54 protein-coding genes and 1 tRNA gene (1 of these 55 only partly in view) are annotated in these 57,671 nt (G+C 49.6%); 22 read left to right on the top strand and 33 right to left on the bottom strand.

Annotation, left to right across the window (positions count from 1 at the left end; all coding sequences use genetic code 11):
* Nucleotides 1–2,520, bottom strand: partial view of a hypothetical protein gene (locus M1D30_RS01395; protein ID WP_248505477.1) — the 5' portion only. 69 nt of this gene lie to the left of the window's left edge; only the first 2,520 of its 2,589 coding nucleotides appear in the window; the start codon lies at nucleotides 2,518–2,520; its stop codon lies off the left edge, out of view.
* Between the two features lie 427 nt (nucleotides 2,521–2,947).
* Nucleotides 2,948–3,304, bottom strand: a complete 357-nt coding sequence (locus tag M1D30_RS01390; protein ID WP_248505475.1) for a response regulator — start codon at nucleotides 3,302–3,304, stop codon at nucleotides 2,948–2,950.
* Nucleotides 3,305–3,437: 133 nt separating this feature from the next.
* Between M1D30_RS01390 and M1D30_RS01385 the strand changes: the two genes are divergently transcribed.
* On the top strand, nucleotides 3,438–5,447 hold the full coding sequence (locus M1D30_RS01385; RefSeq protein ID WP_248505473.1) for an alpha-L-arabinofuranosidase C-terminal domain-containing protein: 2,010 nt from the start codon (nucleotides 3,438–3,440) through the stop codon (nucleotides 5,445–5,447).
* Nucleotides 5,448–5,542: 95 nt separating this feature from the next.
* Here M1D30_RS01385 and M1D30_RS01380 read toward each other — a convergent pair whose 3' ends face one another.
* The 4 genes from M1D30_RS01380 to M1D30_RS01365 form a co-directional block, all read right to left on the bottom strand.
* Nucleotides 5,543–6,655 carry a hypothetical protein gene (locus M1D30_RS01380; protein ID WP_248505471.1) on the bottom strand — a complete coding sequence of 371 codons (1,113 nt, stop codon included), beginning with the start codon at nucleotides 6,653–6,655 and terminating at the stop codon, nucleotides 5,543–5,545.
* A gap of 102 nt (nucleotides 6,656–6,757) precedes the next feature.
* Nucleotides 6,758–7,177, bottom strand: coding sequence for a hypothetical protein (locus M1D30_RS01375; protein ID WP_248505469.1), 420 nt, complete (start codon nucleotides 7,175–7,177; stop codon nucleotides 6,758–6,760).
* A gap of 211 nt (nucleotides 7,178–7,388) precedes the next feature.
* Nucleotides 7,389–8,423 carry a hypothetical protein gene (locus M1D30_RS01370; protein WP_248505467.1) on the bottom strand — a complete coding sequence of 345 codons (1,035 nt, stop codon included), beginning with the start codon at nucleotides 8,421–8,423 and terminating at the stop codon, nucleotides 7,389–7,391.
* A gap of 153 nt (nucleotides 8,424–8,576) precedes the next feature.
* Nucleotides 8,577–9,056: a hypothetical protein gene (locus tag M1D30_RS01365; protein ID WP_248505465.1), complete on the bottom strand. Its 480-nt coding sequence runs from the start codon at nucleotides 9,054–9,056 to the stop codon at nucleotides 8,577–8,579.
* 532 nt (nucleotides 9,057–9,588) lie between these two features.
* On the opposite strand from M1D30_RS01365, the gene M1D30_RS01360 reads away from it, so the two are divergent.
* From M1D30_RS01360 to M1D30_RS01350, 3 genes are read left to right on the top strand one after another with little or no spacing between them, the layout of a single operon-like run.
* Complete coding sequence (locus M1D30_RS01360; RefSeq protein WP_248505463.1) at nucleotides 9,589–10,716, top strand: DNA polymerase III subunit delta'; 1,128 nt, start codon at nucleotides 9,589–9,591, stop codon at nucleotides 10,714–10,716.
* 6 nt (nucleotides 10,717–10,722) lie between these two features.
* A complete protein-coding gene (locus M1D30_RS01355; protein ID WP_248505461.1) occupies nucleotides 10,723–11,883 on the top strand; it encodes a regulatory iron-sulfur-containing complex subunit RicT in 1,161 nt (386 codons plus the stop codon).
* Nucleotides 11,884–11,896: 13 nt separating this feature from the next.
* A complete protein-coding gene (locus M1D30_RS01350; RefSeq protein ID WP_248505459.1) occupies nucleotides 11,897–12,334 on the top strand; it encodes a gliding motility lipoprotein GldH in 438 nt (145 codons plus the stop codon).
* Between the two features lie 3 nt (nucleotides 12,335–12,337).
* Here the strand turns inward: M1D30_RS01350 and rodA are convergent, their stop codons facing one another.
* Genes rodA through M1D30_RS01320 form a run of 6 tightly spaced genes read right to left on the bottom strand, consistent with a single transcriptional unit; the run spans nucleotide 12,338 to nucleotide 18,642 of the window.
* Nucleotides 12,338–13,807, bottom strand: a complete 1,470-nt coding sequence (gene rodA, locus M1D30_RS01345; protein WP_248505457.1) for a rod shape-determining protein RodA — start codon at nucleotides 13,805–13,807, stop codon at nucleotides 12,338–12,340.
* Entirely contained in the window at nucleotides 13,788–15,638 is a 1,851-nt protein-coding gene (gene mrdA, locus M1D30_RS01340; RefSeq protein ID WP_248505455.1) for a penicillin-binding protein 2, read from the bottom strand. Before mrdA ends, rodA begins: the two co-directional genes overlap by 20 nt.
* An 8-nt stretch (nucleotides 15,639–15,646) precedes the next feature.
* Nucleotides 15,647–16,144, bottom strand: coding sequence for a rod shape-determining protein MreD (gene mreD / locus M1D30_RS01335; protein ID WP_248505453.1), 498 nt, complete (start codon nucleotides 16,142–16,144; stop codon nucleotides 15,647–15,649).
* 5 nt (nucleotides 16,145–16,149) lie between these two features.
* A complete protein-coding gene (gene mreC, locus M1D30_RS01330) occupies nucleotides 16,150–17,019 on the bottom strand; it encodes a rod shape-determining protein MreC (RefSeq protein WP_248505451.1) in 870 nt (289 codons plus the stop codon).
* A 1-nt stretch (nucleotide 17,020) separates the two neighbouring features.
* Nucleotides 17,021–18,043 (bottom strand): rod shape-determining protein, encoded by a 1,023-nt coding sequence (locus tag M1D30_RS01325; RefSeq protein ID WP_248505449.1) that lies wholly within the window; start codon nucleotides 18,041–18,043, stop codon nucleotides 17,021–17,023.
* A 5-nt stretch (nucleotides 18,044–18,048) separates the two neighbouring features.
* Nucleotides 18,049–18,642, bottom strand: coding sequence for an IMP cyclohydrolase (locus tag M1D30_RS01320; protein ID WP_248505447.1), 594 nt, complete (start codon nucleotides 18,640–18,642; stop codon nucleotides 18,049–18,051).
* A 238-nt stretch (nucleotides 18,643–18,880) separates the two neighbouring features.
* Between M1D30_RS01320 and M1D30_RS01315 the strand changes: the two genes are divergently transcribed.
* From M1D30_RS01315 to folK, 6 genes are read left to right on the top strand one after another with little or no spacing between them, the layout of a single operon-like run.
* Complete coding sequence (locus tag M1D30_RS01315; RefSeq protein WP_248505445.1) at nucleotides 18,881–19,741, top strand: ABC transporter permease; 861 nt, start codon at nucleotides 18,881–18,883, stop codon at nucleotides 19,739–19,741.
* 14 nt (nucleotides 19,742–19,755) lie between these two features.
* On the top strand, nucleotides 19,756–19,977 hold the full coding sequence (locus M1D30_RS01310) for a DUF3098 domain-containing protein (protein WP_248505443.1): 222 nt from the start codon (nucleotides 19,756–19,758) through the stop codon (nucleotides 19,975–19,977).
* Between the two features lie 5 nt (nucleotides 19,978–19,982).
* On the top strand, nucleotides 19,983–20,783 hold the full coding sequence (locus tag M1D30_RS01305) for an undecaprenyl-diphosphate phosphatase (protein WP_248505441.1): 801 nt from the start codon (nucleotides 19,983–19,985) through the stop codon (nucleotides 20,781–20,783).
* Nucleotides 20,783–21,484 carry a tRNA pseudouridine(55) synthase TruB gene (truB, locus tag M1D30_RS01300; RefSeq protein WP_248505439.1) on the top strand — a complete coding sequence of 234 codons (702 nt, stop codon included), beginning with the start codon at nucleotides 20,783–20,785 and terminating at the stop codon, nucleotides 21,482–21,484. Before M1D30_RS01305 ends, truB begins: the two co-directional genes overlap by 1 nt.
* A 15-nt stretch (nucleotides 21,485–21,499) precedes the next feature.
* Nucleotides 21,500–22,642: a tRNA preQ1(34) S-adenosylmethionine ribosyltransferase-isomerase QueA gene (queA, locus tag M1D30_RS01295; RefSeq protein WP_248505437.1), complete on the top strand. Its 1,143-nt coding sequence runs from the start codon at nucleotides 21,500–21,502 to the stop codon at nucleotides 22,640–22,642.
* Nucleotides 22,643–22,670: 28 nt separating this feature from the next.
* Complete coding sequence (gene folK / locus M1D30_RS01290) at nucleotides 22,671–23,165, top strand: 2-amino-4-hydroxy-6-hydroxymethyldihydropteridine diphosphokinase (RefSeq protein ID WP_248505436.1); 495 nt, start codon at nucleotides 22,671–22,673, stop codon at nucleotides 23,163–23,165.
* Here the strand turns inward: folK and rpsO are convergent.
* Entirely contained in the window at nucleotides 23,134–23,403 is a 270-nt protein-coding gene (gene rpsO / locus M1D30_RS01285; protein ID WP_248505435.1) for a 30S ribosomal protein S15, read from the bottom strand. The genes folK and rpsO overlap by 32 nt on opposite strands.
* A 168-nt stretch (nucleotides 23,404–23,571) precedes the next feature.
* Here rpsO and M1D30_RS01280 point away from each other — a divergent pair, with 168 nt between their 5' ends.
* Together M1D30_RS01280 and M1D30_RS01275 are read left to right on the top strand one after the other, a co-directional pair.
* Nucleotides 23,572–24,348, top strand: a complete 777-nt coding sequence (locus tag M1D30_RS01280; RefSeq protein WP_248505433.1) for a radical SAM protein — start codon at nucleotides 23,572–23,574, stop codon at nucleotides 24,346–24,348.
* A gap of 19 nt (nucleotides 24,349–24,367) precedes the next feature.
* The gene (locus M1D30_RS01275; RefSeq protein ID WP_248505431.1) at nucleotides 24,368–25,258 is read left to right on the top strand and encodes an amidohydrolase family protein; all 891 of its coding nucleotides are present in this window, start codon (nucleotides 24,368–24,370) and stop codon (nucleotides 25,256–25,258) included.
* A gap of 40 nt (nucleotides 25,259–25,298) precedes the next feature.
* Here the strand turns inward: M1D30_RS01275 and M1D30_RS01270 are convergent, their stop codons facing one another.
* Both M1D30_RS01270 and M1D30_RS01265 read right to left on the bottom strand, forming a co-directional pair.
* The gene (locus tag M1D30_RS01270; protein WP_248505429.1) at nucleotides 25,299–25,796 is read right to left on the bottom strand and encodes an energy transducer TonB; all 498 of its coding nucleotides are present in this window, start codon (nucleotides 25,794–25,796) and stop codon (nucleotides 25,299–25,301) included.
* Nucleotides 25,797–25,948: 152 nt separating this feature from the next.
* The gene (locus M1D30_RS01265) at nucleotides 25,949–26,758 is read right to left on the bottom strand and encodes an LPXTG cell wall anchor domain-containing protein (RefSeq protein WP_248505427.1); all 810 of its coding nucleotides are present in this window, start codon (nucleotides 26,756–26,758) and stop codon (nucleotides 25,949–25,951) included.
* A gap of 211 nt (nucleotides 26,759–26,969) precedes the next feature.
* Between M1D30_RS01265 and M1D30_RS01260 the strand changes: the two genes are divergently transcribed.
* The 3 genes from M1D30_RS01260 to M1D30_RS01250 all read left to right on the top strand — a co-directional run bounded on the left by M1D30_RS01260 (nucleotide 26,970) and on the right by M1D30_RS01250 (nucleotide 30,296).
* Nucleotides 26,970–27,800, top strand: coding sequence for an energy transducer TonB (locus tag M1D30_RS01260; RefSeq protein ID WP_248505425.1), 831 nt, complete (start codon nucleotides 26,970–26,972; stop codon nucleotides 27,798–27,800).
* 1 nt (nucleotide 27,801) lies between these two features.
* Nucleotides 27,802–28,683: a DUF5030 domain-containing protein gene (locus M1D30_RS01255; RefSeq protein WP_248505423.1), complete on the top strand. Its 882-nt coding sequence runs from the start codon at nucleotides 27,802–27,804 to the stop codon at nucleotides 28,681–28,683.
* Nucleotides 28,684–28,835: 152 nt separating this feature from the next.
* A complete protein-coding gene (locus M1D30_RS01250) occupies nucleotides 28,836–30,296 on the top strand; it encodes a DUF5030 domain-containing protein (RefSeq protein WP_248505421.1) in 1,461 nt (486 codons plus the stop codon).
* A 130-nt stretch (nucleotides 30,297–30,426) separates the two neighbouring features.
* Here the strand turns inward: M1D30_RS01250 and M1D30_RS01245 are convergent, their stop codons facing one another.
* From M1D30_RS01245 to M1D30_RS01210, 8 genes are all read right to left on the bottom strand, one after another.
* Complete coding sequence (locus M1D30_RS01245) at nucleotides 30,427–31,554, bottom strand: hypothetical protein (RefSeq protein ID WP_248505419.1); 1,128 nt, start codon at nucleotides 31,552–31,554, stop codon at nucleotides 30,427–30,429.
* A 28-nt stretch (nucleotides 31,555–31,582) separates the two neighbouring features.
* Complete coding sequence (locus tag M1D30_RS01240) at nucleotides 31,583–32,191, bottom strand: hypothetical protein (protein WP_248505417.1); 609 nt, start codon at nucleotides 32,189–32,191, stop codon at nucleotides 31,583–31,585.
* The gene (locus M1D30_RS01235) at nucleotides 32,178–32,777 is read right to left on the bottom strand and encodes an RNA polymerase sigma factor (protein WP_248505415.1); all 600 of its coding nucleotides are present in this window, start codon (nucleotides 32,775–32,777) and stop codon (nucleotides 32,178–32,180) included. Before M1D30_RS01235 ends, M1D30_RS01240 begins: the two co-directional genes overlap by 14 nt.
* Nucleotides 32,778–32,967: 190 nt before the next feature.
* Complete coding sequence (gene lpxA, locus M1D30_RS01230; RefSeq protein ID WP_248505413.1) at nucleotides 32,968–33,747, bottom strand: acyl-ACP--UDP-N-acetylglucosamine O-acyltransferase; 780 nt, start codon at nucleotides 33,745–33,747, stop codon at nucleotides 32,968–32,970.
* A gap of 75 nt (nucleotides 33,748–33,822) precedes the next feature.
* On the bottom strand, nucleotides 33,823–35,169 hold the full coding sequence (locus tag M1D30_RS01225) for a TolC family protein (RefSeq protein ID WP_248507683.1): 1,347 nt from the start codon (nucleotides 35,167–35,169) through the stop codon (nucleotides 33,823–33,825).
* Nucleotides 35,170–35,316: 147 nt separating this feature from the next.
* Nucleotides 35,317–38,574: an efflux RND transporter permease subunit gene (locus tag M1D30_RS01220; RefSeq protein ID WP_248505406.1), complete on the bottom strand. Its 3,258-nt coding sequence runs from the start codon at nucleotides 38,572–38,574 to the stop codon at nucleotides 35,317–35,319.
* A 30-nt stretch (nucleotides 38,575–38,604) separates the two neighbouring features.
* Nucleotides 38,605–39,786, bottom strand: a complete 1,182-nt coding sequence (locus M1D30_RS01215; RefSeq protein WP_248505404.1) for an efflux RND transporter periplasmic adaptor subunit — start codon at nucleotides 39,784–39,786, stop codon at nucleotides 38,605–38,607.
* A 155-nt stretch (nucleotides 39,787–39,941) separates the two neighbouring features.
* The gene (locus M1D30_RS01210; protein ID WP_248505402.1) at nucleotides 39,942–40,913 is read right to left on the bottom strand and encodes a leucine-rich repeat domain-containing protein; all 972 of its coding nucleotides are present in this window, start codon (nucleotides 40,911–40,913) and stop codon (nucleotides 39,942–39,944) included.
* 247 nt (nucleotides 40,914–41,160) lie between these two features.
* Here M1D30_RS01210 and gdhA point away from each other — a divergent pair, with 247 nt between their 5' ends.
* The gene (gdhA, locus tag M1D30_RS01205; protein WP_248505400.1) at nucleotides 41,161–42,498 is read left to right on the top strand and encodes an NADP-specific glutamate dehydrogenase; all 1,338 of its coding nucleotides are present in this window, start codon (nucleotides 41,161–41,163) and stop codon (nucleotides 42,496–42,498) included.
* Between the two features lie 34 nt (nucleotides 42,499–42,532).
* Nucleotides 42,533–42,997, top strand: coding sequence for a septal ring lytic transglycosylase RlpA family protein (locus M1D30_RS01200; protein WP_371874145.1), 465 nt, complete (start codon nucleotides 42,533–42,535; stop codon nucleotides 42,995–42,997).
* Here M1D30_RS01200 and M1D30_RS01195 read toward each other — a convergent pair.
* From M1D30_RS01195 to M1D30_RS01175, 5 genes are all read right to left on the bottom strand, one after another.
* The gene (locus M1D30_RS01195) at nucleotides 42,975–43,661 is read right to left on the bottom strand and encodes a glycine zipper domain-containing protein (RefSeq protein WP_248505398.1); all 687 of its coding nucleotides are present in this window, start codon (nucleotides 43,659–43,661) and stop codon (nucleotides 42,975–42,977) included. The two genes, M1D30_RS01200 and M1D30_RS01195, sit on opposite strands and share 23 nt — an antisense overlap.
* Before the next feature lie 21 nt (nucleotides 43,662–43,682).
* Nucleotides 43,683–46,265: a YfhO family protein gene (locus tag M1D30_RS01190; RefSeq protein ID WP_248505396.1), complete on the bottom strand. Its 2,583-nt coding sequence runs from the start codon at nucleotides 46,263–46,265 to the stop codon at nucleotides 43,683–43,685.
* A 252-nt stretch (nucleotides 46,266–46,517) separates the two neighbouring features.
* Complete coding sequence (locus tag M1D30_RS01185; protein WP_248505394.1) at nucleotides 46,518–47,594, bottom strand: outer membrane protein; 1,077 nt, start codon at nucleotides 47,592–47,594, stop codon at nucleotides 46,518–46,520.
* A 515-nt stretch (nucleotides 47,595–48,109) separates the two neighbouring features.
* Nucleotides 48,110–48,493 carry a DUF86 domain-containing protein gene (locus tag M1D30_RS01180; RefSeq protein ID WP_248505392.1) on the bottom strand — a complete coding sequence of 128 codons (384 nt, stop codon included), beginning with the start codon at nucleotides 48,491–48,493 and terminating at the stop codon, nucleotides 48,110–48,112.
* Nucleotides 48,444–48,767: a nucleotidyltransferase family protein gene (locus M1D30_RS01175; RefSeq protein ID WP_248505390.1), complete on the bottom strand. Its 324-nt coding sequence runs from the start codon at nucleotides 48,765–48,767 to the stop codon at nucleotides 48,444–48,446. Before M1D30_RS01175 ends, M1D30_RS01180 begins: the two co-directional genes overlap by 50 nt.
* Nucleotides 48,768–48,909: 142 nt before the next feature.
* Here M1D30_RS01175 and mtnN point away from each other — a divergent pair, with 142 nt between their 5' ends.
* Both mtnN and M1D30_RS01165 read left to right on the top strand, forming a co-directional pair.
* Entirely contained in the window at nucleotides 48,910–49,554 is a 645-nt protein-coding gene (gene mtnN / locus M1D30_RS01170) for a 5'-methylthioadenosine/S-adenosylhomocysteine nucleosidase (protein ID WP_248505388.1), read from the top strand.
* 24 nt (nucleotides 49,555–49,578) lie between these two features.
* Nucleotides 49,579–50,073, top strand: coding sequence for an S-ribosylhomocysteine lyase (locus M1D30_RS01165; RefSeq protein WP_248505386.1), 495 nt, complete (start codon nucleotides 49,579–49,581; stop codon nucleotides 50,071–50,073).
* A gap of 13 nt (nucleotides 50,074–50,086) precedes the next feature.
* Here the strand turns inward: M1D30_RS01165 and M1D30_RS01160 are convergent, their stop codons facing one another.
* The 5 genes from M1D30_RS01160 to M1D30_RS01145 form a co-directional block, all read right to left on the bottom strand.
* Nucleotides 50,087–50,650, bottom strand: a complete 564-nt coding sequence (locus M1D30_RS01160) for a hypothetical protein (RefSeq protein ID WP_248505384.1) — start codon at nucleotides 50,648–50,650, stop codon at nucleotides 50,087–50,089.
* 14 nt (nucleotides 50,651–50,664) lie between these two features.
* Entirely contained in the window at nucleotides 50,665–50,874 is a 210-nt protein-coding gene (locus M1D30_RS01155) for a hypothetical protein (RefSeq protein ID WP_248505382.1), read from the bottom strand.
* Nucleotides 50,871–51,302 (bottom strand): DUF805 domain-containing protein, encoded by a 432-nt coding sequence (locus M1D30_RS13765; protein ID WP_371874143.1) that lies wholly within the window; start codon nucleotides 51,300–51,302, stop codon nucleotides 50,871–50,873. The genes M1D30_RS01155 and M1D30_RS13765 overlap by 4 nt, the downstream gene beginning before the upstream one ends.
* A 445-nt stretch (nucleotides 51,303–51,747) precedes the next feature.
* Nucleotides 51,748–53,550: a translational GTPase TypA gene (gene typA, locus M1D30_RS01150; RefSeq protein ID WP_248505380.1), complete on the bottom strand. Its 1,803-nt coding sequence runs from the start codon at nucleotides 53,548–53,550 to the stop codon at nucleotides 51,748–51,750.
* Between the two features lie 68 nt (nucleotides 53,551–53,618).
* Nucleotides 53,619–53,692, bottom strand: a tRNA-Met gene (locus M1D30_RS01145).
* Between the two features lie 197 nt (nucleotides 53,693–53,889).
* Here M1D30_RS01145 and M1D30_RS01140 point away from each other — a divergent pair.
* The 3 genes from M1D30_RS01140 to M1D30_RS01130 all read left to right on the top strand — a co-directional run bounded on the left by M1D30_RS01140 (nucleotide 53,890) and on the right by M1D30_RS01130 (nucleotide 57,578).
* Complete coding sequence (locus M1D30_RS01140) at nucleotides 53,890–54,291, top strand: START-like domain-containing protein (RefSeq protein WP_248505373.1); 402 nt, start codon at nucleotides 53,890–53,892, stop codon at nucleotides 54,289–54,291.
* A gap of 125 nt (nucleotides 54,292–54,416) precedes the next feature.
* Entirely contained in the window at nucleotides 54,417–56,360 is a 1,944-nt protein-coding gene (locus M1D30_RS01135; RefSeq protein ID WP_248505371.1) for an LptF/LptG family permease, read from the top strand.
* A gap of 9 nt (nucleotides 56,361–56,369) precedes the next feature.
* Nucleotides 56,370–57,578, top strand: coding sequence for a bifunctional 3,4-dihydroxy-2-butanone-4-phosphate synthase/GTP cyclohydrolase II (locus tag M1D30_RS01130; protein WP_248505369.1), 1,209 nt, complete (start codon nucleotides 56,370–56,372; stop codon nucleotides 57,576–57,578).
* Nucleotides 57,579–57,671: the final 93 nt, after the last annotated feature.

The following is a 57,671-nucleotide window of genomic DNA, read 5'->3' as shown; positions in this document are numbered from 1 at the left end:
GCTCGTCTCGATATTATTTGCTTTCTTCGCATCAGCAGTGTCATACTGATACTCACGTGCCATCAGGTTATACAGACGAGGATTCGTTGTCACCACCTTCACCGGCTGGCGCTTGTGGTTAGGATCCTTCTTGCAAGCCTGGTCCACAATGGTGATACCATCGTCCGTCAGGTTGGCTGTCAAACGATAGAAGCGCTCTGTAGAGGGGTCAATCACAGCCGTCTCGAAGTCGGCACTGTCTTTCTCGGCACCAATAAAGAGGGCATTATCCTGAATATGATACTTCACAAAGTTCACAATCTTCAGCGAGTCGCGTGTCTTGGCCGACAGGTTGCCTGCATTCTCATAAGCCTCCACCTGGTCCCAGGTAGGCAGTTTCTTGGCATCCTGCAGCGCCTGAATGCTGGCATTCGAAGGCACATATACAGTATAATGATAGGTGTTGAATGCCGACACGTTCTGTCCTGCCGTTGCATTGCGCTTGTTGTGGACGCTCTCGAACAGTCCACTGCCATCCATCAGTTCCAGGAACTTTGAGAACTCCTCATGCTCGGCCAGTACGTCGCGCACGGTCTTGCGGGTTGTCATGATAGGCTCGTCGTCCAGGATATAGGCTTTGCCGTTGCCACCCTTGGTCTGGTCGTACACCTGTGTCACGTGCAGGGGCTTTCCCTCGTTCATCTGATAACTGCCTTCCACGGTCATGCCATTGGCACCAGCCTTGGCGTTCTTCACGCGGATCTCTGTGCCACCTTTGGTACGGAAATACTCATGGCCATCCTCCACATTACCAATCACAATATGGGTTTCCAGCACGTCCTTCAGGCGGTTCTTAATGGTATACTCATCAGTGATTCTGCCAATTGAGTCGCCCACCATACCCGTCTCAGGGTCGTAGTTCCATACGCTGGCCCACACGCGCTCTGCCATTCTCACCTTCGACTTGTCATAGTGGAAGCGCAACAGCTGACGCTGGTTCTTGCCATACGAGCATGGGTCGATATACTGAAGCAGAGCCTGGTTTCTGGGAATAAAGAAGCTGTAGGTTGAATTCAGCGAGTTCAGATACACCTTATATTGCAGCACATCCTTATCGATGGCCCACTTGATGATGTTCATCGTCTCGTTGATAATTACAGGATAAGACACACTGACAAAGGCAGTCGGCGTATATACCTTATTAGTCAGGTAGACAGCACCGTTACAAGCCAGCCACACAGAGTCGATATCCTCCACCTTCACACCCATGGGGTCGTTGGCATCGTTCAGGATGCCCGAGAACTTAGAAGGTACGGAGTTAACAAACGAACCCAGCATGTTCACGTTAATCAACTCGTTAATCACGTCGTTGGGCACGTTCTCCAACTTGCCATAATAGTCGCGCAGCACCTTACCAGCACCATTGTTCCAATAGTCTGTCAGGACTTTGTCGGAAGGCACCATCATCACAGCCATATCGCGCTGCATGGCAATATTTCCTTCCTGGTCGTTCAAACCTGTATAATAGTCGTTCCACTCAGGGTCGAACTTCAGCAGTCCACTCACTGAACCGTTGTTTGGGGCTGAGTTGACAGCCTTGCCGCCCTGCGACTTCTCTGAGAAGAAACGCTTCTGGAACACCGTGTCCACATTGGCGTCATACAGATAGTTGTACTGTCGTGTCACCTCCTTGTCCAAGGGGAAGGGGGCACAGAAACGCTCCAGCAGACTGTTCCACATGCTGACGTTCTGCTTACTGCGAATCAGCTCGGCCATGTTGGGCAATGGGGTGATTACCTCGGCCATCTTATGAATAAAACCATTCGAGCACTTGATGTTCGGCTCGTCCACCGACACACCATTGATGCTGGCATCACCAGCCTTACGGGTGGTGGTATAGTTGTTGATAAAGTCATAGTCGGCATTGGTGATGTGCTTGTTGGTGAGCTGCTTCTCGATGAACTGCACCAGAGGCACCTGCGAGTTGTCCGTCATGCAGACCATGGGCTTGTCGGCCTCGCGATAGGGTTTCCAATAGCGGTTGTCGGGCATCTGAGAGGCCGTCAGCACAGCCACCGAGTCGTAGGTAGAACTCGACGAATAGCGACGCATACACTCACCTTCTCTGGGTGGATTGCCTTCCACGCTGGGCAGACTGTTCAGCTGCATCGAGTTGTTCATCATACTGCCAAAGAGCAGCAGTTTCTTTTGTGATACTGTCAGGTCAGCATAACGCTTCACGCCCCACGAGTTGTTCTTAAAGAACCGGTCGTAGGCTGCGTCGTCGGCCACGAAGAGTGTTCGAGAGCCTGTCTTAGCCAGCACCTCACGAAAGCCCAGTTCATCAATCAGACGTACCGTGTTGGTGTAGTTCCCCTGTTCGTCCAGCCAACTATAGATGCTGGCTCCCCATCCATCGGGAGTCGTTTCATCCAAGTCGTAGTCCGAACAAGACATCAAGCCGCCACCACATGCCAGCAACCACCCGGCCACCAGCAACCAGCGTCGACTCCGTTTTAGGATTTGTCTTTCGGTTTTCATACGTTTGAATTTTTGGAATTATTGAGATTTTTTTCTTTTCTTTGCGCATCATTAAAAAATGCGATGCAAAGTTAATAATAATAATAGTGATGCATTTTATGCTACGTCCGAACGACTTTTCTATTCGTTGCTACCCGTTTTTTAACTGTCGCATGTGTTTTTCTATTCGTCTCATAAATGCGAAAAACCCGCATTGCTGCGGGCTTTTTCTGTCATTTACAATCAAAAAAATGCGGTTATATGTTCTGTAGTCTGTGCTGGTCTATTTTTAAAATAATAATATCCTATTCATATCTCTATGACTTGGATTTCAGGTGCAAAGGTACAATGATTTGCTGAACCCTGCAATCCACATTTATATGGATTTTAAACCAAAAAAAATCCAAAATAGATATGAATAGGATATTCTGTTGGGGTATAGGCCAACCTATTCGCCTACATATTTAGCAATGGTGCTCAGACACAACTGACTACTTATGGGCTTCGTGAGGAAATCCACGCAACCGGCATCGAACGCCAACTGGCGATCACTCTCGAAAGCATTTGCCGTCAGGGCGATAACAGGCAGGTCGGGCATCAGTTCCTTCAGCTTGGCTGTTGCTTCCAAACCATCCATCACAGGCATCTTGATATCCATCAGCACCAGATCGAAGCCACCCTTCTGAGCCAACTCCACAGCCTCCTTGCCATTACAGGCTCTTTCAAACTCATAATGATTCTTCAGGATGTAGGTCATCAGGATGTAGTTGCTGTCATTGTCTTCAGCGATTAACAATCTTTTCATGTGCCAAAATATTAGTTCGTTAGTTAATAAGTTACAAAAGTAATACTTTTATCCGAAAAACCTTTGTATTTTTCAAACTTTTAACTAATTTTGCACAGACAGAAATAAGCAATCACTTAAAACACTACAAGACATGAACTTAAAACTCATCTCTCTTTCACTGGCTTTCGCCGCTTCACTCTCTGCTCAGGCACAGCATGTGATGAACGTGAACGCCAAGAAACTTGGAGCACCAGTTCAGTCGACCATGTATGGTATCTTCTTTGAGGATATCAACTATGCTGCCGACGGTGGTCTCTATGCAGAACTTATCATGAACCGTTCGTTTGAATTCCCCAACGCCTTTGCAGGATGGGACATCTCGGGCAAGGTTTCACTGAAGAACGATGGTCCTTTCGATAAGAACCCCCACTATGTGCGCATGGCTCCTGCCGGCCATGGCGACAAGCACACGATGATCGAGAACCAGGGTTTCTTTGGCATCGGTGTGAAGGGTGGCGAGGAATATCGTTTCTCAGTATGGGCCCGTGTGCCCGATGGCGGCAAGGCCAAGCTGTGGATCGACCTGGTGGACAACGCTACCATGGGCGACGACCAGAAGTTGGGCAACACCAGCGTGGACGTAAGCGGCAAGGAATGGAAGAAATACACCACTATCATCAAACCAAGACGCACCTTCGACAAGGCACACCTGCGTGTGTGGGGCGACAGTAAGGCTACCACTGATGTGGAGCATGTTTCGCTCTTCCCTGTCAAGACATGGAAGGGTCGCGAGAACGGCATGCGTCAGGACCTGGCACAGGCACTGAACGACATGCATCCTGGCGTGTTCCGCTTCCCTGGCGGCTGTATTGTTGAGGGTACCGACCTCGAGACACGCTATCAGTGGAAGAACACGGTGGGCCCCGTTGAGAACCGTCCCCTGAACGAGAACCGCTGGCACTACACCTTTACCCAGCGCTATTTCCCCAACTATTACCAGAGCTACGGACTGGGCTTCTTTGAGTTCTTCCAGCTGTGCGAGGACTTTGGTTGCGAGCCTCTGCCCGTCATCTCTTGCGGACTGAGTTGCCAGTTCCAGAACCCCGACCCCACCAAGCCTGGCGTACATGTGCCTGTAGATCAGCTGGATGAGTATATCCAGGATGCACTCGACCTGGTGGAGTTTGCCAATGGCGACGTGAACACCAAGTGGGGCAAGGTGCGTGCCGACATGGGCCATCCTGCTCCCTTCAACCTGAAGTTCCTGGGCGTGGGCAACGAGCAGTGGGACTACGACGAGAAGCATGGTGGCTTCGGCCCTGTGTTCACTGAGCGCCTGAAGAAGTTCAGCGACGCCCTGCGTGCCAAGTATCCCAAGTTGAAGCTCATCGGCACCACAGGTCCTAACTCAGAGGGTTGGGACTTCGACCTGCTGCAGCCTCGCATGAAGGAGCTGAAGGTGGACCTCTACGACGAGCACTACTATCGCAACGAGAAGTGGTTCCTCTCGCATGGTCTGCGCTACGACTCATACGACCGCAAGGGTCCTCGTGTGTTTGCTGGCGAGTATGCCTGCCACGGCAGCGGCAAGAAGTGGAACCATTTCGAGACATCACTCTACGAGGCTGCCCACATGACGGGCATCGAGCGCAATGCCGACCTCGTTCACATGGCTACCTACGCGCCTCTCTTTGCCCATGTTGAGGGATGGCAGTGGCGTCCAGACGCTATCTGGTACGACAACCTGCGTTCGTTCAAGTCGGTGAGCTACTACGTTCAGCAGATGTTTGCCATGAACAAGGGCACCAACGTGCTCTCGCTCACCATGAACAAGAAACCTGTTGCTGGTCAGCCTGGTCAGGACGGTCTCTTCGCCTCAAGTGTGTTCGACAAGACCACCAACGAGGTAATCGTCAAGGTGGTCAACACCTCGAAGCAGGCTCAGGACATCACACTCAACCTGCAGGGCATCAAGGCCAGCAAGGCTGAGACCATCACGCTGAACCACAACGGTTCGATGGACGATGAGAACACGCTGGACCAGCCTGAGAAGATCACACCAAAGCAGGGCACCATCAGCCTGACTGAAGGCAAGCAGCAGTCTGTCATCACAGACAACGTGCCTGCCATGACCTTCCGCATCTACAAGATCAAGAAGTAATTGCAGTAAATCTTTTAATATAATACTCCCCCATCGTGGTCAACATGACACGATGGGGGAGTTCTTTTTTATGATACCTTTATATACCTTATATATTATAGGTTATATCTTAGTGTCGCCATAAGTCCCAGGTTGTTGATACCAATCTTATCGCCATTAGGAAGTTCTGTCATTCCAGCTGCTTGATATCGTGATTCTAAGAAAACAAGGTCAACACCCACATCTACGTGTTTCGAGGCCGTATACTCCAAACCAAAAGACTCTCTAAACGCATATCCGAGTTCCGTTCCTTCGATATCCCTATAATAAGATAAGCCAACACCAAGAGAAGCAAAAAAACGAAAAGAATCAGAGATAGACGTTCTTGCCACAACACAAGGACCTGCATACGACACTGAATAATCCCAGTTTTTATATAATGTAAGCATGTTGTCAGGAGTCGTGACGTTCTTACGATAGTATTGAGCATCAAAGCCAAAACCCCAATTCTGTCCCTTTATCATCGCATAGGATAAGGACATACCATAGCCTCGCAGACCATATCTGTCACTGCCATCTGGAAAACACATTTTCGAAATAGTCCACATAGGACCTACAGCAACCTTCAGTGTATATTCCTCTTTTGACTTATCCTTTATCACAGCCTTGGATGTCTCACTCTCCCAACTATCGTCTTCCACATAATTATCCTGATTAATAGAGGCCTGTGCCAGCATCTCCATCTCCTGCTGTCTCTGCTCTTCCTGTCCAGAGATAATCGCTTGCTGCTGTGCTGCATTCATCTGCTGCACAGAGGGTTTCCTGCGGATGGTCTTCATCTTTAGCAACTGACGAACACGACGGTCCGAGAGGGTGAGCGAATCGGCCAGCATACCATCAACATAGGCCACTGTGCTTTTCACACAGTTGTTCTTAACGTCCACTGTGTCAATCACCAACACATTGCCACCCTTCCTGGCCGTCTCCTTCACAGCCAGGTTCAGCATCTTGCCATATTGCTTTCTAACTGAGGCGCCTTTACCATCCACGAACACGCGGCCAATGGCCTTCGCTTCGGCTGGCACATCATCGTTAGCACCAAAAATCATCACTTTGTTGGTTGGTTGAGGTTCAAAGTCCCACATCTGCATCTCCGATGTCACCTTTGGTGAGCAGCCCACCATAGCGGCAACCAGAGAAAAAAGCATATATTCTTTTATTCGGTTCATGTTGTTTGTATTTATAGAATGAAATAATTTCGGTTGCAAAGGTAATCTTTTTTCTTTAAACAACAAATAAATTGACAAAAAACTTACGCAACAAAATCAGTATTACAATTTATATGGAGTTTTAGTTAAATGTCTTTCAAGCATTATAGCTCCATTGCCTATTGTAAGACGCCAATATGACCAATCAATAGCATTTGACGGGGGATAATTCACTATCTCCAGTTCCTTACAACTCCGTTTCCTCTTTACATAATGCTTTGCATTCTTTCCTTGAACAACAAGCATCATATCGCCAATACACATATAGCCAACAGTTATTCCCTTATTTCTGATCCATGAATCTATAGTAAAATCGCACATAAGATTCTCTGGATACAACACCATTTTCATTGGATCACCTTCTTCAAGCCATAAACGAATATAATGTTGCTTACTCTGCATTCGACATGTATCACGAATTTCTTCAACCACAGGCCTCAAAATATTTATAATAGTAGAATCACGAAAAGCAACTTCATGCATTCTTATCTTTATTTTCGCACGACTATATGAGAGTTCACTTTTATTTTGACCTTTTGGGGTCAATGTGAACAGACATAGTCCAACCAGCATAAAGAGTATATGTATGTGTTTCATCTAATACTATATATTTCGTTTAACAAGAATCAACGGGACAGGTATGATTTCTCTCAGTTGTCATGAATTCAAGCGTCTATCCCCATGATATTTATCCTTATTTTTTTCTTATTAATCCAAGATTATGAATCGGATTTAGACTAGAATCCTTTTTCATGTATGCTTCACTTGAGAATCCCATACCATAATAATAGAACAACCCTGTTGACCATAAGCAATATGCTATTGTCAATCGTACGTTATCGGAATACTTCTCATTAAACAAGAAACGTCCAAGACTATCAACATGACAATACTTATCAATAAATTTTTCCTGAGTGGTATTTCTAAAATAAGATACTACCATAGAATCCAACACGAATCGTTCTCCCACCTCGGCATCATAATAGTCGACATAATTGGGCATGCCATCTGAAAGAGGAGGTGTAACCTTATCTTTTAATACTGCAACTTTAAAAGAAGAATAATCAGGATATGCACCTGAATAATCCTTATTAAAAAGTATCTTCATATAGAAGCCATCTTCAAGATAAACAAATCCATCTCGATTACGCACAAAGAATTGTTCATCGTCCTCTACCATCAGCTCATCATCACAATCTTCATCAACCACGATAATCTCCTCACTTTGCTTAGGAGAGGAACTGCTGAGAAATGGATAAGTCAAATCCCCAGTCTTTGACTTGCTTTCAAAGACCTTCATGGAACATTCTCTCAAATAACCAAAGAGATTTTTCATTTTTCCATCGATATCATCGTCATAAAACGACCACACCTTGTTGTCGGAAACGATAACACCTATCCATGCGAAATAAATATCATCCCCCGTTTCTTCTTTGATAATATACTCCTCATCCCTTACATCATCAAGCAAGTTTTCCAGTTTGTCCAGTTCTTCAGTACTCAGTTTCCCATTCTCCTTTTCATAATATTGATGAAACATTTCCATATCATAGTCTTCCAACGGACGATTATTAAAAAGCATTTGCAGCAAAGTATCGCCATATAAACCTTCTTGCCATCCCGTACAGACCTGTATAGTTCCATCTTTAAAAATTCTAGTCATTCCCAAGTGGCCGCCAGATTGTGTAGTAAGATAGAATCTACATATTTCATGATCACCTTTTTCCACAGTGTTGCAACCATATATTAGTAACGACATAAATAACAATAAACTATATTTCATCTAATACTGAATTCTTTCGTTTAACAAGAATCAACGGAACAGGTATCTGATTTCTCTCAGTTGTCATGAATTCAAGCGTCTGTCCCCATGATATTCAACTTAATTTATCCTTACAAAGGTGAAAACAAATGGAGAGGAAGACGTAACATTATACCATTCGCGTGGTTCAAAAGAAATCTGGAGTTCTCGCTTCTTTAAGATAAAGCGATATGGATAATGCATAGTAGATGGTGAAAACAAATCCATATACCCAGAAACAGCATCATTGCCTATATCATACGCCCAATCTTCCTCAAACGATATTATATTACTTACCATCATTTGCGAAGCAGAGTCTGACTCAACGATTAATTCGTTTTGTATATCAGAAGATTCCCAAGTACCGTCCTTGCAGAATGTCCATATTATATTCTGAGAAGACTTATCATCTTCATTTACCTTTAACAGTCTCCATGAGCCAACAATTCTTTCACTTGGATTAGTAGATGCACCAACATCATTGGAGTCTTCACAATCGTTGCAACCCTCTACTCCAAAAAACAGTAACAGAGATGCCATTGTGATAATCAACTTTTTCATCTTCATACAGATAATCATTTATGGTTATTCAAAACACTTTTGCAAAGATAATCAAACATTCGAACTCTGACAAATAATTTGCGTAGAAGTTTTGTGACAAGCACAAAAAAAACAACATAAATCTAGGCCAAGTTTTTGCCGCCTTTTTACCCCCAAAATGCGCGAATCCCCTGGTACCATGGGGCTGGTACTCACAGTACCAACCCCTCTGGTACTCTCAGTACCAACTCAATTCCAAAATTTGGTACGCACAGTACCAACGCTTGGTAGCGTCAGTACCAAGCCTTGGTAGCCACACTACCAAGCGTTGGTAGCCAGGCTACCAAAGGGTGGTAGTGAGCGTACCAAAATGCGGTAGCGTGGATACCAAGTTTTGGTAGTCAGAATACCATGCAAAGGCTCTATTTCTAAGTATTTTCCAATATAATTTGGTAATTATTGGAATAATTCGTAACTTTGCATCCATTATGTGCTATAGACGCCGGCAATTCTGCTAACCAAGAATAACGGCGGACAACAACAGACAGAAGAATTGAAGTTCAGCGAAGTAATAGGACAGAAAGAGGTGCAAGAGCGCCTGGTGCAGATGGTCAAGGAAGACCGCCTGCCACACGCCATGATGCTGTGCGGCCCTGCCGGCAGTGGAAAGATGGCGCTGGCCGTGGCTTTCGGCTGCTATCTGCTGGGACTGAAGGACAACAAGGACGTGGACCAGCCTGAACACCCGATGCTGGCGAAGCTGGAGCATCCCGACCTGCACTTCACCTACCCCACCATCAAGTTGCCATCGATGAGCAGCGACCACAAACCCGTGAGCGACGACTTTGCACACGAGTGGCACGACCTGATGATGCAAGGCCCCTACTTCACCCTGGACCAATGGCTCACAGCCGTGGGCGCTGAGAACCAGCAGGCCATCATCACGGCCGGCGAGAGCGACGAGCTGGTGAGAAAGCTGTCGCTGAAGTCGAGTCAGGGTGGCTATAAGGTGAGCATCATCTGGCTGCCAGAGCGCATGAACATAGAATGCGCCAACAAGTTGCTGAAACTGATTGAGGAGCCCCCCACCCAGACGGTGTTCCTGATGGTGTGCGAGGAGCCCGACAAACTGCTGGAGACCATTCGCAGTCGTGTGCAGCGCATCGACGTGAAGAAGATAGACAACGAGACCATCCGTCAGGCACTGGTGGAGCGTCGAGGCATCAGCGACGATGCCGCCCAGCGCATCAGCAGACTGGCCAACGGCTCATGGCTCAAGGCCATGGAGGCCCTGCAGGCAGGCACAGAGAACGAGCAGTTTCTCGACATGTTTATGATGCTGATGCGACTGGCCTACCAACGTCGCGTTCGCGAGCTTCGCAAATGGAGCGAGACGATGGCCGGCTTTGGACGTGAGAAGCAGAAGCGCTTCCTGCAATTCTTCCTCCGCATGCTGCGCGAGAACTTCATGTATAACTTCCAGCAGCAGGAGCTGGTATATATGACGCAAGAGGAGGAGGACTTTGCCAAGAACTTCGCCCGCTTTATCAACGAGGCCAACATCCTGCAACTCTACGACCTGACCAACCTGGCCATACGCGACATCGGTCAGAACGCCAACGCAAAGATCGTGTTCTTCGACTTTGCCCTGAAAATGATTGTATTGCTCATTCAAAAATAAATATAAATGGAAGAGAAACAGAGAACATACGAGATACGTACAGGTTGTGACCGCGGACTCTGCCGCGCTGCCGTGGGACGACAGGACCGCCAGTTGAACACCTACGACTGGCTGGCCGACGTGCCTGGCAACGCTGAGACGACCGACCTGGTGGAGGTGCAGTTTAAGCACACCCGCAAAGGCTACTATCACAACGTGAACAACCTGCCACTGAAGAAAGGCGACATCGTGGCCGTGGAGGCCAGCCCTGGTCACGACATCGGCGTGGTGACACTGACAGGACGACTGGTGACCCTGCAGGTGAAGAAGGCCAACCTGAAGAGCAGCGAGGAGATTAAGCGCGTGTATCGCCTGGCCCGCCAGGTGGACATGGACAAATATCACGAGGCCAAGGCTCGCGAGCACGAGACGATGATTCAGAGTCGTGAGATTGCCAAGAACCTGGGTCTGCAGATGAAGATTGGCGACGTGGAATATCAGGGCGACGGCCAGAAGGCCATCTTCTATTATATCGCCGACGAGCGCGTGGACTTCCGCCAGCTGATCAAAGACCTGGCAGCCGCCTTCCATGTGCGCATCGAAATGAAGCAGATTGGTGCACGCCAGGAGGCTGGACGCATTGGCGGCACAGGTCCATGCGGACGCGAGCTCTGCTGTGCCACATGGATGAAGAACTTCGTCAGCGTGTCGACGGGTGCTGCCCGCCACCAGGACATCTCGCTGAATCCACAGAAGCTGGCTGGCATGTGCGCCAAGCTGAAGTGCTGTCTGAACTACGAGGTGGACGACTATATCGAGCACGGCAAGATACTGCCCAACCGCGAGATTGTGCTGCAGACACTGGACAGCGACTATTATTACTTCAAGGCCGACATCCTGGCAGGACTCATCACCTACTCTACCGATAAACGCATTGCCGCCAACCTGCAGACCATCACTGCCGAGCGTGCCAAGGAGATTATCGAGATGAACAAGCATGGCCAGAAGCCTGGCGACCTGCAGCCCGATGAGGAGAAGCAGAAGAAGCAGGAGAAGGCTCCTGTTGACCTGCTGGCAGGCGATGATATCCACCGCTTTGACAAGGCCAAGAAGAAAAAGAAGAAGAAAAAACCGCAGAAGCCTAAGAACGAGAATAAAGCGAATGAGAATAAAGCTGAAAAGGAATAGGATTCTGTATAGCATGATAGCGGTTGCACTGGTACTGACCAGTTGCAACCGCCATACTATTTACAGTCACTACGAGCCCGTGAACATTGACGGATGGGAACGTAGCGACACACTATGGTTCTGCGTGGGAGGCGATGCTGACAGCATCTTCAACGAACAGATGGGACTGCGCATCAACGGCAACTATCCCTTTAAGGACCTGTCGCTCATCGTTGAGCAGAGGTTGCTGAACGGCCCCATCGTGAAAGCCGACACCCTGAACTTGATGCTGGCCGACGAGGATGGCATCTTCCTGGGAAAAGGAGTGAGTCTTTTCCACTACGACATGGACCTGGGCACCATTGTTTTGCCCACGGCCGACACACTGCAGATAGCCGTGTTTCACAACATGAAACGCGAGGTGCTGCCAGGCATTGCCAGCATCGGAATAACACTTCAGAAAGAGCCTTAGTAATCAGGTTCTTATTCTATGGCGACCTGCATCAATACGCAGGAAAATAAAGAGGAGCAATGTGAAGCCCCACAACGACGAGCCGCCATAGGAGAAGAACGGCAAAGGAATACCAATAACGGGCGTCAGACCCAACACCATGCCTACATTGATAAAGACATGGAACAGGAATACGGACAGCACACAATAACCATAAATTCGGCCAAAGGCCTTGGGTTGTCGCTCGGCCAAATGGATGAGTCGCAGTATCAAGGCCAGGAATAGCAATAGCACACCTGCGGCTCCTACAAATCCTTCCTCCTCGCCAACCGTACAGAAGATGAAGTCGGTGTCCTGCTCAGGCACATACTTCAACTTGGTCTGCGTGCCATTCAGGAAACCCTTACCTTCCAGTCCGCCAGAGCCAATGGCAATCTCACTCTGATGCACATTATAACCAGCACCTTTCAGGTCTTCCTCCAAGCCCAGCAACACATTGATACGTGTGCGCTGATGAGGCTCTAGCACATGGTTCAGGGCATAGTCGGCCGAGTTGAAGAAGATAACCGATCCACCAGCAAAAAGTGCTATCCACAGATAGTTTCGCATGCGTTTATAGACAGAACGCCACAGCAGATAGCCCACAAGGAGGACACACATGGTGAGCTGCACCCAATAGAGGTCGAAGGGAATGACAAAGATGGTGAAGAGCAGGAACACGAGGGTGACACCCAGACAGGTGAACAGGCAATGCATGGCCTCGCGCCAGTTGTTACAGTAGACACCCAACATCACCGACAGACACAGTTGGATGAGCAGCATCACAACAAAATAGCCTATCGACGTAGGCGTATTAAATAAGGTGGGCTCGGCAAAACGGATGCCGATAACGAAATAGGCCACCATGATGACACCTGTGAACAGCACACTGCCCGTCATGCCCTCGCGATAGAGCATGAGGAAGAAGGCAAGATAGACCAGGGCAGAACCCGTCTCACGCTGCAACACGATGCAGAGCATGGGCACAAAGATGATGGCGAGGGTGATCATGAGGTCCTTGGCACGATGGATGTCGTAGCCATAGGTACCCATAAATTTGGCCAGCGCCAGAGCCGTGGCAAACTTCGCAAACTCAGCCGGCTGCAGGCGCAACGGTCCAAGGACCAGCCACGATCGCGAGCCTTTGATGCTATGGGGATTGAAGATGGTGGCAAAGAGCAGCAGGACCAGCAATCCAAAGAGGATATAGGCAAAGGTATCGTATAGTCGGTCGTCGAGCAACAGCAGCACCAGTCCCAGGAACAGCGATGTGCCAATCCACACAATCTGCATGCCAGAACGGGCCGAGAGCGAGAAGAGGTCGGTGTCGCCATAGGTATAGCTGGCACCACACACGCTGAACCAGCCAAACGAGAGCAAGGCCACGTAGATGATGATGGTCCACCAGTCGATGGAGCGAAGGATGCTTTGTTGCCTATCTGCTTGAAGTGCCATAGCTAATGCGTTTGTTTTGTATCTCGGCCGCCTTCGTCTTCGAAGCTTCCGATAGTTCCCCGTGAATATATTGTTCCATAATCAGGCCGCCAATGGGCACACCATAGGTGGCACCCCATCCGCCATTCTCCACATAGACGGCCACAGCAATCTTAGGGTTCTCCATAGGCGCAAAGCCCATGAACACAGAGTGGTCGTGACCACGGTTCTGGGCCGTACCTGTCTTACCACAAGCCATGAAGTCGTACTTGGCCAACTCACGACAGGTTCCGCCAAGGGCAGCAGCGCGCATGCCTTGTACCACCGTTTCGTAGGCCTCGCGCTTGGCCATGGTATAGCGACGGTTGGTATAGAGTGTGTCGAGCTTCTCGCCCTCAATCTTCTTCACCACATGGGGCGTGATGAACCAGCCACGGTTGGCAATAGTGGCACCCAGGTTGGCAATCTGCAGTGGCGTGGCGTTGACCTCGCCCTGACCGATAGAGATAGAGATAACGGTGAGTCCGTTCCATGAGCCTTTATAGGCCTTGTCGTAGAACTGCGCATTGGGAATCAGTCCGCGCTTCTCGCCTGGCAGGTCGATGCCCAGTCGATAGCCGAAGCCCATCGACACCATATAGTCGCGCCAGGTGTTCATAGCGTCCTGAACGGTCTTGTACTTCTGGCGATTGCCAATCATATGATAGAGTCCCCAGCAGAAATAGCCGTTGCACGAAGTGGAGATGGCAGGTACCAATGGCAGGGGCGAGCCATGACCATGACAGCCCACACGCAAGCCTTTGAACACAAAGCCATGGTAGCAGGGATAGGCGGTCTGGGGAGAGATGATACCCTCGGAAAGGAAGGTCAGGGCCTGTGTGGTCTTGAAGGTAGAACCTGGGGGATACTGACCCATGATGGAACGATTGAGCAGGGGTTTCCAGGTGTCCTGACTCAGCATGCGGTGACTCTTAGAGCGCTGGCGTCCCACCATCATACGTGGGTCGTAGTTGGGCGAGCTGGCCATGCAAAGCACTTCGCCTGTGGAGGGTTCGATGGCCACCACGGAGCCAATCTTTCCTTCGAGCAGTCGTTCAGCCAGAGCCTGCAACTTCAAGTCAAGCCCCAGCGTAAGGTTCTTGCCTGGCACAGGCGGACTGTCCAGTTCGCCATTCATATAACTGCCCTGAATGCGGCCATGAGCATCGCGCAACAGGATCTGCACGCCCTTTTCGCCACGCAGGTATTTTTCATACGAACGCTCCACGCCCAGTTTTCCAATGTAGTCGCCAGGCTGATAGTACTCATCTTCCTCGATATCCGAAGGCGACACCTCGGCCACATCGCCCAGCACATGAGCAGCATAGGGATGCTCGTACTGACGGATGCTTCGCTTCTGGGCATAGAAGCCAGGGAAACGGTACATCTTCTCCTGAAACACACTGAAGTCGTGGTCGGAGAGCTGGTTCATAAACATCTGTTGGGTGAAGCGCGAATAGCCTGGGTTCTTTGAACGGTCCTTGATATTGGCCATACGCTCATCGAACTCAGCACGGTCGATGTTCAAAGCGGCACACAGTTCCAGCGTATCAAGACGATCCTTGGCCTCGTTGACCACCACCATAATATCATAAGCCGGCTGGTTATAGACCAGCAACTCGCCATGGCGATCGGTGATCACGCCACGCGAGGGATATTCAATCTTCTTAAGGAAAGCATTGGAGTCGGCATTCTTCTTGTAGTCGTCACTCATCAACTGGAGAAAAAACAGACGCACGATATAGGTGACGACAATCAACACTGCCACGCCACCAATCACATATCGCCTATTTTCCAGTTCGTAATCTTTCACGCCAGCGACTACTTTCTAATGTTTTCAACCGTAAAGACAAGGATAAGTGTTAGCAGGGTGCTGCCCACGACACACCCCAGCCAATAGAGACCATTAAAGAAGCTGAAGAGATCAATGGTGAAGAATACCACACAATAAATAAGGATCATGAGTGTGGCCAGCGACATAAAATTACCCATACCCATGGCCGCAGCCGAGGCCTTCATATGGTCGTCGACATCGCGCGGCAGGAACAGCTCCAGCAGATAGGGTTGCAAGGCACCTATCAACGTCATGGAAGCAGCAGCCATGCCAGGCGTGTTTGAGAAGGCATCAACAATAACGCCCAATGAGAAACACCACAACAGGATGGCCCACTTGGGATAGTTGCGAGGGAAGATAATGGCGAAGTAAGCATACAACAACGGCGTGGCACAATGAAACAGCTGGATGCGGTTGAGCACCAGCACCTGTGCCAGACAGAGCACAATCATCACTGTCAGTCGTCGAAGAAAATCAAATAACATGGGCCTTAGTTCCTACTTCTTTGCAATGCCATCGAATCGAGGGCTGCCTCGTGCAGTCTTCTTCGGTCGGCAAAATCCTTTTCTGTTATCACACACACATCACGCAACCGTGAGAAATCGGTAGACAGATTTATCTTGAGTCTGTACGACAGGCCATCGGGCGAATCGGAGATTTCCATAATCTTACCAATCAGGATGCCCTTGGGGAATATGGACGAATAGCCACTTGTCTCGACCCACTCGCCCACCTTGAACTTGGCATGACGGGGTATGTCATCGACATAGGCGACAACAGGGTTGACACCATCCCATGTGACATAGCCGAAATAGCCTTTGTTACGGATGGCGCAACTGATGCGCGACCATTTGTTGAGCACAGGTATAACAATAGAATAGTGGGCGCTGGTCATATAGACAACGCCCACTATTCCAGTGCCACAGGCCACGCCCATGTCCACCTCGACACCATCCTCCGTACCACGGTCGATGGTGATCAGATTATCTGTCTTATCAATAGAGTTTGAGACCACCTTAGCCTGCACAAAGCTATATTTGCCAAGGTTGCCCATCATGGTCTGAAGCGACTGCACAGAATCCTCGTGTGCATCGGCCGCAGACTCTTTATAGGCCTTCAGCTGCTGCTCTAGAACAAGATTTCGATGTGTCAGCGCAGCATTCTGGTCGACCAACGAAAAGTACTGCTCAAGACCAGCCTGCCATTCATAGACCTTTCCCACAACCGCATTAGCCGACGAAATCCACACGCTGCCCTGATAGCTGTTGTATCTAAACAGCATCACACCACTGGCCACTTCCAGCAAAAGGAAGATGAACCAGTGGTAGTACTTGGTGAGAAATGCCAGCAGATTGTGCATTCTATCTCATCAGGAATGAGAAACGATCAACGTTCTTCAAAGCGATGCCTGCGCCCTTGGCTACTGAGTGCAAGGGGTCTTCGGGCACATGGAAAGGAATGTTGATCTTGTCTTCGAGACGCTTGTCGAGGCCACGCAGCAGAGCGCCGCCACCACTCAGGTAGATACCGTTGCGAACGATGTCGGCATACAACTCAGGAGGCGTATTCTCGAGTGCAGAAAGCACGGCGTTCTCAATCTTTGCAATGGTCTTGTCCAGACAATGAGCTATCTCCTGATAGCATACGGGCACCTCCATGGGCAGCGCCGTGATACGGTTAGGACCATGAACGATATAGTCCTCAGGGGCCTCGTCGCCCAGGTCGGTCAGAGCCGAACCCACAGCAATCTTGATACGCTCGGCCATACGCTCAGACACCTTGACATTGTGCTGGCGAGACATATACTCCTGGATATCAGCGGTAAGGTCGTCACCAGCCGTACGGATAGAGTTGTTCGACACGATACCACCCAACGAGATAACGGCAATCTCAGTTGAACCACCACCGATATCAACAATCATGTTACCCTCTGGGGCCTCAACATCGACGCCAATACCAATGGCAGCAGCCATAGGCTCGAAAATCAGATAGACATCACGTCCATCAGCATGCTCGGCTGAGTCGCGCACAGCACGAAGCTCCACCTCGGTAGAACCGCTGGGTACGCCAATCACCATGCGCAGTGAAGGCGAGAAGAAGTGACGGCCCGTGTGAACCATCTTAATCAGGCCGCGCATCATCTGTTCGCAGGCCGAGAAGTCAGCAATCACACCATCGCGCAAAGGACGGATAGTGCGAATATTGTCGTGTGTCTTTTCATACATCATCTTGGCCTGTTGTCCCACGGCAATCATCTTGTCCGTACGACGGTCGAGTGCAACGACCGAAGGCTCGTCTACCACGATCTTGTCATCACTGATGATAATCGTGTTTGCTGTGCCAAGGTCCATGGCCAGCTCTTGTCTGAAACTAAAAAATCCCATTCTAATTATTTTGTAAACCAACTGTGAATAGCAGTATCATAATGACTGCTGACACCAAAGGCACGGGCTGCGAACATCTTACGGTCCTCAATATCGGTCTGAGCACCCTTCTTGTTCAGAATATCAAGCAGCACACTGTACTCTGCCTTCGAAGGAACGATAACCACGTCCTTGAAGTTCTTAGCACCAGCACGAATCAGAGAAATACCGCCAATATCAATCTTCTCAATGATATCAGCCTCGTTAGCACCACTGGCAACAGTCTGCTCAAAGGGATAAAGGTCAACGATAACCAGGTCGATCTCAGGAATCTCGTACTGAGCCATCTGCTCGCGGTCGCCCTCATTATCGCGACGACCCAGGATTCCTCCGAACACTTTAGGATGCAGTGTCTTCACACGACCACCCAGGATAGACGGATAGGTCGTTACATCCTCAACCTTCTGACACTCATAGCCTTGCTCCTCAATGAACTTCTGCGTACCACCTGTAGACAGGAAGCGAACGCCCTCCTCATTAAGCTTCTTCAACAACTCGTCCAACCCATCTTTGTGGAACACCGAAATCAATGCTGTTTTGATCTTTCTAACTTCAGCCATACCTATTTTTATATAACGTTATATGTTTGAGGGTGCAAAGGTACAAAATTATTCGTTATTAGCCATTCTTTAACCCCAATTATTTTCGTTTGGCACCTATTTTTTTGCGATGCATCGCCAAGGACTGCAAATAATTCTTAAAACGTTTTGCAATTCACCCATTTTATAGTACCTTTGCAGAATTATTTTACGAATTTGCCTTTATAGGCTCATTTTTCAAATGAGAAAAAGAAAAAACATGAATAAGCGCAGACACCGTCTGCAAATGGTGACACTCTGCATCAGTGCAACGATGGTTCTGGTATTATTAGGCTTGGTGGTCCTCTCTGTGCTCACTGCCAACAACCTCCAGAAAAGCCTGCGTGAGAACATTGAGATAAGTGTGATTTTGGGCGACACGGTGTCTGTAAAAGATGGAACCGTACTGGGTTCGTATATCAAGACAAAACCCTATGCCCGCGAAGTGGTTTACATCAGTAGCGAAGAGGCACTGAAGACTGCCAAGAGCGAGATGGGCATCGACCCCACCGAGTTTGCGGGATGCAACCCCTTCTCGGCTGAGCTGACCGTAAAGTTGGAAGCTGACTATGCCAACACCGACTCGCTGCAGAAGATTGCCGACACACTGCGCAAGAACAACAAGGTGGTTGATGTGGCTTACACAAAGGACGAGATAGAGGGCATGAACCGCATACTGGAGCCCATCAGCATCGCGCTGCTTATCCTTTCGGCCCTGCTCATCTTCATCTGCTACACACTAATCAGCAACTCGGTGCAGCTGAGCATCTACTCTCGACGTTTCATCATCCACACCATGAAGTTGGTTGGTGCCTCATGGGGATTCATCCGTAAACCTTTCCTCAAGCAGGCCATCATCGTGGGACTGATATCGGCAACGCTGACCTGCATTCTGCTGGGGGCTATCATCTACGGACTACTGCCCTACATGCCGCACGTTCAGGAGATTATGACATGGCACGAGCTGGCGTTCACTGCCGCCTGTGTCTTCATCTTCGGCTTTGTGATTATGGTGCTGTGCACCTACCTTTCGGTGAACAAATTCCTGCGCATGACAGCAGGTGAACTGTATAAGATTTAAGCTTTAACAAACATATGGACAAGAATAATTTTGCATTCGGAAGAACAAACTTCATCCTGTTGGCAATAGGCATGGCCATCGTTGTCATCGGATTTATACTCATGGCCGGCGGCGGTTCTAGTCAGGAAGCCTACAACCCTGAGATTTTCAGTGCCCGTCGTATCAAAGTGGCTCCACTGGTGTGCCTCTTTGGCTTCGTTTCAATGATCTATGCCGTTGTGCACAAAAGTAAGTAATAAGCATGGATTGGTTACAAGCATTGATCCTGGGCATCATCCAGGGATTAACAGAATATCTGCCTGTGAGCAGCAGCGGTCACCTGGAGATTGGCAATGCCATCCTGGGGGTGGAATTGGAAGAGAACCTGACCTTTGACGTGATGCTGCACGTGGCTACCGTGCTGTCAACGCTGGTCATCCTGTGGAGCGAGATCGACTGGATCACCAGAGGACTGTTTAAGTTTCAGATGAACAACGAGACGAAGTACTTCCTCAACATCGTGGTATCCATGATTCCCGTGGGTATCGTTGGCGTGCTGTTCAAAGACCAGATTGAGGCGCTCTTCACAGGCAACCTGCTGCTGGTGGGCTGCTGTCTGATGGTGACAGCCACCCTACTCATCTTTACCTATTTCGCCAAGCCACGCCAGAAGGAGAACATCTCATGGAAAGACGCCTTCATCATCGGCATTGCTCAGGCCATCGCTGTATTGCCTGGTGTATCACGCTCGGGCAGCACCATTGCAACGGGTCTTCTGCTGGGAAGCAAGAAAGAGAAACTGGCTCAGTTCTCGTTCCTCATGGTCATCCCTCCCATTCTGGGACAGGCTTTACTGTCTGTCATGAAGTTCGTGAAGGGAGAAGAGGCCTTTGGCGGTGTTGACGCCCTGCCCATGGCAGTTGGTTTCATTGCCGCCTTCATCAGCGGCTGTTTTGCCTGCAAATGGATGATTAACATCGTGAAGAAGGGCAAGCTCGTTTATTTCGGCATCTACTGCGCTATCGTGGGTCTGATTGCCATCACCTATAGCCTGCTCAGTTAATGAACTTTCACGAAGGAGAATTTATATACATCAACAAGCCCTATCGGATGTCATCATTCGGTGCGCTGGCCTATGTCCGCACCCGTCTGTCGAAAGCACTTCGCGTCAAGCGACTGAAGACTGGACACGCAGGTACACTCGACCCGCTGGCCACAGGTGTGCTGATCCTCTGCACAGGTAAGGCCACCAAGCGCATTGAATCGCTGCAATATGCCTCGAAGGAATATACCGCCACCCTGCAACTGGGCGCCACAACACCCAGCTACGATATGGAGCACACGGTGAACATGACCTATCCCACACGCCACGTCACGCGTGAGTTGATAGAGCAAACCCTGCCTAAGTTCCTGGGCGAGATACAGCAGGTGCCACCCGAATATTCGGCCTGCAGCATTGGGGGCGACCGCGCCTACAAGTTGGCTCGCAGAGGCGAGAAGGTGGAACTGAAACCCAAGACGCTGCGCATCGACGAGATAGAGTTGACCAACTTCGACCCCACCACCATGCAAATGAGCATTCGTGTGGTTTGCGGCAAGGGCACTTATATCCGCGCTTTGGCTCGCGACATTGGCGAAGCCCTGGGAAGTGGAGCTTTCCTCACCGCCCTCTGCAGGACACGCCTGGGCGATGTGCGCATAGAAGATTGCCTGACGCTGGACGAGTTTCCAGAATGGCTCAGCAAACAAGAAATAGAATCCTAATTTATAGAACGATATATGAAACTATCGCAATTCAAATTCAAACTCCCCGAGGACCTGGTAGCCCTCTATCCACCTCATCGTACTTTCGAGAACGAGGACGGCACCGTTGACCGCGTATACAACCGCGACCAGTGCAAGCTTATGGTGGTTCACCGCAAGAGTCAGAAGATTGAGATCTTCAAAAAGGACGCTGAGGGCAACGACACGGAGGAGTACATGACTTTCCGTAATCTAGTTGACTACTTTGATGAAGGAGACACCTTCATCTTTAACGACACCAAGGTATTCCCCGCACGCCTCTATGGCACCAAGGAGAAGACCGACGCGAAGATTGAGGTATTCCTGCTGCGCGAGCTCAACGAGGAGTTGCGCCTGTGGGATGTACTGGTAGAGCCTGCCCGCAAGATTCGTATCGGCAACAAACTATTCTTCGACGGCGATGGACCTATGGTGGCCGAGGTCATTGACAACACAACGTCGCGTGGTCGCACGCTGCGTTTCCTCTACGACTGCCCTCACGATGAGTTCAAGCGCGAACTCTTCGCACTGGGTTCAGCTCCCCTGCCCCGTTATATCGTTGACCGCCGCGATGCTGAGCCTGACGACATGGAGCAGTTCCAGACCATCTTCGCCAAGAACGAGGGTGCCGTTACAGCCCCTGCCACTGGTTTGCACTTCAGTCGCGAGCTGATGAAGATGATGGAGATCCGTGGTTATCAGAACGCCTATATCACCATTCACTGCAGTCTGGGCTCTTTCGATCCTATCGAGGTGGAAGACCTGACAAAGCACAAGATGAACTCTGAGCAAATCATCATTCCTGAGGAGGCATGCAAGATGGTGAACGAGGCTAAGCAGGCTGGTCACAGAATCTGTGCTGTGGGTATCAGCACCATCCGCGCCACCGAGAGCGCCGTAGGTACCGATGGTATGCTGAAGGAGTTTGACGGATGGACCAACAAGTTCATCTTCCCTCCCTACGAGTTTGGTCTGGCCAATGCCGCCATCACCAACTTCTATCATCCTGAGTCAACCATGATGATGGCAACGGCTGCCTTTGCCGGCTATGAACTGACCATCGAGGCCTATAAGTTGGCCCTGAAACATAAGTTCAAGTTTGGCTGCTATGGCGATGCCATGCTGATTGTGGACGATTGATTAAGCGTTGAAAATTGAAAATTGAGAGTTGAAAGTTGATAGCTTGCATCAGGTGTATCTGGGACTTGGCTCTAATCTGGGAGACAAGGAAGAGAACATACGCAAAGCCATCAACCTGATAAACGAGCAGATTGGCACCGTGGTGCGCCAGTCTGCTCTTTTTTATTCCGAACCCTGGGGCTTTGAGTCTGAAAATCAGTTCGTCAATGCCGCCATCTGCATCAGCACCACCCTCACACCTCATGAGGTATTAAAGGCCAACCAGCGCATTGAGAAGCAACTGGGCAAGACCGAGGAGCATGCTACCGATCGCGGACTCCAGACATCAGACAACAGCCATCAGCCATCAGCCATCACTTACCACGACCGTCCTATCGATATCGACATTCTGCTCTACGACGATCTGCATATTGACGAGCCGGAACTAAAAATCCCCCATCCGCTGATGCAGATGAGGGACTTTGTGATGATTCCTCTTCGTGAAATCTGGATTACTTACGCAGACCCAGAGCCTTCACGATAGCACGATAACGATTGATATCGTTTACGTAGAGATACTTCAGCAACTTACGACGACGACCTACCATCTTGGTCAGAGAACGAGCGGTAGCATTGTCCTTGTGATTCTTCTTCAGGTGCTCCGTCAGGTGCTTGATACGATAGGTGAACAGTGCGATCTGGCTCTCTGCGCTACCAGTATCAGTAGCACCCTTGCCAAACTCAGTGAAGATCTCTACCTTCTTTGCTTGATTGAGATACATAATTGTTTGTTTTGATTAATAATTTGTTGCCTAAACATTCTTCCCATGTCTGTCGCCTTAATCACAACGAGTCAACATCGTCGAATGCATCGGATTTTCCGAAAAGCGGGTGCAAAGGTACGCAATTTATTTGGAATTTACAAATTTTTTGAGTACTTTTGCATGCGTATGTCAACAATTATCTATCCATCGCCCATCTTTGGGCCCGTACATAGTCGCCGTTTAGGCATCTCCCTCGGCATCAACCTGTTACCTGCCGATGGTAAGGTTTGTTCCTTCGACTGCATCTATTGTGAATGCGGTTTCAACGAGGACCATCGCCCCAAGAAACCGATGCCCACACGCGAGGAGGTGGCCAAGAAGTTGGAAGAGAAACTGCAGCAGATGAAAGCCGAGGGTCAGTTGCCCGATGTACTCACGTTTGCCGGCAATGGCGAGCCCACATGTCATCCACATTTTGCCGAGATTATCGACGACACCATCCGTCTGCGCAACCAGTATTGTCCGCAGGCCAAGGTATCCGTTCTCAGCAACTCCACGATGATTCACCGTCAGCAAGTGCACGATGCTTTGATGCGCGTGGACAACAACATCCTGAAACTCGACACCGTGGATCCTATATATATAAATAAGGTGGACCACCCTGCAGGCACCTATGATGTCAACGTCATCATCGAACGCATGAAAGCCTTCAACGGACACATCATCATTCAGACCATGTTTATGCGTGGCGAGTGCAAGGGCGAGAGTGTCGACAATACCAGCGAGGCCTTCGTTGCACCTTGGCTGAAGGCCGTCGAAGCCATCAAGCCTCAGCAGGTGATGGTCTATACCATTGACCGCGAGACGCCAGCACAGGGTCTGTTGAAGGCCACCCACGAGCAGCTCGATGGTATTCGCGACCGCGTTATCGCCTTGGGCATCCCCTGCTCAGCCAGTTACTAACACTACAAAACATACCCTTATGGAAAAACTTATCATCGATGCCCACTCGCATCTCTGGCTTCGCCAGGATACCGTCGTCGACGGCCAACCCATTCGTACCCTTGAAAACGGTCGCAGTCTCTTCTTTGGTGAGGAGGTGCAGATGTTACCTCCGTTTATGATTGACGGCAAGAACACGGCCGAGGTGTTTCTCTCGAACATGAACTATGCCCAAGTGGCAGGTGCCGTGGTGGTGCAGGAGGTCATCGACGGCTGTCAGAACGACTATCTGACACAGGTGCAGAAGCAATACCCCAACCGTTTCTTCTGCATGGGTATGGCCTGGACCAAGGACGAGGCGCAGGCCGTCATCGATGCAGGTCTGAAAGGCATTGCCTTCCCTGGCCATCGCATGCACGAACCACTGCAGACGCTGATGCCCATCTTCAAGTTGATGGAGGAAAAGGGCATGGTGCTCTCGATGTGCTTGGGCGATAACGAAAAGCAGATAGCCCAGATGGCAGAGGTTATCCAGGAGTGCCCCAACCTGAAGGTGGCTATCGGACATTTCGGCATGGTGACCACCCCATCGTTCAAGAGTCAGGTGCTACTGGCTCGCCAGAGTAAGAACGTAATGATTGAGAGTGGTGGCATCACCTGGCTCTATAACGCTGAGTTCTACCCCTACCCCTCAGCCATCCGCAGCATTCGTGAGGCTGCCGATTGGGTGGGCATGGACCGTCTGATGTGGGGTTCCGACTATCCACGCACCATCACCGCCATCACCTATAAGATGTCGTACGACTTCGTGGAGAAGAGTAATGAACTCACAGCAGAAGAGAAGGCTCTATTCTTGGGCAAGAACGCCCAGCAGTTCTATGGTTTCCACGACCTGCCCTCACTGCCCTACGTCAAAAACATGTCGGAATAAGACGTCATAACAACAAAAAAAAAGAATAGCCGCTGAAAAGTCAGCGGCTATTCTTTTTAGGGTCAATCACATATCGAATAGAATCCGATTTATGATTATCCAGTTTAAAATTTATGGGAATCGTGTATTTGATTCTCTTCAGCTCCGTTTTGCCTTTACTCATCATCCCACCAGGCTTCCACTTTGGCATAGACTTGACGATGCGAACAGCCTCATTATTCAGTAAGGAGTCAACGGGTTTCACCACCTTGACATCAGAGATACTGCCATCTGTCTCTATGCAGAAGCGCACGATTACTCGACCTTGTACACCTTTCTTCTTTGCTTCTATGGGATATCTCAGATTCTTCTTAATATAGTCCAGCAAAGCTCCATCTCCACCAGGGAACTGGGGCATAATCTCACCATAGTCACAATCCCATATCTTAGCACTCACAGAGTCTTGAGCACTATTCTTTGTAGGCGTGTTCTGGGCATTTGCTGACGGCAAGCACATCAGCAACATCATTGTAAGTACGAATAGATTTTGATGTTTCATATCCATTTAGGCTTTTAGTTATTAACCATGCTGCAAAGGTAATCGATTTGGTCTTTCCATCCAAATATTCAGGACGAAATGATTAAACAACGAGTAAACAGATACTTAACAAAAAGTCGTAACCAATTTATTTCCAGTCATTTGTCTCATTATTACAACTCCTGTAGCAGTTGATCAAACTCCTGAGGCTTACCTATAACATGAAACACATTGCTTAATAATTGCTTGCGACGCGAATACAAATTCTGCAGCGTGATGTCCAGGAACACAGCAATCTCTGAAGGCGAGAAGTGCAAGCGAATGAGCATACAGATGCGATAATCGGCATCCTTCATATTGCGACCTGGGTCAACCTTCTTTCTGAAGTCAGGCAAATACTCGTCAACCATCGCCTCAAGAGAAACCCAGTCCTCCTTCGTGATACTTTTCTGAGGGTGTTTACTCAAATCCTTGAAACGGAGATAAGCTTCAGTCTCCATCATCTTTTCATCGACAGACGTCTCCTCTGGCATGACTTCTTGTGGCAAGCTTACTTCAACCTTTTCAGCCTTTTTCCTCCTCAGCAACAACACGCCACCAGCGCTCAAGATGACGAATCCACCAATCAGAAAAAGATAAAGATGTGTTGAGTCAGAAGACTGTTCTTGTAGCATACCAACTTGACGTTTTACTCTAGTTAGCAGACGTCTATCACAATCGGCAGCAGTGGTGTCGGCACAGGCTGCTGCCTTTTGAAGCTCTTCCAAAGCCTGCGGTATCTCGTTCATATCGACATATGTACGAGCCAAAATATAGTGAGCCAGCATGCGTTCGTTGGGCGTACCACGTCCATCGAAATAATCACAAAGACCGATGGCCAACGTGTCATTGGTCATCAGACTCTCTTCCTGATTCTGTTGGTCTTTGCAGCCCTGTAGGACAAGACAAAGGAATATACCGATTATGGTGAGTAATCTGTGCACGGTGCAAAGGTAAGCAAAAAATCCGACATACTCAATAATCACTTCGTTTTTTATTATTTTTTTATCCGTAACAGCCCTTTGTTTATTCCTTGTTTATTCCCTGTTTACTCGTTGTTTAATCATTTCGTCTTGGATGTTTGGCTGATAAAGACAAAACATATAATTTTGCAGCGTGGTTATCAACTAAAAGCCAAAGACAATGAAAACAAGAATGAAAACGATGTTGATGAGTCTACTGATATGCTCAGCTTGTTGTGCTCAGCATGTCAAGCTAAGGCCATCTTTTCCTGGAGGCTATAAAGCCTTGCAGGAATTCATAGAGAAAGAAAAGAAACACCCCGATGAAGCCTTAAAGAAAAGAGAGGCAGGAGCTGTTTACGTTGTTTTTACCGTCGACACACTTGGTAATATTGTTCGTCCTAGGGTCGCTACCAGTGTCTCACCTTCGTTAGACAGAGAGGCACTACGCATCGTTAGAAAAATGCCCAAATGGATTCCCGCAAAGGAAGGGAATAAAAAGATCAACATGGATTTCACCGTAATCATCAGGTTCTACGCACCACCAGATCCTGATGAGATTATTTTTAAGTTAGATTGCGGCCTTCCTAAGGAGCTAGAGGCGCCCGCTGACATCAATAAAATCTACGATGTTGTTGACACTTATCCGTCTTTCCAGGGTGACCTGATGACATATTTATATAATGAAACGCGTTATCCCGCCATTGCAGAAGGAACGGGTGCAGGAGGACGTGCTATCGTGACTTTTGTCGTGGAGAGAGACGGCTCTATCAGCCACATCAAGATAGCCAGATCATTGGCCTCCAGATTCGCCATTCCCATCATAGACAGCATGACTGCCGAATACCGCCAGAAGGCAAAGGCTCACAATAGAGCACTTCAGGCCATGGACGAGGAAGCTGTTCGCGTGATCAAAGCCATGCCAAAATGGAATCCTGGCAAATACCATGATACAGTTGTTCGTGTATCGTTTGTGCTCGACGTACCCTTTAAGCCCCACATGAATTCACATAACACCAAATAACATGAAACGATTAAAACTATCAGCAACTTTAATTGCATTGCTGTTTGCGCAAAATGCTTTCTGTCAGCAGGAATTTCCTGATTATGAGGATCTCTGGAGGGAGTACAAGAGCAAGATAGACAAGAATTTCCTGTCTTGCAGTTGGAAGTTTAATAAAGAGGTGAGTCTCGAAGAAATGAAGGAGGCATTCTATAAGAACAAGAACGCAAAAGACAAGAAGATTCATTATGAGGACTTCCTCGTGATAAAGCCGGAACTCCATCCAGACGACATCTACGTGAGAGTATATCCCTCACTGAAGGACCATCCAGCGAAACAGGTTGTCGAAGGTGAGGAAATCACATTAAGTAATCCAAAATGGTATATGGGATTCATCGTGTCGCCAAGGGCTTACTTTGAGGTATATAATAATGGGAAAAGGACAGCTTATGCTCCCTATGCCACATATTCTGATTTCTTTGCGTATGCTGCCTATAAGCCAATCCTTCGTCTTGACGGACCTTACGATTGGTATAACAACACTAGATATGGCGCCCGCCTGATAGGTACATTGCATTCCTTAGGGACAGACGAGCATTGGTGGCTGAAAGAAGAAAAGCAATTTTCCGTATTGCTCTATAAAAAGAAGGACGAGGAGAAAGTGCAAGACTATCAAGGAATCCATACACGCCTCCGTCGCGTGTATTATTCACTGGAGCTTCTTGAACCTGGCAACCCAGACAAAGAGACACAAAAACTGTTTGACGATCTGAAGAGATTTGTTGAAGAACTCCCACTTGGTACCTTCGCACCTTATTTTACCTCAGACACGCGTGTGATGACAGGTCGTTACTATCGTGTGACAGTCAATAAATGCGGTTGGCTGATAGAGGATTATCTATAAAAGAGCGTGATGGGTTTGCTCCGTTTGTGTAAAAATTGTTAAAAAGGGAACAAGGAAGTATAATGTCTGTTTTTTTTTATTATATTTGCATCGTTGTTATCAACAAAGTACTCATAAACAATAATAACCCATATCATTAAAATTAAAAAACAATGAACAACAATGCTAAACTAATCGCCATGTCTCTGGCATTACTCTCTGCATCAACAGTATTCGGTCAGAAGATACTGAGGATGGAGGACGACCCCCTGTTACTCAACTATTTTGGCAATCAATGGGCTGAGTATGAAAAGAAAGAGATAGACAACAATCTCTTCAAGGTCAGCAATCACTATTTCCGCGACACCGTCAGCGTAGAGGAAATGAAAGAGGCCTTCTATAAATATAAGGACGTGAAAAAGGACGATAGGCCATCACCTTACGATGGTTTCGAGGTGTTTGTTCCAAGTCTTAATCGTTCTGACAAATACGCCGTAATTTCTTCACCGCTGGAAACCCGCCCAGCAAAGAGCAAGAAGCAGAAAAAGGAGGTAAAAGAGAATAAAAACCGCGAGGTACTGATGCTGCGTAAGCCACGTTGGTATATGGGCTTTGTTGTTTCTGCCGATGCCCGCCTAAGGGTCTATGATGATGGAAAAATGACAAGCGAGGCTCCTCATGCCGACTATCCCGATTTCTTCTCTTATGCATCATACAATCCTTTCATCCAACTCGACGGTTCGCATAATTGGGCCGAGAAGATTAACTATGGCACTAAACTGATGGCAGCCTTCCACGGACTGACCTCAACAAGCAACAGCGACAGCGGTTACGACAGCAAGGAGAGAGTGTTCTCTGTCTTGTTATACACGAAAGATGCTGGCACGTCCTATACATTGGAACTCCTAGAGCCCCAAATCGCCGACCCCAAGACCAGGATGTTGTTCCGCGACTTGAAGCGATTCGTTGAACGTATACCCAGTAAGACCTACGCTCCCCTTTTCACTGCTGACAAGCGTCTGATGACAGGTCGCTATTATCGAGTGACGGCCAACAAACAGGGATGGCAGATAAAAGACTATATGAACATCACACCCCCCGAGGTACTGGAGCCTGGCACCGTGAACAACCTTTTTATTATCAACGGTCAGGTGCTCGACAAAGAGCCTGACAACTTTAGCAGTTCATATGGTTGGGCCGTTTATTTCAGTAAGCACCAGCAATCCATGCGTACATTGAAATGGGTTTATCCCTACCAAGTAGAGGAGAAACAGACATATGAAGAGAAATATGGTGTGAAAGTCAAAGGCACGATTACCGACTGCACCACTGTGCCCGATACGCTCTGTGATGCTTATATCGAGCAGCATCCTGAGTTGAAGCAGACATATCGCCATGTGGAAGGCGTCGTTCTCGACTTGGACGGCAAACCACTTTACGAAGCCATAGTACATGCGAAAGGTCAACGCTCAAAGTGCACCGTTACCGATTCCACTGGCCATTTCTCGTTCTGGTTGCCTCGCACCTACACCATGCTTGAGGCCTATTATGAGGAATACGGCCTTATGGGAACATTGAAAAACACAGACACCACTATTACCGACTCTTCCATCACCATCCAGATGCGCAAGTAACAAACAGAATAAGAACAAAAAACGGGGCCTTGGAAACAAATCCAAGGCCCCGAAATCATATTAGTTATTTAACTCCCAACAAGTGGAGCCTGCGAAACTTGAGTTTTTTACATTTTCACAATTTCACATTTCACTTCTCTTTCCGATACTCCAACTTCCCGTTGATGTAGCTCTTCAGCTTTCGCCATTCTCTGGGTATCCAGATTTCACCCTTCGAGGTGAGGAAGAGAATGTGGTAGCCAGCATCATCGAGCGTCCATTTGAGGAAGTATTCATCACTATCCTCATAGCTTATCCCATGGAGCAGGTCAGCAGGGTTCCTGACAGGGATGCGTTTGCTGAAATCATATTCGTATGGCTGTTCAGGATGGCTGTTGATGTAGTTGTATGATATCGAGTCCAGCTGTTTGTACAAGGTCTCAGCCTCTTTCTTGTACTCATTCGGGATGAAATAGTAGGTGCCTGTCGTCAAGCCCGTGTGACTGTTGTCGCCATACATGCTTTGTCGCGTGGTCTTATGGCTGAGATTACCATGCACGACGTCGTCATCAAATCCTTTGTCGTGTCGCCAATAGACGGGATAGGTCTTCACGCCCTTCAGCTTCTTCACAGGTTTCAGAACTGGCTGGATCAATGCCTCGAAAGCAGCAATGTCAAAGGGTTTCATGTAGTCGTACGCAATGCCGTTGGATTCATCGCACCAATGTATGTAGGTGCCTAACATGACGTCGCCCTGATGGTTGAATTCGTGAGATTTGTAATAGTCGAAACTGGCCACTTCGCGGGCATTGGAGAAATACACATTATTCTTAATACGCGTGGAATGGATCGAGTCATCGTCCTGACGGAATGCCAACGAATACTTGATGGTGTCAGCGTCCTCCTTGTGGTACTCATACATATAACTCTCCGAAGCCTGCTTGCCCAACAATGCGAAGGTGACACGGATGGAATCGATGGTCTGCTCCAACTTCTTCACGCGCTCGGTTTTGATGCTGTCATGCTTACTGAGCACCATCTGCCTTACCTCCTCGCTTGGGGCTTGTACAAAACTGGGTGCGAACGTGTTCTCTGAGAAGAATACTTGGTAGGTGTGTCTGACACCTTCTTTTCCTATGGAGTTCGACTGTGTGTGTTTGACGTTATAGCCCTGCTGATGGAAATAGTCCTCCAACTGGCGGAGTTTTTCATTGGGTTGCTGTCCCTGTGCTGTCAGGCACAATACCACCAACAGCACGCATGTGAATAGTTTTTTCATTGTTCTGCTATTTTAATGTGATGAGTATTTATTCTGTCACCATGGCCAGTGCCACCTCTTGTTGTAGGCGTTCTCCGCGTGAGCGGATGTCCTGCATCTGATTCATGACGAAGGCATACGGGTCTTCGATCATTGGGTCATACACTGGCTCTTCCACCACAGCCATCAGTTCTTCCTCTACGGGGGCGGCAGGCAGTTCCTGAACCTTCTCTTTTTCCTCCACAACCTCTTGCCGCTTTGCCACTTTTGCCACCACTTTCTTCTGCGGCACCACCTGCTGCACAGGTTTCGGCTCTTTCACCACTGCCACCGTCTTCTGCTCCACCACTTCTGGCTTTTTCACCGTGATGGTCTGCTTCGGTGGGTCTTGCTTCGCCACGACTGATTGCGGTGTCTCTTCTGTCTTTTGCCAGAAATGGAGTGTCAACAGCAGCAGGATGCTGGCAGCAACGGCTCCTATGGAGACGTAGGTCCACAATCGGCGGTGCTTGGACTGCGGAGCGACCTCAGAAGCCTGTATGCGTGCCATCAGGCTGTCGGCAAAGTCGGCCGAGGGCGTCAGCTTTTTAGCAACCTCATTTCTGTGCTGCAAGGCCTGTCGGAGGCCTTGGTCTTTATGGAGTTCATCTTTCTTCATTGCTTTCAAGAGTTTTGATGATAATAGCCAGTTTCTTTCGTATCCATTGCAACCGCGAGTAGATATAGGGCTCGTCATGGCTAGCGATGACGGCGATGTCCCTGACGGACCGGTTGTCGAAGTAATAGAGGTTGAGCAGCATCTGGTCGTCGGGCTTCAACTGGTCGATGGCCTTCTCCATGAGTGCCACGCGATGGGCGGTAGTATCATCGAGCAGGGCGTCGGCCTCAGCATCAGGAATGGTGTCGAGCCATTGTTGTTTCACATCGATGGTGGCAATATGCCTTCGGCGCTGTCTGTAGTGCTTCAATGCCGTGTGGTAAGCAATGCTCAGGAGCCAGGTTTGAAAACTGGCCTTTTGCGCATCATAGCGGGCAAGACTTTGGTAGGCTTCGAACAGAACATCCTGTGTAACCTCCTCTGCTTCTTCTGGCGAAGGTATCAGTCGAGCCACCATCCGCAACACCTGTCCTGCATACCGGCCAGCAAGCTGACGGAAGAGCGCGGTCTGTCCGTCAAGGATGCGACGTATGAGGAGCGTCTCATCCCGTAAGGCTACGGCTGAAATGACTGTTTCTTTTTCCATTCGCTTGTTGTCTTCTACATATATATTACCACTTTTCAGGGTAATCTATAATCTCATCATCAATTTATTTTCAGAAATTATATGGTTATATCGTGAAAATCAAAAAGTGACTCCCATTCCTAAACGCGCAATGCCGAGCAAACGTGAGTGTTTGCTCGGCATTATTATAGTATCATCATTCATACAATTTTTACATCTTCGTGATGATGCCCAACTTCGTATTGCGCATAAACTCGATGATGTGACGTATCTCGGGACTGTCAGGCACCTGCTCCTCAATCTGAATCACAGCATCGAAGAGGGAGGTCTGACCGTGGAACACCAAACGATAGGCGTTAGCCATATGCTTTATCACCTTGTCGTCGATGCCATAGAACTTACACATGGTGGTGTTGATGCCGCCAAACTCCACGCGTTTGGTACAGATGATGCCCGGTGGCACGTCCTTCGAGAAGGTGGTACCGGCCTGCACCATCGCAGCACGACCCACGCGAACGCCAGCATTAGCAATGACGCTGGAAGAGAAGATGACGCCATCCTCAATCTCGCAGTCACCGGCAATCTTGGTGCCGTAGCCGAAGACACAGCGGTTGCCCACCTTGGTGTCGTGCGAGATATGGGCACCTTCCATCAGCACGTTCTCGTTGCCGATAACGGTCTGTCCACCGGCATGGGTGGCACGGTTGATAACCACATTCTCGCGGATGATGTTGCCATCGCCGATGATGCACTCCGACTTCTCGCCACGGAAATCAAAATCCTGAGGCAGAGCAGCAATCACAGAACCCTGGTGCACCTTATTATTCTTGCCCATGCGCGTACCACTAAGGATGCTGACAAAGGGGAAGATGATACAGTTATCACCAATCTCCACGTCGTCCTCGATATACACGAAGGGATATATCTTACAGTTGTCGCCAATCTTCGCCTTAGGCGATATCTCAGCTTTTGGACTAATTTCGCTTGCCATAATTGTCAATTATCAATTCTTTTAGTCGGCGTTCCGCCTTTGTAAAAGCGGCAAAGCCGAGCGATCCATTATCAATTATTTACTACCGCCTCCCAGAGCCTGATAGAGGTTCACCACAGCCTGCATCTTGTTGAAGTCGTCGGTGACCTTCGAGATGCGAGCGTTCAGCAATCCATTCTGAGCCTGGATCACCTCCAGATAGGTAGAGCCCTTCGAGGTGTAGAGCAACTTGGTGTCCTCCACGTTCTGCTCGTAGATCTTCACCTGCTTCTCGTCAAGCTTACTCTTCTCGTCGCAAGTGTTATAGGCCAAGAGAGCATTGCTCACCTCGTTACCAGCCTTCAGGATGGTGTTCTGGAAGGTATTCAGTGCCTGCTCCTGCTGAGCCTTAGCCACCTTCAGACCAGCCACAATCTGTCCGTGCTGGAAGATGGGCTGTGTGAGCGCACCAACAGCAGAGAGGATCCACTTGCCAGGGTTGACAATCGTTCCCAGGTTATTGGTAAACATCGCCGTACCCGTGATGCTCAGGTTGGGATAGAAACGTGAGCGGGCCGTCTCGGTGTCGTAGAAGCACTGGGCCAGTGCCATCTCGGCAGAGTGAACATCGGCACGGTTAGAGAGCAACTGGATGCCTACGCCAGCAGAGAATGTGGTGGGCAGGCTCTGGTTGTAGAACTTGCCACGGGCAATCTGATGACCAGGCTCGTTGAGCAGCAGCGACATCGAGTTTTCCATCTCGCGAATCTGCTGTTTCAGGTCGGCCTTCTTGGCCTGCACGCTGTAGTAGTTGGCCTCAGCCGTCTGCACACTGGTAGAACGGGCGCGACCCAACTCCATCTGCAACTTCATCATATCCCAAGTATCCTTGGTGAGTCCCTCCATATCAGTAACAATAGCCAACTGCTCGTCGAGCATCATCAGCGTATAGTAGAGGTTGGCCACACCACAGATAATCTTGGTCTGCACAGCCACCTGATAATCCTTAGTGGCCAGCAGTTTCATCTGTGCCGAGCGCTTCTGCGAGAGCAGGTTACCAAAAAGGTCGAGGTTCCATGTAGCGCTGATGGGCAACTGATAGGTACGAGAAACAGAGGCTCCGTCCATCTGCACCTGACTGATAGTGCCCTGAGGAGCGAAAGCCACAGAGGGCAGGAAAGCCAGTTTCGACACGGTGAGTGCCGTCTCCATCATCTTCACGTTGAGGGCAGCATTGCGCAGGTCCACATTGTTTTCCAACGCCTGTTCAATGAGACCCTGCAGCTGAGGATCGGTAAATACCTCGCGCCAAGGCAGGTTGCCGAAGTTCTCATCACTGTTGAGCGCCAGTGTATCGCCATCATTCTGGATGTCGCGCACCAGTCCCTGCGTGTTCACGTCAGGACGCTCATATTTGTTGTAGAGACCGCAGCTGGTCAACATCAAGCTGAGCAACAGACCCACCCCCAGGCCCCTCCCTATATGGAGGGGAGTAGACGCCTTTTTCTTTAATATCTTATTCATCTTTATCTTCATTATATTATTCTACCCATTCCCCTCCCTCGCAGGGAGGGGTCAGGGGAGAGTCTTTTATTTTTCCAATTCATAATCCACAGAACGCTTTGCATACTGCTGTAACTCAGTGGTCACATCAGGATTCTCCTCGTCACCCTCGAACTTCATAGGACTGAACTTCTCCTGCAGACTCTGGAAGAGCACAAACAGGGCGGGCACAACGAAAATCTGACACAGCGTACCAATCAACATACCGCCAATAGCAGCGGCACCCAGCGTCTGGTTACCATTCTTACCTACGCCCGATGCGAACATCATAGGCAGCAGACCGATAACCATAGCCAGAGACGTCATCAGGATAGGACGCAGACGGGCAGCGGCACCCAGCACGGCCGACCATGAGATGGCCATACCAGTCTGACGACGCTCAAGGGCGAACTGCACAATCAGGATGGCGTTCTTAGCCAATAGACCAATCAGCATGATGAGCGAGATCTGCATGTAGATATCGTTCGAGTGGCCAAAGACCGTAGTGAACAGGAAACAGCCAGCCAAACCGAATGGTACAGAGAGAACCACGGCCAGAGGCAGGATGTACGACTCGTACTGTGCCGACAGGATCAGGTAGATGAAGAGGAAGCAGAGTACGAAGATAATCCATGTTGAGTTAGATGCCTTAGCCTCCTCACGGGTCAGACCAGAGTATTCGTAGGTATAACCAGTGGGCAGCGTGGTAGAAGCCACCTCCTGACAAGCCTTGATAGCCTCACCCGAAGAGAAACCGTCGTTCACCGTTGCCGTCACGTTGATAGAGGTAAACAGGTTGAAGCGGTTGATGTTAGAAGGACCATAGACACGCTCCAAACGACAGAACTCCTTCACAGGCGACATACCCGACGGGGTGCGCACATAGATGCTGTTCAGCGACTCCTCCGTCTGTCGGGTCTCGGGCGAGCCCTGGATCATCACACGGAACAGCTTACCATAAGCATTGAAGTTTGAGGCATAGAGACCACCATAGTATCCCTGCAGCGTGCTGAGAATGGTTGCAGGCGACACACCAACCTGCTTACACTTAGCCACATCGACATGTACCATGTACTGTGGATAGGCAGGGTTGTATGATGTCTGCGCCATCTGAATCTCAGGACGCTTATTCAGCTCTGCGATATAGTTCTTCACAATATCATAGAACTTGTTCAAATCGCCACCTGTGCGGTCCTGCATCACCAACGACACACCGCTGCTCAACGAGTAACCAGGAATCATTGGGGGCGAGAAGGCCAAAATAGAGGCATCCTTGATGTGAGCCGTCTTGATAAAGATCTGAGCAATCACCATCTGGGCATCCAGCGGATTCACGAAGAAACGATAGATGCCATCACCCTCCCACAGACCTGAGAGTTTCCACCAGAAACCTTTCTGACGCTGAGAGAAAGGCTTTAGCTTGATGATGAAGGTAGCCTGGTCTGAACCAGAACCGGCAATGAAGTTATAACCCTGAATCTGCTCACGTGCCTGAATGGCAGGATCAGCAGCCAAGATACTATCCACCTCGTTGATAATCTGACGGGTGCGAGCCACAGAAGTAGCGGGAGGCATAGAGATGGTACAGAACACCGTACCCGTATCCTCACTGGGCACCAATCCACTCTTGGTGGTATACATCGTGCCAACCAATGCAGCAATACCTATCACTGTAAACAGCATCATCCTGAACGGCTTGCGCACGGTTTTCTCGATGCTGTTCTTATACTTACCCAGAATCTTATTATATGAGGTGTTGAATGCCAGGTGGAAACGGTCAATGCGACTCAGTTTCTTCTCACCATCCTTACTGTGGGGCTTCAGGAAGATAGCACACAGGGCAGGCGACAGCGTCAAGGCGTTCAGAGCCGAGATGAAGATAGACACAGCCATCGTCACACCAAACTCACGATAGAACGTACCCGTGGTGCCACCCAGGAACGACACGGGGATGAACACAGAAGCCATCACCAGCGTGATAGAGATGATAGCACCCGAGATCTCGTTCATGGCATCGATAGAGGCAGTCAGCGCACTCTTATAACCCTGGTCCAACTTAGCATGCACGGCCTCAACCACCACGATAGCATCGTCCACCACAATGGCGATGGCCAGCAGCAGTGCCGACAGCGTGAGTAGGTTGATAGAGAAGCCCATCACGTTGAGGAAGAAGAACGTACCAATCAGTGACACAGGTACGGCAATCAGAGGAATCAGCGTTGAACGCCAGTCCTGCAGGAACACGTAGATTACGATAAACACCAGGATCAGCGTGAAGAACAGGGTGAAGATCACCTCCTCGATAGAGGCATATAGGAACTCCGTCACATCATAGTTAATCTTATAGGTCATGCCCGGCGGGAACAGCTTAGCCTGCTCCTCGAGTTCGGCCTTCACCTGCTTGGCAATCTCGTTGGCGTTAGAACCGGCAATCTGCTGCACCATACCCAGCACAGAAGGCAGATTGTTGTTCTTCATGGCCACAGAATACATCTGGCCACCCAACTCAATGCGAGCCACATCCTTCAGTTTCAGGGTCTGACCATCAGCATCGCTCGAAATGATGATGTTTCCAAACTCCTCGGCCGACTTCAAACGACCTGTATAGCGCAGTGAATACTCGTAGGCCACGTTCGACTGCTCACCAAAGGTACCAGGAGCGGCCTCAATGTTCTGCTCAGCCAGCACGTTGCTGATGTCAGAAGGCATCAGGTTGTACTGCTTCATCACATCGGGCTTCAGCCAGATACGCATGGCATAGGTCTTCAAGCCTGGGCTCTGCACATCACCCACACCCTGAATACGCTTGATGGCAGGGATGATGTTAATGTTGTTGTAGTTGGTCAGGAACTCGTCGTCGTAACGACCGTCCTCAGAAGTCAAGGTAAACATCAGCACCTGAGAGGTCTGACGCTTCATCACCGTCACACCGATACGTGTTACCTCGGCAGGCAACAGGGCCAGAGCCTGCTGCACGCGGTTCTGCACGTTCACAGCACACATATCAGCATTCATGCCCTGACGGAACAGGATGCTAATCTGTGCCGAACCTGCACCAGCTGTTGACTGGATATAGTCCATGCCTTCCACACCGTTGATACTCTCCTCCAACGGGGTGATAACCGAGTTTTTCACCGTCTCGGCATCGGCACCGGGATACTGAGTGTGCACCACAACAGTAGGCGGTGCAATATCCGGATACTGCTCAATAGGCAGTGAGAAAAGTCCGATGACACCCAGGACAACGATGAGGATAGAGATCACCGTCGACAATACTGGGCGCTTGATAAAATTCGTAAATGTCATATATTTACTCTTTTACTATTTTTTTCCTTTTTACTTTGTCTTCGTTGCATTCACGATGTCGCTGACAGACATAGCCTTAGCCTGCTCTTGGATCTTTTCCTCGTAGCGCTGAGGTGTGATGGGCACAATCTCCATCTTGTCAGTCAACTTCGTAATACCGTTGGTCACATACTTGTCACCAACCTTCAGTCCGCTAGTCACAATGTAGTTCACGCCATCGTTCTGGGGATCAACAGTAATCTCGGTGTAGGCCACCTTGTTGCTGTCCTTCAACAGATACACGAACTTCTTGTTCTGAACCTCCATCACCACACGCTGGGGAATCACGATAGCAGCATCGGCCGAACGGGGGATGATGATTGAGCCAGAGCCACCGCTCTTCAGCAACTTCTCGGGGTTGGGGAAGTGAGCCTTCACCTGTACAGAACCGGTGGTCTTGTCAATCACACCACTCACGGCAACCACCTTACCCTCGTGGGCATAAACACTACCGTCGGTCAACTGCAACTTCACTGGGGGGAAGGCATCAATAGCGGCACGCAGGCCACCCTCGCCCTGTGACAGACTCAGCATATCCTTCTCGGTCAGCGAGAAGTAAACCTCCATCTTACTGATATCCGACACGTGAGTCAGCACGTTCGAGGCACTCACCAAGGCACCCTTCTTGTAAGGCAGTGTACCCACAACGCCGGCAGCAGGACTCTTCACATAGCAGAAACTCAGATTCTCCTTAGCCGAAGCCAGGGTAGCCTGTGCCTGTGCCAACTGAGCCTGCGCGCTGAGGAACGAGTTCTCGGCAGTCTGCAACTCATAGTCACCCACCACCCTGCTGGCGTGCAACTTCTTGGTATTATCGAAAGTCAACTTCGCAGTATTCACAGCGGTCTGGGCGGTGTTCACCGTAGCCTGAGCCTGACGCACCTGAGCCTGATAGGTCTCGTTGTCAATCACGAAAAGCACCTGTCCGGCGCTCACCGTCTGGCCCTCAGTCACATTGATCTGAGTGATAAAGCCAGACACTTTCGGACGGATTTCCACATCCTGAATACCATTGATGGTGGCAGGATAGGTACTCTGAAGAGCAGCGCTCGATTCAGAAACCGTCTCAATAGGATACTCGTTGTCGCCGAACGTAGGACGTCCACCGCCTCCACCACACGACATCAACACTGTTGCAACCATTGCAACTAACATCATCTTTTTCATTTTCATACCTATGTTTTAACTATTTCTATATATTTTTCTTTTTGTGTTTAGGAAACCAAAGTCCGTTTTCGGGTTTCCAAAATGCAAAAATACAAAAAAGGTGCGTAAGAATCACAACTTACGCACTATTTTAACATATTATTAATATAATATGCCCAATATTATTTCAATTCTTTAACATCCTTGAAGTGTTTCCAGTCCTTATCACGGAAAAACTTGTTCTCTTGTCCCTCGGGCACATAGACCGTAGCATTATAACTGTCGAACGCCCCCTCGATGATGGGTACATAGTGTCGTGGACAAACAATCTTCTCAAGGGCAGTGCAACCCTTGAAGGCATCCTTACGCAGACGCTCGATACTCTTGGGCAGGGTAATCATCGTCAAGGCCTTGCAGCCCTCGAAGGTCGACTCCTCGATAAAGCGGATGCTCTTGGGAATATCGATGGCATGCAAACTGCCGCAGTCCTTAAAGGCTTCAGCACCGATAGACTCCATGCGTGCAGGCAGATCGAGTTCTTTCAGTCCAGCGCAGCCCTTAAAGGCCTGTGGTGCAATATATTGCATTCTGTCTGTCAGCACCGTGTTCTTACAACCAGCCACCAGCATCAGCTTACCCTTCCACGTGCACACAATGCCATTGCAGTTGTCGCGCGAGTCGTAGTGGGTATTGGCCGTATCCACGGCAATACTCTCCAATGCCGGACAATAAGCCAGAGCACCATCCTCGATGGCCTCCACGCCAGCAGGAATGACGATATCCTTCAACCCATTGGCATGGGCAAAGGCGCCACTCTTCAGTTCCTTCAGTCCTACGAAATACTGCAGTTCCTTCAAACTCTCAATATTGCTGCCCACGAAAGCCTCGCCCAGACTGTCCACCTCGGCGGCGTCAACACTCGTCATCTCAGTCGCGTCGGCCTTGATCCAGCCCTGCTCACGGGCAATCATAATCAGTTCCTCGTTGGTGTGGACAGAGGCAATAACCTTCTTCTCCACCTCCGGCGCTTTAGGCTCATCGGGCTGACTCACATAATTAATAGCGAAAAAACACAATGCAAAAACAGCCAGTGCAGCCAAGCCGCCCAAGAACCATGTCTGCTTGTAAAAAGGTGTCTGATACTCTGTCTCCATATCAATTTTCAAGTTTTAAAAATTATTCGGCTGCAAAAATACAAATTAAATCCGAAAAACGTCAGAAGTTTACTATTTTTTTACAAGGTTTTAATATGGGGTTAAAAAAGATTAATTGTTTGGCCACAATAGACGAACGTAACAGAATTTTCCTATCTTTGCATCAGAAATAAATAATACGACACTAATCAACGATTCTTCAAAAAAGATCGCTATACCTTTTTAACATTAATAAAACTAAGAAACTATGGAAGTTGAGAAAATTATGCAAGCCCTGGAACGTAAACACCCGGGCGAATTAGAGTACCTGCAGGCCGTTCGCGAAGTGCTGGAATCTATTAAAGACGTCTATAACCAGCACCCCGAATTTGAAAAAGCCAAGATTGTAGAGCGCATCGTAGAGCCTGAGCGCATCAGCACATTCCGTGTGCCCTGGGTCGACGACAAGGGCGAGGTTCAGGTGAACATTGGCTATCGCGTGCAGTTCAACAGTGCTATTGGTCCTTACAAGGGCGGACTCCGTTTTCACCCCTCTGTAAACCTGTCAATATTGAAGTTCTTAGGTTTCGAGCAGACCTTCAAGAACGCCCTGACCACACTGCCCATGGGCGGCGGCAAGGGTGGTTCCGACTTTGCCCCTCGTGGCAAGAGTGATGCCGAAATCATGCGTTTCTGCCAGGCCTTCATGTGCGAGTTGTACAAGGTCATCGGTCCTGACATGGACGTGCCCGCTGGCGACATCGGTGTAGGCGGCCGCGAGATTGGCTATCTGTTCGGCATGTACAAGAAGCTCACCTCACAGTTCCATGGTGCCACCCTCACGGGCAAGGGCTTGGAATGGGGCGGCTCTATTCTGCGCCCAGAGGCCACAGGCTATGGTGCCCTGTACTTTGTGCACCACATGCTCGACACTCACGGACTGGACATCAAGGGCAAGACCGTGGCCCTCTCAGGCTTCGGCAATGTGGCTTGGGGTGCAGCCAAGAAGGCAACCGAGTTGGGTGCCAAGGTGATCACCATCAGTGGTCCTGACGGTTATATCTACGACCCTGCCGGCCTGGATGCCGAGAAGATCGACTACCTGCTGGAGCTGCGTGCCAGCGGCAACGACATCTGCGCTCCCTATGCCGACGAGTTCGACGGCGCTCAGTTCTTCGAGGGCAAGAAGCCTTGGGAGCAGAAGGCTGACATCTATCTGCCTTGCGCCACTCAGAACGAGCTGAACGGCGAGGATGCCGACAAGATCCTGGCTCAGAAGCCACTGTGCGTAGCCGAGGTATCAAACATGGGTTGCACAGCCGAGGCCGTCAACAAGTTCATCGCTGCTGGTCAGCTGTTTGCTCCTGGTAAGGCCGTGAACGCAGGTGGCGTGGCCACCTCTGGCTTGGAGATGACCCAGAACTCGATGCGCATGTCATGGACAGCCGAGGAAGTTGACCAGCGTCTGCACCAGATTATGCAGGGCATCCACGAGCAGTGCGTGAAGTACGGCAAGGAAGGTAACTATATTAACTATGTAAAGGGTGCCAACGTGGCAGGCTTCATGAAGGTGGCCAAGGCCATGCTCGCCCAGGGCATCGTATAGTATTCCAAGCTATTGATGCTGCAGTAAATAACGAATGATTATTAAGCGATACATATTAATCATATTCGCGCTAATATTAAGCCTTACCGTTCTGGGCCAAATCCAGATCGGTAAGGCTTCATTCTATTCTAAGAGAGCCACAGGACGCATGACAGCCAGCGGCGACCGTCTGCATCACGACAGTCTGACATGCGCACATCGCTCCTATCCCTTCGGCACCTTACTTCAGGTGACCAACCCTTCGAACGGCAGAATGATTGTTGTGAGGGTCAACGACCGCGGTCCTTTTGTTCGCGGCCGTATTGTTGACCTATCGTGGGCTGCCGCCAAGGTGCTGGGCATCCTGTCAACAGGCGTGGCCAATGTCATTGTTGAGCCATTGGAACACTTCCACATTCCCATGAAGCGAGACCGCGACCATATCATTCCGAAGGTCAGCGAGGCCATCGAGACCGAGGAGTTCCCGTGGAAGAATATCAAGGGCGTTTCTTTGCCGTAGGCACACGGAACTCGCGCGTCTGCGAGGTTATCTCTCGCCCACTCTGCGCCACGCCCAGGCGCACAATAATCTCACCGTCTTTCAGTCGTTTGTCGGCCAGTATCGTGGCAGTATAGCGTACACCCTGACGCGGACCAATGCTCTCTATGCGCAGGTTATCCGATATCTTGATGTGCTTGTTGCCAGTAGCATCCTCGACAAAGGGCTGCACGTCGAACACAGCATTGTCCGACGTGTTCATAATCTCGAACACAGCCGTACACTCCTCGCCACGCACCAGCACGCCGTCGTTCTGTGTCTCAGTGATCACGGCATGGCGCACCACCAGGGGTGCCTCGACAGGCGCAATCATGATGCGGTCGTCGCCACGTCCCTGTGGGTCGAAGCCACTGTCATCATGCTGGCGACGGTCGCCATACGGCGCCATACGGCGCTCTTGCGACTTGTCTATGGCCGAGCCGATGACAGCACCAGCCACAGCCCCACCTACCGTGCCGATGAGCGAGCCAGTGTGCTGACCACGCCAGCCGCCGGCAATGCCGCCGATGGCCGAACCGATGACATGTCCGAACTCGCCGCCCACGTAAGCGCCACTGGCGGCATTACTGGTGCAGGCACTCACCAGGAGTGCCCCACTTATCAACCATAGAAAAGTCTTTTTCATCTTTCTCCTCCTATTTCCTTTTTAATTCGCTTTCTTCTTTCTCACCTGCAGCACCACCACCAGCACAATGAGCAGCAGCAGGATGGCCAGTGCTACATAAGCCAGTGTCTCAGTGGTCTTCACCGATTGTGGGAAGAAGCTCAGCACCACCTCGTGCTTACCAGCCTCGATGTGCAGGGCACGCAGCACGTAGTTCACACGACCCAGCTCCACCTCCTGGCCGTCGACAGTGGCCGTCCAGCCAGGATAGTAAATCTCTGAGAGTACCAGCACGCCACCCTTACCATCAACAGTATAGGTCAGCTTATTGGGTGCATACGATGTCATCTGAACAGTGGTGGTTGAATCCTGAGCCACAGCCTGACCCAGAACGGCCTCAAACTGCTTGTCGGCCACGGCCTCATGGCGCAGGTTCAGTTTGCCCAGTGCGTCAATCTCGTCGTTGGCATTGTCCACATAGCTCACATGGTCCACCATCCACGCATTGCCAAAAGCATAGGGGTTCTGCACGGCGATGTTCTGCTGAGCCATGAGGAAGTACTTGGTGTTCAGCATGTTGATGACAGGCCAGATGCTATCGCCGTTCACCACGCTCAGGTCGGTACCAGTGGTAGAGAGTGCCTGACGCACAGCATTCAACTGGTCTGAGAGGTAATACTCAATCAGTTCCTGATAGCGGCGCAGCTTAGCAGGATGATAGCCACCCACACTCTTATGATAGTAAGAAGTCTCGTTCTCGTTGAACACATTGCCAGCCAGGTTCAGCACGCGATAGTCGAGCGACGTATCGGCCAGAATCTGACGGTCGGCATCGGTCATGGGGCGCACCTGCTGGCGCTCCACCTTCTTCACAAACTGCTTGGTGTCGTTGGGGTTCAGATAGCGACGGTTCACTGTCCACAGGTCTGTGAGACACAGCACCAGCAAGCCAGCCACCAGCATCCAGGCCTTGAACTTCGTCTTCATGCAGTAGGCCAGGAGCATCAGCGTGCCCACCAGGATGATGAGGAACGAGCGCCAGCAGTCGGCCGTGAACACAGCCTGACGGGCCTTACTCAACGCCTCGAGCAGCGCATCAGCACTGGCAGGTGGCGGCAGGATCTGTCCAAACAGCTTGGCCTCGGCCTCCGTATAGAAATCAAAGAACGTGGTGGGTGTCACAGCAAACAGCAGGGCCACGCCACCCGTCAGGCCAAAGGCCACTAGCACAGCCTTGAAGATATACTTACGCTCCTGCGCCGTGCCGTCCTCCACTTTCTGCCACACCTCCCTCAGGGCCAGCATGGCCATCAGGGGAATGGTGAACTCGGCAATCACAAGGATCGACTCAACAGCTCGGAACTTGGCATACATGGGCACATGGTCGATGAAGAAGTCGGTGAGGCCCATGAAGTTCTTACCCCATGCCAGCATGATACTGAGCAGCGTGGCCACCAGCAAGCCCCACGTCAAGGGGTTGCGATAGCACACCAGCAGGCACAGCACGGCCAGCAGCAGCACGAAGGCACCCACATAGACAGGACCCATGGTGCCGTTGGCACCCTCCTCCAGGTTGTCGTTCCAATATTGTGTGAAATAGAGGCCGTTCTGACTCAGATAGTCGAACACCTGCGGAGCCGACATGCTCTGTCCAGGACCCACGTTGACGCTCATACCCTGAATGGCCTCGCGTGCATTCTCGTCGTCCCACAGCAGTTTCATCGACGTGCCACCCTTCACATTGGGCACCAGCAGCGACCATGTCTCGCCAATGCCATAGCTATAGTCAGTGATATACGAGCGCTCCAGTCCGCTGTCGGTCTGATTGTCGGCATTTTGCTTCACCAGTTCGCTCTTGCCACGCATGGTCTCCTTCGAGAACTCCCACGTGTGATAGAGGTTCGACAGGTTCACCATCACGCCCAGCAGTCCACCCACGATGCACACGCCCGTGGCTTTGAGGAAGCGCACATACTCCTTCTTGATGATGGCATCAACCAGGAAGGCGATGATCATCAGCAGGATGACAAACAGATAGTAGTAGGTCATCTGCACGTGGTTGGCATTCACTTCCATCGCTGCAAACAGGGCCGTCACGATGAGGCCCCACATATATTTCCCTCGATAGGCCAGCACAATACCGCCAATCATCGGAGGTAGATAGGCCAGAGCCATCACCTTCCACAGGTGGCCGGCAGCGATGATAATGAGGAAATAGGTGCTGAAGGCCCACAACACAGAACCCAGTGCAGCCAGGTGCTGACGGAAGTTGAAGGCTCGCAGCAGGATATAGAAGCCCAGCAGATAGACAAACAGATACCACACATTGTCGGGCAGCCACAGGTGATAGGCCTTCTCGACGGCCGACAGCGTTGAGGTGCTGCCATACGAGGGGGCTATCTGATAGGTGGGCATGCCCGAGAAGATGGCGTTGGTCCAACGCGTGCGCTCACCCGTACTATTATAATATTGTGTACTCTCCTGACCCAGTCCGATGCCGGCTGACACGTCGCCCTGGTTCAGTACTCTGTTCTGCACGTCGGCCGGATAGAAATAGGCAAAGGCCAACACGGCAAAGAACACCACTGCCAGCACGTCTGGCAGCCATTGTTTTAGAATTTTCATAACTTGCAAGTTTCTTATTTTTGGGTGCAAAATTACTATTTTTTTCTTAATATACAACAGGTTTCCATAAAAAAAGACTCTGGAAACGGCATCACTGCTATCTCCAGAGTTTGCCAACTTATTTACGTCAGCGTAGGCTTATAATGTTATTAATATCGGTATATTCTTTTTGTCCTATATACATGGATGCAAGAAAGACCGATATGTCAATTTCGGACAATCACGTTTTAATCTTTTTTAACGTCTCAGGCATTAGAAATAATACCTGGCCGTGAGCATCCAAGCACTTTGGTCGTAGCCATAGCGCTCGTTTTTCTCGAGATGAACACCCGATGGGGCCGAAAAACTGCTGGCAAAGCCCACCGACTCGATGCCAAGGCCAAAGCCATCGGTGAGCATCAGCTCCAGACCCAGGTCGGCCTTCGAGCCAAATCCCAGTTGCGCATTCCCTGGGTCGTTATAGTAGGCTGCACCCAGACCAAGAGAAAGATCAAAGCGCAACTTCTCAACAATGTTCAACCTCAGGATGCCACACAAGCCCACATAGCCCAGCGTATAGCTGCCTTTGTAGGTACGGCTGCCTCTGGTCTCGTTGACATCGGTATAGCTGAAGAAAGAATCCAATCCCCATCCCCACGAGGAACTGGCAAAGCGGCCATAGGTCAGGGCCACGCCCATGCCACCCAGATGAGACAGCGGCTTACCGTCGTCTGCATAAACCTCGGAGGTTGTTTTCACAGGACCAACGCTCATCTTAAAGAAAACATCTTTCTCTTTTTTTATCTTTGGATAAACCACTGCATCGTCTGTATACCAGCGGTCTGTGCTCGCAACGTCCTCCTGCAGCGCGACTGTGTCCTGCAGGATGGTCTCTTCTGGCAGCACCTCGGCCACCTCTTCGATAGCCACTGGAGCTGGTTTTCTGCGGATGGCGGTCATGGCTTCCAACTGATCCAGGCGGAAAGGCGAGAGTGTGAGCGAATGGTCCACCTGGCCTTTGGTCAGACCCATCGTGGCCTTCACACTGTTCTTCTTGGCGTCAACAGTATCAATCACCAGCACATTACCTCCCTTTCTGGCCGTTTCCTGCACAGCCAAGCTCACCATGCGGCCATATTGTTTCCTGACCGATGCGCTTCGGCCGTTCACCACCACGTGTCCGATGGCACCAGTACCAGCAGGCAGCTCGTCGGCAGCACCAATAATCATCACATAGTTTGTGGGTTGAGGTTCAAAGTCGTTAGTGAGCATTTCGGATGTCACCTTGGGCGAGCATCCCACCATGCCAACCGCAAGCACCATTAAAAGTGCGTGTTTAATTTGGTTCATGTTTTATAATTTAATTAATATTTAATTTGCATACAAAGGTACATATTTTTTATCTATCGGAGAAAACTTTTTTCAAGAAATTGACATTTTTACAATTAATTTCTACAAGGAATAAATATTACAATAGCGCCTCTGAGATTTAAAAATTCTGAGCCAAAAATTTTTTCTGTGCGTACAGGCGAAATATGAGCATGTTCGTAAATCATTGAAAATGAGAGGCTTACGAAATTAACTCGAAAAGTGTAAAGATTTAGAAAGCGTTCGAATATTCGTTTAGGTTGTAACGGAGCCTGAGTTACACTGCAACGGAGCCTGTTTTGCATGGTAAAACAGCATGAGTTGCATCGTAAAACAGCCTCCGTTGCATGGTGAAATCGATAGGGGTCCCTCCAAAGGTCATTTTTACCCCATTTTTGCATTCTAGTTTGCATTTTTTCAGAACCCTGTTTTTTAGCAGTATTTTTTTACAATCATCTATATCACAAGACACAAAAACAAAATCTTATGCCATGAATTTAGATATTATCTTTAAAATACAATATCGCCTTCTTTAGAGGATTCAATTCTTTGCTGATAACTCCAAAAACAACATCAGCATCAACCTCGAAATAATGATGGGCCATAATATCGCGAATGCCCATAACTTTTTTCCAAGGAATACTTGGATAGGTAGGAAGCAATTTTCCCTCAGACACCTTATCCAGGTTCTTTATAGATTCACCAATGGCAATCAACACCATACATGCTGCATCCAATTTCTCCATTCCACCTGGAGTAGAAAGGAAATCATCAACTGAACGAATATTCTTCGTCCTTTCCTGAAGTCTTCCTATGGCCAATTCAATCTGGTCAAGCGTATGCAAAACGATCGGCAGGTTCTCTGAAGATATCGATTCCATCTTTTTCTATTTGCTTAAGTAAAAAAAGGTCATTGTTCCGATGCTTTCTCACAACATCAACACTACAACCTAATAAGTTTTCAAGAAACTCTTTCAAACCAATTATCTGAAACAAATCAGGTGCCATCTCGACAAACACATCCACATCGCTTGCCTCTTTCTGCTCATTGCGAGCCACAGAGCCAAACAAGCGAAGCGAACGAACATCATAGTCTTCAATAATCGTATGCTTGTTCGCCAAAATTCTGTCGATGCATTCTTGTCTACTTATCATATCTGCTGCAAATATACGAATTATTCTGCTACACGCAAAAATAAATGCCTGTTTTTTTGTATTCTCGCTGTTATATCCCCCATTCTATTGGTTATCAACCAAAAAAGTTGTAACTTTGCAGCCAAAGAAACAAAGAAGAATTATGAGAATAGGAATTATTGTTGCCATGGACAAGGAGCTGCGACAGCTTCAGGAGGTGTTTAAAGACAGCGACGTGCTGGTGCAGAAGTGCGGCATTGGCAAGGTGAACGCAGCGTTGGGCGCACAGAAGATGATCAACGAGTTTCACCCTGACGTCATCATCAGCAGCGGATGCGCTGGTGGCAACGGCGACGACATCAACGTGCAGGATATCGTGGTGAGCTCAGAGCTGTGCTACCACGACGTGTATTGCGGCAAAGCCATCGACGATACCACCGTCTATGGCCAGGTGCAGGGTCTTCCTGCCCGCTATCAGGCCGACCCAGAGTTGCTGCGCAAGGCCATCAGCCTTCAGACACCCAACATCAGTCTTCACCCAGGCCTCATCGTCACTGGCGACTGGTTTGTGGATTCGAAAGACAAGATGCGCGAGATTATCGGCCACTTCCCTGAGGCCAAGGCCGTTGATATGGAGTCGTGCGCCATTGCCCAGACCTGCTATATCAACAAGGTGAAGTTCATCTCGTTCCGTGTGGTGAGCGACATTCCCCTGCGCGACACTGACGCCTCGCAGTATCACGATTTCTGGAACACCGTGGCCGAGAACTCATTCCAAACCACACGCGCCTTCGTGGAGAGCCTCTAATCCCTAACCCTAATTTTAAATAAAATGGAAGTAATACAAAGTTTTACGATAGACCACACACAGTTGAAGCCAGGCATCTATGTCTCACGCGAGGACAAGGGCTTCACCACGTTCGACCTGCGCATCACAGAGCCCAACAAGGAGCCTGCCGTTGCCCCTGCCGCCATGCATAGCATGGAGCACCTCATGGCCACCTGGTTTCGCAACAGTCGTGCCAAGGACGATGTAGTTTATGTGGGTCCAATGGGCTGTCTCACAGGCATGTATATCATCATGACTGGCACATACACAGCAGAGGACATGCGCCAGCTCACCATCGAGTGTCTGGAGTGGATTATCACCCAGACCGAGGTGCCTGCCACTCGTCCTGAGGCCTGCGGCAATTACCTGCTGCACGACCTGCCCATGTGCATTTGGGAATGCCGTCGCTATCTGGATCGCCTGAAGAACGATTTCCACTCAGAGTACACCAAGCTCCAGATTACGCTCGACGACGGCAAGGTGTTTGCAGATGCTTGAATCATAGGAACCATCAAAAACTTGGTTCCTTTTCGCCACGCGTATAGACCGTTTCACCACTGTCGCCGTTGGTCACATAGCCGCCAGTGAAACTAAGTGTGGAATCGTTGGCAGTGATGAAACGTGCATTCAGACTATAGGCATTTGCTGATGTCCAGTCGCGCTCGCCGTCATAGCTGGCTGAGAGCCAAAGTTTGTTTGAACCAACACCATCGGCATCGCGTTCCCACGACAGTTTCCATGTGCCTGTGAACGTGCCATTATAGTCATAAAAGTCCTGCCAGTCCGTATAATACTGCTCGCCATCAATGGTGACGAGCTTTCGAGTTTGCCACTTGCGCATTCCTGTGAAAGTGCCATCGGCATTGAACGTCAGGCGTTCGAAGAACCTTCCCTTCTCTTTGATATATTCAACATGCCATGTCCCAACAACGAGTGGCCCATACTGTTCTTTCAACTGCATGGCTTTTTCGTGCGCCTCTTGGTCAACATATTTTGGTTCATCACTGCTGCAAGAGGTGAACACAATAGTTGCTATAAGGATAATATAAATGGCTGTAAAAAGATTCTTTTTCATGCTCCCAGCAACTATTAACATTCTCTATCCTTCTTCTCCTTCCTTTTCTCATCCCATAATCGCAAATAGTCCCCCACTAGCGCAGCGAGGAAGGTAGAAAAGGAGTAATGTAAGAATTCTGACATATCGACTAAGCCAATCAGCACGAAAACGCCAATAACGACAGCAGCTGCGACAGCTGCAGCAAAGATATTCTTGAGAAGAGTGATAAGATGCTTTTTCATTTCTTGTTGTAAAAATAATCCCTTTCCAAACAGCAGAGTCCTAGGATGATAATATATGTTACACCATTAATAATATAGTACCATGACAATTGATCGTAATACCTGAGGAGCCAACCTGCAACGATATCAAAAGACAAAATGCAACCTATCACATAAAGTGGAACACCCACGTCATTTAAACGCTGAATACTCAAACATATTGAAAGACATAAAACAAATATGCCAAGGACAGTATCAACAACAAGCTGAGCCACAAAGAGATTGTCTGTGATGTAATCATTCCATAGGTATTGGGGAATGAATACTAACACAGAAAAAAGAAACAACAGCAACATAGAAGACCAATAGTCCTTACGGTCGCACCGTTTACTATACCACTTCTCTCCATGCTGGCTAGAAAATAACGCATTCAAAGCAGTTCTAATCATTTTAATGTTCTTAATTTATTGTTTAATGTCACAAAATAATGGAATCTTTTTCATAAACATTATAGAAACAGATATAATGTTATAACATTCAGAAATGAGACAAACGCCAGTCCACCCACAGAGAACAAAACTCCAGGCTCTCGATCTAAAGCCTTTTTAGAAAGTTCTTTAACTAGCCATACCAGCAATCCTAACGTTAACACTACTGGAACTGAAATAAGTACATATCGCAATATTGGGCTATGCGCAATTACTTCTTTCCAAGTAAAGAGGAAACACATAGCTAAGGCATAGTAGACAAAAACTACCCAAGTCAAAATGTTTATCGCTGATTTTTGCATAACTTATAAAGTTTAATTTTCGATGTTACAAAAGTAATAAAAAAAAACGAACGACCTCAACATCGTTCGTTTTTTTCACATTATTTATATTTCTCGAATATTTTTTACTGACGGCTGGCCTTCTTACGCTGGTCGTGATCAAGAATGGCTTTGCGCATGCGCATCGACTTGGGAGTAACCTCAACCAACTCGTCCTCCTTGATGTATTCCAGACACTCCTCAAGACTCATGATGACCTTGGGGATGATGCGAGCCTTTTCGTCTGTACCAGAAGCACGCACGTTGGTGAGCTGCTTGGCCTTGCAGACGTTGACAACAAGGTCGTTGTCGTGAACATGCTCACCTACAACCTGACCCATATAGACATCCTCGCCTGGATCGATGAAGAACTTACCACGGTCCTGCAATTTGTCGATGGCGTAGGCAAAGGCGTTACCAGTCTCGAGGGCAATCATTGAACCGTTGACACGACGCTCGATCTCGCCCTTATAGGGCTGATACTCCTTGAAACGGTGGGCCATGATGGCCTCGCCCTGAGAGGCGGTGAGGACATTGGTGCGCAGACCAATGATGCCACGTGAGGGGATGTCGAACTCGATATTGGTGCGCTCGCCCTGACTCTCCATAGAGGTCATCTCGCCCTTACGGCGTGTCACCATATCGATCATCTTAGAGGCAAACTCCTCAGGAACGTTGATGGTGAGTTCCTCAACGGGCTCGTGCTTCACACCATTAATTTCTTTATAGATAACCTGGGGCTGACCCACCTGGAGCTCGTAGCCCTCGCGACGCATGGTCTCGATGAGCACTGAGAGGTGGAGCACACCACGGCCAGAGACAATCCACTTATCGGTTGAGTCCTCGAAGGGCTCTACACGCAGGGCAAGGTTCTTCTCGAGCTCTTTCTCCAAGCGGTCGTTGATGTGGCGCGAGGTGACAAACTTACCTTCCTTGCCAAAGAAGGGCGAGTCGTTGATCATGAAGAGCATCGACATGGTGGGCTCGTCAATAGCGATGGGAGGCAGGGGCTCTGGGTTCTCGATGTCGCAGATAGTGTCGCCAATCTCGAACTTGTCGAGGCCGATGACAGCACAGATATCGCCACACTCCACCTCGTCGATACGCTGGTGACCCATGCCATCAAAGACGTGGAGCTCCTTGATCTTGGTCTTCTCCATAGAGCCGTCGCGATGGGCAATGGTGACCTGCATACCGTCCTTCAGGGTGCCACGATGAACGCGACCCACAGCAATACGGCCAGTGTAGCTCGAATAGTCGAGCGAGGTGATGAGCATCTGAGGGGTACCCTCGATCTTCTGGGGAGCAGGGATAACCTCGACGATCTTATCTAATAAATAGGTGATATCGGTGGTGGGCTTGTTGTAGTCCTCACTCATCCAGCCGTTCTTGGCAGAGCCATAGACAACAGGGAAATCCAACTGATCTTCTGTGGCGTTGAGCGAAAACATGAGGTCGAAGACCATCTCGTAGACCTCTTCAGGACGACAGTTAGGTTTGTCGACCTTGTTGACCACCACGATGGGTTTCAAACCAATCTGCAGAGCCTTCTGCAGCACAAAACGGGTCTGAGGCATAGGACCTTCGAAGGCATCGACCAGCAACAGACAGCCATCGGCCATGTTGAGCACACGCTCTACCTCGCCGCCAAAGTCTGAGTGGCCTGGAGTGTCAATGATATTGATCTTGGTGCCTTTCCAGTTGATAGAAACGTTCTTGGAAAGGATGGTGATGCCGCGTTCGCGCTCAAGGTCGTTGGCGTCGAGCACCTGATTACTGAGATTCTGTCCCTCACGGAAGAGATTACCAGCCAGCATCATCTTGTCCACGAGCGTAGTCTTGCCGTGGTCTACGTGTGCAATAATTGCAATGTTTCTAATGTCTTGCATAATCCTAATACCTTTAAAAAAAAAGTGCCGAAGCATCCCTCGGCACAATCTTACATTTTGTTGTCTAGTAGCGGGAGCCGGGATTGAACCGGCGACCTCATGATTATGAATCATGCGCTCTAACCAGCTGAGCTATCCCGCCATCTGCTCGTAAGCGGGTGCAAAGGTACTGCTAAAAAACGAAAAACACGTCATGAGAGACCAGAAATTTGCCGAACTTAACGTTTTTTATGAATTCAGACGTATTTTTTCGACTATATTATTGGGGTTTTGCTGCCTTTTTCGTACCTTTGCCACCGTAAAACCTAATTCGTAGCAAACAAAAAAGCTAACTAAAACATGATGCAGAAACAACGTTTAAACTTAGAATATCCCCTATCAGCAAGAAAGCCCGACCTGCTTTGGCAGCTATTGAGCACAGACCACGGACTGGAACGATGGCTGGCCGACCACGTAGAAGAGGACAACGGCGTTATGCGACTGACCTGGGGCGACTTGTACGGAGAGCACCACACACTGAGCGCCAACATCATGGAACGGCAGAAGAACAGTCACATCAAACTGCAATGGGTGGACGAGGACGACCCTGATGCTTATTGGGAGATGCGAATAGGACAAAGCGAGCTGACTGAGGAACTGTGCTTATGCGTGGTGGACTACGCGCCAGCCGAGGATATTGAAGACCTGCACGAGCTCTGGGACGACAATCTGGACCGCCTGCACCAGTCGAGCGGATTCTGAAGAAAACGACTGGTTGAGGGAATTGAAAATTGAGAATTGTTATTTAATTAATGTGAAGAGCTGCGTTTTTTCATTTCTCAATTTTCAATTCTCATTTTTTATCACTACCTTTGCAGCCTGTTAGTATGTTTAGAATAAAAAAGTTAGACATCTTTATCACCAAGCAGTTCGGGCTGCTATTCGTGGGAACCTTCTTCATCTGCCTCTTCGTACTGATGATGCAGTTCCTGTGGCGTTATGTTGACGAACTGATTGGAAAAGGACTGTCGCTGGAAATCCTGGCGCAGTTCTTCTGGTATATGGGCTTGGGACTGATGCCACAGGCATTTCCCCTGGCCATCCTGCTGTCATCGCTGATTGCATATGGTAACCTGGGCGAGAGCTCGGAGCTGACGGCCATCAAGGCGGCTGGCATCTCGCTGATGCAATCGATGCGCTCGCTCATCGTCATCACCATCCTCATTGCATGCATCTCGTTCTTCTTCCAGAACGTGGTGGTGCCTCATGCCAACGTACAGTTCTCGCAACTGCTACTCTCGATGAAGCAGAAGAGTCCGGAGCTGGAGATTCCTGAGGGCATCTTCTATGGCGGCATACCTGGCTCGAACCTCTATGTAGAGAAGAAGGACCTGGAGACGGGACGCCTCTACGGCATCATGATTTACAGGCAGTCGAACTCGTATGAGGACCAGACGATTATTCTGGCCGACTCGGGCATGCTGCAGTCGACGGCCGAGAAGAAACACTTGCTGTTGACGCTGTGGAGCGGCGAATGGTTTGAGAACATGCGCTCGCAGGACATGGGCGGCACGGCCGAGGTGCCCTACAGACGTGAGACTTTCTCGCACAAGACCATCCTATTGGATTTCGACGGTGACTTTAACCTGGCGGATGTGGCGGCTATCTCTGGCGACGCAAAGGCAAAGAATCTGAAAAAGATTATGACTGACCTGGACTCCATCCGACTGTCGAACGACTCGATTGGCAGGCAGTTCTACCAGGAGGCACGCGGCTATACGCTGTTTGCAGCCGAGCTATCGGCCAGCGACTCGACAAAACTGCAGAGCATGAAAGCCGAGGAGATGCCCTGCATGGACAGCATCTATGCCAGGATGAGCAAGGACCAACAGCGCGAGGCAACAAGAATGGCGGCCCGACAGGCTCAGAACGCCGTGAACGACCTGAGTTTCAAGAGCGACTATGCCAACCACATCAACCGCAATGAACGCACGCACATGATCGAGGCCATCGGCAAGTTCACGCTGGCGCTGTCGTGCATCATCTTCTTCTTTATTGGCGCGCCGCTGGGTGCCATCATCCGAAAGGGCGGACTGGGTGTGCCTGTCATCATCTCGGTTCTGGTGTTCATCGTCTATTACATCTTCGAGAACTCGGGCATTCGCATGGCACGCGACGACAACTGGACGGTGTGGTTCGGTACAAGCATATCGACCATGGTGCTGGCGCCACTGGCTGTCTTCTTTACGTATAAGGCCAACCGCGACTCAACGATGTTTAACATCGACGCCTACAAACAGCTCGTCATGCGCATGCTGGGACTGAGAGTGCATCGTAACATCACCAAGAAGGAGGTGATCATCGAGGAGCCTAAGTACTTGCTTGACGCTGACATGCTGACGAACATCAACGTGGACATCAACAAGTACTCGGAGCAACACAAGCTGCTGCGATGGCCCAACCCCATCAACGTGTTCTTCCGCCCTGGCGACGACCATGACATTGAGCATATCTTCCACGTGTTGGAGGTGGCGGTCGAGGACTTGTCGTACACACGCAACAACCAGGTACTGATGATGCTGAACCAGATTCCTATCATTGCCACGCATGCTCACACGCGTCCGTTTGAGCGCAAGTGGCTGAACATCATCATAGGACTGTTCCTGCCCACAGGCCTGTTCTTCTATTTCCGCATGATACGTTTCCGTGTCAGACTATATAAAGACCTGCAGAATGTCATCCGTGTGAACCAGGAACTGATTCCTAAGGTGGTGGAACTGGGCGACATTAAGACTGAGGCAAAAATGTACGTAGAACCAACTAGTAAGTAAAAGAAAGAAATGGATACACTTAGACTGAACAACATAGAGGAGGCCATTGAGGACTTCCGCGAGGGTAAGTTTGTGATTGTGGTGGACGATGAGGACCGCGAGAACGAGGGTGACTTAATTTGTGCCGCCGAAAAGATTACGCCGGACATGGTGAACTTCATGCTGAAATATGCGCGTGGCGTGCTCTGCGCACCCATCACCATTAGTCGCAGCGAGGAGCTGGACCTGCCACGACAGGTGAGCGAGAACACCAGCGTGCTGGGCACACCGTTCACAGTGACGGTGGACAAGTTGGAGGGATGCACAACTGGTGTGTCGGCTCACGACCGCGCTGCCACCATCCAGGCTCTGGCCGACCCAACGTCTACGCCTGAGACCTTCGGACGCCCTGGCCATATCAACCCGCTGTATGCACAGGATAATGGCGTGCTGCGTCGCAGTGGCCACACGGAGGCAGCCATCGACCTGTGTAAGTTGGCTGGACTCTACCCTGCCGGCGCGCTGATGGAGATCATGAACGACGACGGCAGCATGGCTCGCATGCCTGAGCTGACGGCCTTTGCCAAGGAGCATCAGCTGAGGATCATCACCATCAAGGACTTGATTGCCTATCGCCTGAAGAAGGAATCGCTCATCGAAGTGGGCGAAGAGGTGGACATGCCCACGGAATATGGTCACTTCCGCATCATCCCCTTCCGCCAGAAGAGTAACGGACAGGAGCACTTCGCACTGATCAAGGGTGAATGGAAAGAAGACGAGCCTATCCTCGTGCGTGTACATTCTTCTTGTATGACGGGCGACATCCTGGGTAGCCGTCGCTGCGACTGCGGCGAACAGTTGCACAAGGCCATGCAGAAGATTGAAGAGGAAGGCAAGGGCGTGATTGTCTATATGCAGCAGGAGGGCCGTGGCATCGGACTGATGAACAAGTTGGCCGCCTACAAACTGCAAGAGGAGGGATACGATACAGTGGACGCCAACCTCTGCCTGGGCTTTAAGGCCGACGAGCGCGACTATGGCTGTGGCGCACAGATGTTGCGCCAACTGGGTGTGCACAAGATGCGACTGATGACAAACAACCCCGTGAAGCGTGTGGGACTGGAGGCTTACGGACTGGAAATCGTGGAGAACATCCCCATCGAGGTGACTCCCAACCAGTATAACCTCCGCTACCTGAGAACCAAGCAGGAACGCATGGGACACACTTTGCATCTATAAAACCCCAAAAAGAGAAAAAAAGAAAGATTCTTTTCGTTGTCACGAATAAAATGATTAATTTTGCAGGCTGAAAAAGAACATTTTGATAAAAAT

Origin of the sequence: Prevotella sp. E15-22, assembly GCF_023204875.1 — a bacterium.
Taxonomy (GTDB): Bacteria; Bacteroidota; Bacteroidia; order Bacteroidales; family Bacteroidaceae; genus Prevotella.
The sequence above is the reverse complement of the archived record's forward strand: the minus strand, read 5'-3'. Positions and strand labels throughout refer to the sequence as shown.

What these genes read in the sequence shown, in the direction of transcription:
- M1D30_RS01390 (WP_248505475.1), bottom strand. Translation starts at nt 3,304, where the DNA reads ATGAAAAGATTGTTAATCGCTGAAGACAATGACAGCAACTACATCCTG.
- M1D30_RS01385 (WP_248505473.1), top strand. Translation starts at nt 3,438, where the DNA reads ATGAACTTAAAACTCATCTCTCTTTCACTGGCTTTCGCCGCTTCACTC.
- M1D30_RS01380 (WP_248505471.1), bottom strand. Translation starts at nt 6,655, where the DNA reads ATGAACCGAATAAAAGAATATATGCTTTTTTCTCTGGTTGCCGCTATG.
- M1D30_RS01375 (WP_248505469.1), bottom strand. Translation starts at nt 7,177, where the DNA reads ATGCATGAAGTTGCTTTTCGTGATTCTACTATTATAAATATTTTGAGG.
- M1D30_RS01365 (WP_248505465.1), bottom strand. Translation starts at nt 9,056, where the DNA reads ATGAAAAAGTTGATTATCACAATGGCATCTCTGTTACTGTTTTTTGGA.
- M1D30_RS01355 (WP_248505461.1), top strand. Translation starts at nt 10,723, where the DNA reads ATGGAAGAGAAACAGAGAACATACGAGATACGTACAGGTTGTGACCGC.
- M1D30_RS01350 (WP_248505459.1), top strand. Translation starts at nt 11,897, where the DNA reads ATGATAGCGGTTGCACTGGTACTGACCAGTTGCAACCGCCATACTATT.
- rodA (WP_248505457.1), bottom strand. Translation starts at nt 13,807, where the DNA reads ATGGCACTTCAAGCAGATAGGCAACAAAGCATCCTTCGCTCCATCGAC.
- mreD (WP_248505453.1), bottom strand. Translation starts at nt 16,144, where the DNA reads ATGTTATTTGATTTTCTTCGACGACTGACAGTGATGATTGTGCTCTGT.
- mreC (WP_248505451.1), bottom strand. Translation starts at nt 17,019, where the DNA reads ATGCACAATCTGCTGGCATTTCTCACCAAGTACTACCACTGGTTCATC.
- M1D30_RS01325 (WP_248505449.1), bottom strand. Translation starts at nt 18,043, where the DNA reads ATGGGATTTTTTAGTTTCAGACAAGAGCTGGCCATGGACCTTGGCACA.
- M1D30_RS01320 (WP_248505447.1), bottom strand. Translation starts at nt 18,642, where the DNA reads ATGGCTGAAGTTAGAAAGATCAAAACAGCATTGATTTCGGTGTTCCAC.
- M1D30_RS01315 (WP_248505445.1), top strand. Translation starts at nt 18,881, where the DNA reads ATGAATAAGCGCAGACACCGTCTGCAAATGGTGACACTCTGCATCAGT.
- M1D30_RS01310 (WP_248505443.1), top strand. Translation starts at nt 19,756, where the DNA reads ATGGACAAGAATAATTTTGCATTCGGAAGAACAAACTTCATCCTGTTG.
- M1D30_RS01305 (WP_248505441.1), top strand. Translation starts at nt 19,983, where the DNA reads ATGGATTGGTTACAAGCATTGATCCTGGGCATCATCCAGGGATTAACA.
- truB (WP_248505439.1), top strand. Translation starts at nt 20,783, where the DNA reads ATGAACTTTCACGAAGGAGAATTTATATACATCAACAAGCCCTATCGG.
- queA (WP_248505437.1), top strand. Translation starts at nt 21,500, where the DNA reads ATGAAACTATCGCAATTCAAATTCAAACTCCCCGAGGACCTGGTAGCC.
- rpsO (WP_248505435.1), bottom strand. Translation starts at nt 23,403, where the DNA reads ATGTATCTCAATCAAGCAAAGAAGGTAGAGATCTTCACTGAGTTTGGC.
- M1D30_RS01280 (WP_248505433.1), top strand. Translation starts at nt 23,572, where the DNA reads ATGTCAACAATTATCTATCCATCGCCCATCTTTGGGCCCGTACATAGT.
- M1D30_RS01275 (WP_248505431.1), top strand. Translation starts at nt 24,368, where the DNA reads ATGGAAAAACTTATCATCGATGCCCACTCGCATCTCTGGCTTCGCCAG.
- M1D30_RS01270 (WP_248505429.1), bottom strand. Translation starts at nt 25,796, where the DNA reads ATGAAACATCAAAATCTATTCGTACTTACAATGATGTTGCTGATGTGC.
- M1D30_RS01260 (WP_248505425.1), top strand. Translation starts at nt 26,970, where the DNA reads ATGAAAACGATGTTGATGAGTCTACTGATATGCTCAGCTTGTTGTGCT.
- M1D30_RS01255 (WP_248505423.1), top strand. Translation starts at nt 27,802, where the DNA reads ATGAAACGATTAAAACTATCAGCAACTTTAATTGCATTGCTGTTTGCG.
- M1D30_RS01250 (WP_248505421.1), top strand. Translation starts at nt 28,836, where the DNA reads ATGAACAACAATGCTAAACTAATCGCCATGTCTCTGGCATTACTCTCT.
- M1D30_RS01245 (WP_248505419.1), bottom strand. Translation starts at nt 31,554, where the DNA reads ATGAAAAAACTATTCACATGCGTGCTGTTGGTGGTATTGTGCCTGACA.
- M1D30_RS01240 (WP_248505417.1), bottom strand. Translation starts at nt 32,191, where the DNA reads ATGAAGAAAGATGAACTCCATAAAGACCAAGGCCTCCGACAGGCCTTG.
- M1D30_RS01235 (WP_248505415.1), bottom strand. Translation starts at nt 32,777, where the DNA reads ATGGAAAAAGAAACAGTCATTTCAGCCGTAGCCTTACGGGATGAGACG.
- lpxA (WP_248505413.1), bottom strand. Translation starts at nt 33,747, where the DNA reads ATGGCAAGCGAAATTAGTCCAAAAGCTGAGATATCGCCTAAGGCGAAG.
- M1D30_RS01225 (WP_248507683.1), bottom strand. Translation starts at nt 35,169, where the DNA reads ATGTTGACCAGCTGCGGTCTCTACAACAAATATGAGCGTCCTGACGTG.
- M1D30_RS01220 (WP_248505406.1), bottom strand. Translation starts at nt 38,574, where the DNA reads ATGACATTTACGAATTTTATCAAGCGCCCAGTATTGTCGACGGTGATC.
- M1D30_RS01215 (WP_248505404.1), bottom strand. Translation starts at nt 39,786, where the DNA reads ATGAAAATGAAAAAGATGATGTTAGTTGCAATGGTTGCAACAGTGTTG.
- M1D30_RS01210 (WP_248505402.1), bottom strand. Translation starts at nt 40,913, where the DNA reads ATGGAGACAGAGTATCAGACACCTTTTTACAAGCAGACATGGTTCTTG.
- gdhA (WP_248505400.1), top strand. Translation starts at nt 41,161, where the DNA reads ATGGAAGTTGAGAAAATTATGCAAGCCCTGGAACGTAAACACCCGGGC.
- M1D30_RS01200 (WP_371874145.1), top strand. Translation starts at nt 42,533, where the DNA reads ATGATTATTAAGCGATACATATTAATCATATTCGCGCTAATATTAAGC.
- M1D30_RS01195 (WP_248505398.1), bottom strand. Translation starts at nt 43,661, where the DNA reads ATGAAAAAGACTTTTCTATGGTTGATAAGTGGGGCACTCCTGGTGAGT.
- M1D30_RS01190 (WP_248505396.1), bottom strand. Translation starts at nt 46,265, where the DNA reads ATGAAAATTCTAAAACAATGGCTGCCAGACGTGCTGGCAGTGGTGTTC.
- M1D30_RS01185 (WP_248505394.1), bottom strand. Translation starts at nt 47,594, where the DNA reads ATGAACCAAATTAAACACGCACTTTTAATGGTGCTTGCGGTTGGCATG.
- M1D30_RS01180 (WP_248505392.1), bottom strand. Translation starts at nt 48,493, where the DNA reads ATGGAATCGATATCTTCAGAGAACCTGCCGATCGTTTTGCATACGCTT.
- M1D30_RS01175 (WP_248505390.1), bottom strand. Translation starts at nt 48,767, where the DNA reads ATGATAAGTAGACAAGAATGCATCGACAGAATTTTGGCGAACAAGCAT.
- mtnN (WP_248505388.1), top strand. Translation starts at nt 48,910, where the DNA reads ATGAGAATAGGAATTATTGTTGCCATGGACAAGGAGCTGCGACAGCTT.
- M1D30_RS01165 (WP_248505386.1), top strand. Translation starts at nt 49,579, where the DNA reads ATGGAAGTAATACAAAGTTTTACGATAGACCACACACAGTTGAAGCCA.
- M1D30_RS01160 (WP_248505384.1), bottom strand. Translation starts at nt 50,650, where the DNA reads ATGAAAAAGAATCTTTTTACAGCCATTTATATTATCCTTATAGCAACT.
- M1D30_RS01155 (WP_248505382.1), bottom strand. Translation starts at nt 50,874, where the DNA reads ATGAAAAAGCATCTTATCACTCTTCTCAAGAATATCTTTGCTGCAGCT.
- M1D30_RS13765 (WP_371874143.1), bottom strand. Translation starts at nt 51,302, where the DNA reads ATGATTAGAACTGCTTTGAATGCGTTATTTTCTAGCCAGCATGGAGAG.
- typA (WP_248505380.1), bottom strand. Translation starts at nt 53,550, where the DNA reads ATGCAAGACATTAGAAACATTGCAATTATTGCACACGTAGACCACGGC.
- M1D30_RS01140 (WP_248505373.1), top strand. Translation starts at nt 53,890, where the DNA reads ATGATGCAGAAACAACGTTTAAACTTAGAATATCCCCTATCAGCAAGA.
- M1D30_RS01135 (WP_248505371.1), top strand. Translation starts at nt 54,417, where the DNA reads ATGTTTAGAATAAAAAAGTTAGACATCTTTATCACCAAGCAGTTCGGG.
- M1D30_RS01130 (WP_248505369.1), top strand. Translation starts at nt 56,370, where the DNA reads ATGGATACACTTAGACTGAACAACATAGAGGAGGCCATTGAGGACTTC.